The organism is Dethiosulfovibrio peptidovorans, from assembly GCA_002748665.1.
GTDB classification, from domain to species: domain Bacteria; phylum Synergistota; class Synergistia; order Synergistales; family Dethiosulfovibrionaceae; genus Dethiosulfovibrio; species Dethiosulfovibrio peptidovorans_A.
In genome coordinates, this window is record PDTB01000015.1 from 230686 (window position 1) to 272190 (window position 41505).

Annotated in this window: 35 protein-coding genes and 1 pseudogene (1 of these 36 only partly in view); 14 read left to right on the top strand and 22 right to left on the bottom strand. The window is 51.4% G+C overall.

The window, feature by feature from the left end; all coding sequences use genetic code 11:
- On the top strand, positions 1–392 hold the final stretch of the coding sequence (locus CSA35_02415) for a septum site-determining protein MinC (GenBank protein ID PIE55303.1). The gene continues 514 nt to the left of window position 1, outside the view; only the last 392 of its 906 coding nucleotides appear in the window; its start codon lies off the left edge, out of view; the stop codon is at positions 390–392.
- 77 nt (positions 393–469) lie between these two features.
- Here CSA35_02415 and CSA35_02420 read toward each other — a convergent pair whose 3' ends face one another.
- Complete coding sequence (locus tag CSA35_02420) at positions 470–1117, bottom strand: hypothetical protein (protein ID PIE55304.1); 648 nt, start codon at positions 1115–1117, stop codon at positions 470–472.
- A gap of 193 nt (positions 1118–1310) precedes the next feature.
- Positions 1311–1982, bottom strand: coding sequence for a DNA-binding protein (locus CSA35_02425; protein ID PIE55305.1), 672 nt, complete (start codon positions 1980–1982; stop codon positions 1311–1313).
- Between the two features lie 155 nt (positions 1983–2137).
- Between CSA35_02425 and CSA35_02430 the strand changes: the two genes are divergently transcribed.
- Entirely contained in the window at positions 2138–3730 is a 1593-nt protein-coding gene (locus CSA35_02430) for a hypothetical protein (protein PIE55306.1), read from the top strand.
- A 6-nt stretch (positions 3731–3736) separates the two neighbouring features.
- Here the strand turns inward: CSA35_02430 and CSA35_02435 are convergent, their stop codons facing one another.
- The gene (locus CSA35_02435) at positions 3737–3994 is read right to left on the bottom strand and encodes a hypothetical protein (protein PIE55307.1); all 258 of its coding nucleotides are present in this window, start codon (positions 3992–3994) and stop codon (positions 3737–3739) included.
- A gap of 164 nt (positions 3995–4158) precedes the next feature.
- Between CSA35_02435 and CSA35_02440 the strand changes: the two genes are divergently transcribed.
- Positions 4159–5067 (top strand): peptidylprolyl isomerase, encoded by a 909-nt coding sequence (locus CSA35_02440; protein PIE55308.1) that lies wholly within the window; start codon positions 4159–4161, stop codon positions 5065–5067.
- Between the two features lie 63 nt (positions 5068–5130).
- Here the strand turns inward: CSA35_02440 and CSA35_02445 are convergent, their stop codons facing one another.
- From CSA35_02445 to CSA35_02455, 3 genes are all read right to left on the bottom strand, one after another.
- The gene (locus CSA35_02445) at positions 5131–8682 is read right to left on the bottom strand and encodes a hypothetical protein (protein PIE55309.1); all 3552 of its coding nucleotides are present in this window, start codon (positions 8680–8682) and stop codon (positions 5131–5133) included.
- A gap of 93 nt (positions 8683–8775) precedes the next feature.
- Positions 8776–9537 carry a hypothetical protein gene (locus CSA35_02450; GenBank protein PIE55310.1) on the bottom strand — a complete coding sequence of 254 codons (762 nt, stop codon included), beginning with the start codon at positions 9535–9537 and terminating at the stop codon, positions 8776–8778.
- Positions 9538–10591: 1054 nt separating this feature from the next.
- A complete protein-coding gene (locus CSA35_02455) occupies positions 10592–11281 on the bottom strand; it encodes a transcriptional regulator (GenBank protein PIE55350.1) in 690 nt (229 codons plus the stop codon).
- Positions 11282–11554: 273 nt separating this feature from the next.
- On the opposite strand from CSA35_02455, the gene CSA35_02460 reads away from it, so the two are divergent.
- Together CSA35_02460 and CSA35_02465 are read left to right on the top strand one after the other, a co-directional pair.
- Positions 11555–12268 (top strand): hypothetical protein, encoded by a 714-nt coding sequence (locus CSA35_02460; GenBank protein ID PIE55311.1) that lies wholly within the window; start codon positions 11555–11557, stop codon positions 12266–12268.
- A 61-nt stretch (positions 12269–12329) separates the two neighbouring features.
- Positions 12330–13991 carry a hydroxylamine reductase gene (locus CSA35_02465; protein ID PIE55312.1) on the top strand — a complete coding sequence of 554 codons (1662 nt, stop codon included), beginning with the start codon at positions 12330–12332 and terminating at the stop codon, positions 13989–13991.
- Between the two features lie 89 nt (positions 13992–14080).
- Here the strand turns inward: CSA35_02465 and CSA35_02470 are convergent, their stop codons facing one another.
- The gene (locus tag CSA35_02470) at positions 14081–15034 is read right to left on the bottom strand and encodes a hypothetical protein (GenBank protein ID PIE55313.1); all 954 of its coding nucleotides are present in this window, start codon (positions 15032–15034) and stop codon (positions 14081–14083) included.
- Between the two features lie 327 nt (positions 15035–15361).
- On the opposite strand from CSA35_02470, the gene CSA35_02475 reads away from it, so the two are divergent.
- Together CSA35_02475 and CSA35_02480 are read left to right on the top strand one after the other, a co-directional pair.
- On the top strand, positions 15362–16516 hold the full coding sequence (locus CSA35_02475; protein PIE55351.1) for a beta-aspartyl-peptidase: 1155 nt from the start codon (positions 15362–15364) through the stop codon (positions 16514–16516).
- Positions 16517–16664: 148 nt separating this feature from the next.
- Positions 16665–17036 carry a hypothetical protein gene (locus CSA35_02480; protein ID PIE55314.1) on the top strand — a complete coding sequence of 124 codons (372 nt, stop codon included), beginning with the start codon at positions 16665–16667 and terminating at the stop codon, positions 17034–17036.
- A gap of 710 nt (positions 17037–17746) precedes the next feature.
- Here CSA35_02480 and CSA35_02485 read toward each other — a convergent pair.
- The 8 genes from CSA35_02485 to CSA35_02520 all read right to left on the bottom strand — a co-directional run bounded on the left by CSA35_02485 (position 17747) and on the right by CSA35_02520 (position 25173).
- Positions 17747–18445 carry a 3-methyladenine DNA glycosylase gene (locus CSA35_02485; protein PIE55315.1) on the bottom strand — a complete coding sequence of 233 codons (699 nt, stop codon included), beginning with the start codon at positions 18443–18445 and terminating at the stop codon, positions 17747–17749.
- A gap of 151 nt (positions 18446–18596) precedes the next feature.
- Positions 18597–19322 carry an ABC transporter ATP-binding protein gene (locus CSA35_02490; protein ID PIE55316.1) on the bottom strand — a complete coding sequence of 242 codons (726 nt, stop codon included), beginning with the start codon at positions 19320–19322 and terminating at the stop codon, positions 18597–18599.
- Entirely contained in the window at positions 19322–20092 is a 771-nt protein-coding gene (livG, locus tag CSA35_02495) for a high-affinity branched-chain amino acid ABC transporter ATP-binding protein LivG (GenBank protein ID PIE55317.1), read from the bottom strand. The genes CSA35_02490 and livG overlap by 1 nt, the downstream gene beginning before the upstream one ends.
- On the bottom strand, positions 20089–20949 hold the full coding sequence (locus CSA35_02500; protein PIE55318.1) for a branched-chain amino acid ABC transporter permease: 861 nt from the start codon (positions 20947–20949) through the stop codon (positions 20089–20091). Before CSA35_02500 ends, livG begins: the two co-directional genes overlap by 4 nt.
- Positions 20950–20951: 2 nt before the next feature.
- On the bottom strand, positions 20952–21833 hold the full coding sequence (locus CSA35_02505) for a branched-chain amino acid ABC transporter permease (GenBank protein PIE55319.1): 882 nt from the start codon (positions 21831–21833) through the stop codon (positions 20952–20954).
- An 88-nt stretch (positions 21834–21921) separates the two neighbouring features.
- Entirely contained in the window at positions 21922–23019 is a 1098-nt protein-coding gene (locus CSA35_02510) for an ABC transporter substrate-binding protein (GenBank protein ID PIE55352.1), read from the bottom strand.
- Between the two features lie 114 nt (positions 23020–23133).
- On the bottom strand, positions 23134–23886 hold the full coding sequence (locus CSA35_02515; protein ID PIE55320.1) for a hypothetical protein: 753 nt from the start codon (positions 23884–23886) through the stop codon (positions 23134–23136).
- A gap of 114 nt (positions 23887–24000) precedes the next feature.
- On the bottom strand, positions 24001–25173 hold the full coding sequence (locus tag CSA35_02520; protein PIE55321.1) for a cystathionine beta-lyase: 1173 nt from the start codon (positions 25171–25173) through the stop codon (positions 24001–24003).
- Between the two features lie 167 nt (positions 25174–25340).
- Between CSA35_02520 and CSA35_02525 the strand changes: the two genes are divergently transcribed.
- Positions 25341–26960, top strand: a complete 1620-nt coding sequence (locus CSA35_02525) for a Na/Pi cotransporter (GenBank protein PIE55322.1) — start codon at positions 25341–25343, stop codon at positions 26958–26960.
- Here the strand turns inward: CSA35_02525 and CSA35_02530 are convergent.
- The gene (locus CSA35_02530) at positions 26957–27721 is read right to left on the bottom strand and encodes a Maebl (protein PIE55353.1); all 765 of its coding nucleotides are present in this window, start codon (positions 27719–27721) and stop codon (positions 26957–26959) included. The two genes, CSA35_02525 and CSA35_02530, sit on opposite strands and share 4 nt — an antisense overlap.
- A 297-nt stretch (positions 27722–28018) precedes the next feature.
- Here CSA35_02530 and CSA35_02535 point away from each other — a divergent pair, with 297 nt between their 5' ends.
- Positions 28019–29110 carry an oxidoreductase gene (locus tag CSA35_02535; GenBank protein ID PIE55323.1) on the top strand — a complete coding sequence of 364 codons (1092 nt, stop codon included), beginning with the start codon at positions 28019–28021 and terminating at the stop codon, positions 29108–29110.
- A gap of 198 nt (positions 29111–29308) precedes the next feature.
- Here CSA35_02535 and fumC read toward each other — a convergent pair whose 3' ends face one another.
- Entirely contained in the window at positions 29309–30670 is a 1362-nt protein-coding gene (gene fumC, locus CSA35_02540) for a fumarate hydratase, class II (GenBank protein ID PIE55324.1), read from the bottom strand.
- Between the two features lie 110 nt (positions 30671–30780).
- On the opposite strand from fumC, the gene CSA35_02545 reads away from it, so the two are divergent.
- The gene (locus tag CSA35_02545) at positions 30781–31194 is read left to right on the top strand and encodes a nickel-responsive transcriptional regulator NikR (protein PIE55354.1); all 414 of its coding nucleotides are present in this window, start codon (positions 30781–30783) and stop codon (positions 31192–31194) included.
- A 71-nt stretch (positions 31195–31265) separates the two neighbouring features.
- Here CSA35_02545 and CSA35_02550 read toward each other — a convergent pair whose 3' ends face one another.
- A complete protein-coding gene (locus tag CSA35_02550) occupies positions 31266–31643 on the bottom strand; it encodes a reactive intermediate/imine deaminase (GenBank protein ID PIE55325.1) in 378 nt (125 codons plus the stop codon).
- Positions 31644–32250: 607 nt separating this feature from the next.
- On the opposite strand from CSA35_02550, the gene CSA35_02555 reads away from it, so the two are divergent.
- The 3 genes from CSA35_02555 to CSA35_02565 all read left to right on the top strand — a co-directional run bounded on the left by CSA35_02555 (position 32251) and on the right by CSA35_02565 (position 37120).
- The gene (locus tag CSA35_02555) at positions 32251–33012 is read left to right on the top strand and encodes a hypothetical protein (protein ID PIE55326.1); all 762 of its coding nucleotides are present in this window, start codon (positions 32251–32253) and stop codon (positions 33010–33012) included.
- Positions 33013–33079: 67 nt separating this feature from the next.
- Positions 33080–34270, top strand: coding sequence for a hypothetical protein (locus CSA35_02560; GenBank protein ID PIE55327.1), 1191 nt, complete (start codon positions 33080–33082; stop codon positions 34268–34270).
- 27 nt (positions 34271–34297) lie between these two features.
- A complete protein-coding gene (locus CSA35_02565; GenBank protein ID PIE55328.1) occupies positions 34298–37120 on the top strand; it encodes a hypothetical protein in 2823 nt (940 codons plus the stop codon).
- Between the two features lie 151 nt (positions 37121–37271).
- Here the strand turns inward: CSA35_02565 and CSA35_02570 are convergent, their stop codons facing one another.
- Positions 37272–38477, bottom strand: a complete 1206-nt coding sequence (locus CSA35_02570; protein ID PIE55329.1) for an FprA family A-type flavoprotein — start codon at positions 38475–38477, stop codon at positions 37272–37274.
- A gap of 411 nt (positions 38478–38888) precedes the next feature.
- Here CSA35_02570 and CSA35_02575 point away from each other — a divergent pair, with 411 nt between their 5' ends.
- Positions 38889–39611 carry a hypothetical protein gene (locus CSA35_02575; protein ID PIE55330.1) on the top strand — a complete coding sequence of 241 codons (723 nt, stop codon included), beginning with the start codon at positions 38889–38891 and terminating at the stop codon, positions 39609–39611.
- Positions 39612–39726: 115 nt separating this feature from the next.
- Here CSA35_02575 and CSA35_02580 read toward each other — a convergent pair.
- The 3 genes and pseudogenes from CSA35_02580 to CSA35_02590 form a co-directional block, all read right to left on the bottom strand.
- Positions 39727–39992, bottom strand: a pseudogene (locus CSA35_02580) (sodium:pantothenate symporter).
- 7 nt (positions 39993–39999) lie between these two features.
- Entirely contained in the window at positions 40000–40491 is a 492-nt protein-coding gene (locus CSA35_02585; GenBank protein ID PIE55331.1) for a hypothetical protein, read from the bottom strand.
- A partial coding sequence (locus CSA35_02590; GenBank protein ID PIE55332.1) for a tRNA uridine-5-carboxymethylaminomethyl(34) synthesis enzyme MnmG occupies positions 40488–41505 on the bottom strand: 1018 nt, incomplete at its 5' end. The genes CSA35_02585 and CSA35_02590, both read right to left, overlap by 4 nt.

The following is a 41505-nucleotide window of genomic DNA, read 5'->3' on the forward strand; positions in this document are numbered from 1 at the left end:
GAAGCAGACTGACCTTGAAGGGACAAGGAGCCCCCTCCCAAAGCAGTGGTCCAAGGGGGGATCTTAAGGTAACTATCCGGCTAGCCCCGGATCGGGATTTCTCCGTCTCAGGGCACGACTTGACCACGTCGGTAACGGTGAGCCCCTGGGACGCCGCCCTGGGGATGGACGCTCTGGCAGTACCCACTTTGAACGGAACGGTGAAGGTAAAACTTCCACCAGGAACCCAGGCAGGGCGTCGGCTTCGCCTCGCTGGCAAGGGGCTACCTCTCCGAGGAAAAGGCTCGGGGGATCTCTACGTGTCGGTTGAGGTTTTTATTCCCACAGATCTGACGGAACATCAAAGAGAACTCCTTCAGAACCTCCGTCAAAAATGGAACTCAACTCTGTAGCGACGCGAATACCAAAGAAGCGATGCCGGACAAGTCCGGCATCGCTTCTTTGGTATTTTTCATGTTATTTTCTAATACTATTTAACCCACTTAGCCATTTTTTCGGGCTTGAGGTTTTCCAGGTACTGATCAAAGTTGAAATCGGAGAGCTGAATGGTCGGCCACCAGTTCGACAGAGCCGGATCGTTGATAAGCTGTGCGAATCCGGCAGAACCATAGCGCATATGAGCATGCTTCTGTCCCTTGTCGTGACCGTGGAACTTTATCATAAGGAGATAGCGATACGCGTTGGAGAACGCATTAACATCGATCCCCTCAAAAGCATACCAGGAAGTACCATCCTTGCAGATCTCACCCCGATATTCGTACGTGACCTTAACAGGGGCGACCCAATCCACCGGGGAGAAGAAGGTGACGGTGTTCCCCGAGACCTCAAGCTTGCTAAAATCAGTGTAGTACATGAGCTTGGTTTTGTCGATAACGTCCTGGACGGAGAAGTCCTTTCCTATAGCTTTACAGGCCTCGGACAACTTCTCGAAGAAGGGCACGGCTTTCTTCTCATTCCAGTATGGAGACCTGCTCAAATGGGTTCCTTCCCAATCCTTGAGAGTGACCTTTTCTGTCTGAGTTTCGGACGCAAATGCTGGGGCCAGACTAAAAAGGGCCAATACAGCTATTAAGGCTACCGAAAGAAACGTGACGCGACTACGACAGAACATACGCATAATGCAAAACCTCCTAAAATTATAGTGTGTACGGGCAAATCACAAAGGTAGTTTATACTAACTTTGTGGCTTGCAGCATATCCTGAACAGATTGTTTGGTCAAGAAGCGTATGACACGTTCTCGATACAAAATTACACGTTTACTCGTCGCTTCTTCGCCGTTTGCCTCGATTCTCGCCGTAGGTGGGAAAAACTACTCCTTCTCCTGAGAGACAACCCATACAGAGAGTGCTTCCAGGCTCGTCAGGACTTGGTTTTGGCCATTCACCTCGACCTCTACACCCCGATCTCGCCCATCGTCCACTCGGCGTATAACCACGTTTGGCATAAAGCCCTTCTCCCTGAGAATCTGACGCTGTTCACCTCCAACGGTCAATCGGAGAATCCGAGCATTCTCCCGAGGCAGGAGCATGGAAAGAGGGATAGAGAGGTGCTCCGGCTCCAGAACAAAGCGGTTCATCGCCTCCACCCAGGGCTGTTCCTGTGAACGGGCCTTGCAGAAAAAGTCTACAAAGGCCGTAAGCCGACGCTCCGATTCGGGGGTGAGAGAGTGTTCTACGGCACAGGCCATTTCCCCGGCAACCTTGTCGTCCACTCCAAGAACCTCGGAGAAGAGAAAGGTCATATGTTGATGACGTCTGTAGGTTTCCAGGGCCTTGTCTCGACCATCCCGAGTCAGTTCAATCTTACCGTAGCGCTGATGCTCCAGAAGGCCGAGCCCTACCATTTTTCGGACCGCCACTACAACAGTTGCCTTTCGCACCCCAAGACGCGCGGCCAGCTCGGTAACTGACGGAACACCGCCCTCCAGTTCAATCTCCAGGACCGTCTCCATATAGTCTTCAATTCTCTCCGTGATGACCATGCTCTCACCACTTTCTGTATGTAAATACAATGTCTATGAGTATACATATAAGTCAAAACTCCGCATCCAGCATACTCAAAGAATTTGCGCATGTCAAATCAAGCTAACTTTTCAATAAAACAGAAAGCTATTGAAAATTTTCCAGCCTGTGTTGTATGATAGCAGCGAAATTCAGTTCTCCCAAGGAGGTTGGTAGCATGAATCAGCCTGACGCCCCAATTAAGCGAAGTCTCGGCAGAATCGTGCTGTACTGTCTACTCCTCGCCCTGCCCATCTCCGGAGCGTTCCTATTGACAGAAAAACGCATGAAAAACCTAGAAGAAGAGGGCAGGATCAATATCATAAAAGTTCAGGACATCCAGAATCTTCAACAGCAATCTCGGCTGATTCAGCATATGTTGAATCGTGTAAAAAACGATGCCCGCTTTTTATCTCGCCTCCCGTCCATAGCCAATATCCTTAAAAAAGGGACAAAAAATGCGCTCACAGAGCAAGTCCTCCTTTCCATGGCAACAACCTATGGAAACTACGACCAGATTCGGCTTATAAATGCTTCGGGCGATGAGGTACTCAGGGTAAATTACGACGACGGATCGCCTCGAGTCGTGCCCCAAAATGAGCTTCAAAACAAGGCCTCTCACTCTTATTTCTCCGACGCCATGACAATTAGAAGCCCCGATCTGATCGCCATCTCCCCTTTCGATCTCAATATCGAACATGGGAAGGTGGAGATTCCGTTCAAACCCATGATCCGCATCAGCATTCCTATCGATGAAGGCGAGTCGCGACTTGGAGTGTTGGTTTTGAATTTCTTAGGAAATAAAATTTTCAAATTAATGGATGAGCTGCGTTTCTCCAGCCGTTCATCTGTGGGGCTGCTCAATCAAGACGGATACTGGCTACAGGGCTTTGATCCCGAAGATGCCTGGGGCTTCATGCTTCCAGAGCGTCTGAACCGAAATATCTTCAACACAATGCCCGATGAGGCTCAAAAAATATACGCTCAGAACTCAGGTCAGTTTCAAACGGAATCTGGAGAACTAATCTCCTTTGCCACTATACGCCCCATGAACACCAAAGAGGGCATCTCCAGTCAGGGGCTGAACTTCTGGAAACTCATTTCCCGGACACCCGCCGAAGTAATCAATGAGCTGCAAATTCGAAGACCTTTCGCCCTAAAATCATTGATAGTCGTAGTTACGATTTTCCTGGCGACCTTATTTGCCTCCGTGTTCCTGGAGGAACGTCGGGTTATCAACAAGCAATTTTACCGAGAGCGCTTGGTAGATAAGGTAACTGGGACGTGGAATCGCCAATACATAGCTGAGTACGTAACCAAACATACCTCGCAGGAGGAGAAGATGTCCCTAGCTCTGGTCGACCTGGGTAATTTCAAAAAAGTCAACGATTTGTTGGGACACGATGTGGGCGACCAGGTGCTCCGCCAAGTTGCCGAAATTTTTCAACGGTGCATCCGCCCCGAAGACCAGCTCTCGCGTCACGGCGGAGATGAGTTTCTTCTCGTGTTTCCAGACACTGACTGCACTACGACAGAGAAGATCATGAAGCGCCTGGCTACGGCGGTCCGACAGGAAGTCCTTCCCGACGGTCCCGTGACGGTCGAGGCCGATTGGGGTGTCGCCCAGGTGAAGAAGGGACATTCTATGAAGGAGGCCACTGTCGAAGCAGATCGACGAATGTACGCCTATAAAAAAGCCAGAAAGGAACGGCAAGGGATCACGGACTGATAGAGATCAAGAAAGATGTAGGTATGGACACCCCTCAATTATGAAAAGATGAGGCCCTGTCGGCCTGGTTATGTTCGCCGCCTCTCGTCCCGTATAGTCGAAGATGATCCAACCTCGGTCATGGTCTATTCGAAGACTCCATCGGGTATGTCGAATTGACAGAGTATAGTCAGTCATATCCCTGAGGAAACGATCCACTTCTCGAAAGATGTGGGCAAAAGCTTCTTTGAATTCTTCCCAGCTGAGGGGAATAACCTGAATCAAAACTCTCACCTCCCACCAATAAAGCATACCAGTCATGGGAAAGGGTCGTCAAGGCGGCTTTTCCGTATATATGCCTATGGATAAATGTCGGTTTTTCTGGTATAAGTGTCTTTGTTTTGCACAATCAACAAATCTTTTGATAAACAGTTGGAGGAGTTTCTGTGATGAAAATACGCACACGCGCCCTACCCCTTGCCTTAGCTGCAACCCTGCTTTTGACTGGATCAGTCCTAGCAGCTGATAAAAAAGCCGATGAGGTTCTGGCTACCGTGGGAAAAGAGTCTGTAACTCAGGCTGACCTCAACCGCGTGGTTGAAGGGGCCCAGCCTAATCAAAGAGCGTATTTCAGCTCCCCCGAGGGGAAACGGGCACTGGTGAACGACATGGCCAACTCGCTCTTGTTCTACCTCTGGGGGAAGGATAATAAGCTCCAGGAGACCGAAAAATTCAAAGAGACCATAGCCGAGCTAGAGAAACGGGTGATTACCGGCATGGCTATGGAGAAAATCCTGAGCGACGTGTCAGTTTCCGAGCAAGACGTACAAACCTTTTACGATGAACACAAGGCCGCCTTTGAGGTTCCTGAGACGGTCAAGGCCAGTCATATACTCATTCAGGTTTCTAAAGACGCTGGAAAGAAGGACTGGGAAGAGGCCAAGAAAAAACTTGTGGTACTTCGCAAGGACATCCTGGCAAAGAAGATCAGCTTCGAGGATGCTGCCAAGGCCAATTCATCTTGTCCATCTAAAGCCAGAGGCGGCGACCTGGGCTTTTTCACCAAGGGCCAGATGGTTCCTGAGTTCGACGAAGTGGCATTCAAGACCAAGGTAGGCGAGATCAGCGCTCCGGTGAAAACACAGTTCGGCTATCACCTGATCAAGGTGACAGACCATAAAGACAGCTCTATTAAGCCATTGGACGACGTGAAGGACGATATTCGACAGCAGCTCCTCCAGCAGAAGCAGCGGGAGACCCTCACTTCTTATATCAAGAAGCTTAGAGAGATGTATAAGGTAACGATCAATCTCCCCGAGCCGGCCTCTTCGGACATCTCGGCAGACGCAGGAAACTAAAAGAGTTCTCTACGAAAAGGCGCCTCCTGATCTTTACGAGGGGCGCCTTTTCGTATATGAGAACTATGGATCGTCGGAGCCACCAACGATTTGTTGAATGAGCCCCTCTAAAATCTGATCCTTTACTTGATCTCCGGCTTCGTCACCCTGTGAACCGCCCTCTCCCGTAGGAATGTCAACCTTTATCCGTATTTTAGGTTCGGTAGTCTCTGAATCTCCAGGTAGAGAGGGAATACTGGACCCCATCGGAGTCTCGTCTTTGATCCGAAGTTCGGAGACCTCAGGGGCTTCTCTGCTACCACCCAGGTGAAGTTGAACTTCCCGAAAATCGTTCCTGGAATAGCCCCCCACGAGCTCTCCCAGTAGATCACTGACCAAAACTCGAGGATCCCTGATCTTGTCCAGAATGGACGCATTCAGGATACTCTTGAGTGCTCCCAAAAAAGAATTCAAGGCCTTGAGATTGACCTCCCCTACACACAATAAATCCAACTCTTCCCCCTTCTGAGAAGTGACAGCGTTACCCCATCGCACAGAGCCACTCGCAGCCACGTATTTAAACACGGGGTCATGAGGCCATGCCGAGGCTCTGCCTCCCGGAAGTATGAAAAGTTCATTGCCGCTCAAGTTGAAGTTAGCCGAGATGTCCCTGATTTTCAGGGGGACACCCTTGGTGACGGACTTGAGTACGGCGAAATCCCGAAACTCCACTGAACGTCCCTTGAGGTAGCCATCGATGTTCATGAGGAAGGCGCGGCCAGCAATGCCCGAGATATCAAGCCTCACGTCCACGCTCCCAGCCATACTCCCCGAAAGATCCGTACAGTCTCTCATCAGAGGAGCCAGATCGGCACTGACCACTGATACCCGCCCCTTCCAGGTTTTTCTGCCAAACGCCACCCCAAGGTCAGCCACGGCCTTTCCTCCGTACACCTGAGCCCGTCCTTCCATAACCCGAAGTTTTTTCTCCGTAAGAGTGAGGGGGATATCAACCGACCGAAGGTGAAGCCCTGCAATAGATATCTCTTCGGAACTCCCCCTGCCCGAGGCATTAAGGCGGCCTCTTGACCAGAGCCCCGTCAGATCCAGATTCACCCGACCGGAACCGACGCCCTCCAAGACAGGGGAGAGGGCTGTCAGGGGCACATCCTTACCTGATGCGACGAACCGAATTCCCCAGGCGCCCTCCTGAGGAACGAGATCACAGGAAGCGACAATACGCCTGTCTCCGAAGAGACTGGAGGCCCGAAAGGAGACATCATCCCCCCGTCTCAGATATCCCCCCAAGTCGGCACTGACAAATGATACGTTCCCCACCTGGATTCGAGGGGCCACTGCTCGAGCGTACAGCTTACTCCGGCCTAAAGGGCCGAGAAGATGAAGCTTGCCCGAAACGGTACCTCCCATGGAGACATCTTTGGGCATAAATCCCCGGATATCCAGACCGTCAACCATTGCCTCCAGATCCAGGGCCCCCTTCTTCTTTCCTGAAGACAGCCGGACCCAGCCACCCCCAGTGAGGGGAGCTCCCCCAAGCTGCCCTTTCATGACAGAGACCAGGCGATCCCCATCTGTATCTAAACGTACCGAGAGGTTCTCCAGAGGAAAGAAGCCCACGTCAATTCGAGGGGCCTGAGCCGAGACGTGGATTTTAGGGGCACCAACACTTCCGGTCAGCGAAAAGCGGGCATCGACGATGCCCTCCCCCTCCAGATCCCCGAGCCCCTGAAAAAGCTCTTTACTCTTCATCTCTCTAAGTTGACCTGAAAAATTCATTGCGCCAGACTTCAAGAAAAGATCTCCCGAAAGAGCAAGTTTTCCACCATATAACGAGGCTATACCCTCACGAACGGTCAGTTTATCTCCGTTCAAAACCAAGTCGAGATGGGGACGGGCCAGAGGAAGGACGTTAACGAAATTGATCTCTTGAGACTTCAGCTTCGCCGTAAGACGTCCGGAACCGGAGCCAATCTGCCGATAGGTCCAGCGACCATCAACACTCCCCTTAAGGGCTAGATTTTCAAGAGAAGGCAGGATGCGAACCAACCCAGCTCCTTGCACGCCCTGCACTGTTCCTCGGAAAGACGTCTTGAGTTCAGGTGAAAAACGAAAGCGACCGGCACCAACCAGAACGCCGTCAGCCACGGACAGAGTGAAAGAAGGCAGCCGAATCAGGCCATCATCGTATTGGATCGTCCCTGTGGCATGAGAGAAAGCGACACCCACGGCCCGAGGCTTACGTATCGTCACGTTCCCGGTAATCGTCGGAGAGGTAGGGATTCGTTGAACGTGAAGGTCGGCATCCACAAGCCCTTCCAGATCCTCGGGAATTCCCAGGCCGGTTGGCAGCAAGTCCGCCTGCACTCCTCGAACCGTCACGTTCAGATCCATGTCACGAGATACCGCGTCCAGCCCTCCCTTCAGGGCAACGGTACCACCCAGGAGAGAGAGAGCTCCGCTTACCTCAATCGCCCCTCCCTCTTGCAATCGACCAAATCCCTTAAGATCGGAGAACGCTATACCTCGGACAGTTCCCCGGGAAACATCCATGGAAACAACTCCCTTCAGGGCATCAAAGGGACCAAAAAGACTTAGATCCAGAGTTCGAACAGATGCCGCCAGATCTTCCGAGAGAGGCATGAAATCAAGCCAGGGATCAAGCCCCAGATTTCGAGCATGAGCGTTCACCTGAATGAGACCAGAGGAACTCAGCCTACCATCTCCAGAGATTAATACATCGCCCGAGGCCCCTCGCCAGTTCACAAAAGTCAAGGTATCTTTATCGATCCGAACAGCCCCAGAGATATCGGGCACGGGCAGTCCCAAGACGGCAAGAGATCGCCCCGATACAATTCCAGAAAGACGAGGGTCTTCAAGATTCCCAGTAAGGCCATAATCCATGGAGAGCTCTCCCTGCACATCCATGGAGCAAAGAGAAGGAAGCAACATTTCCATGCGTTTCAGAGCAAGTGAGAGATCTCCCGAGACGGACAGTTGTGGCAGGAGCTTTCCGGCAAGGCGCATCTCTCCACCAAGAACCCTCACCGACGACGAAACTACAGAGAGAGCCCCTTCATCAGTGCTCACCAGAAGTTGAGCGTTCACTGATAGCCCCTTCCATGCTCCGTCCCCCGAAATAGCCCAGTTTTGCCCTTCCCGAAGAATTTGACATCGATCCACAGACCATTCCAAGCCACTCATGGATCGGATGCGATGCACATCCAGTTGCCCCAGCTCTATTGAGGGAGACGCTTTACCCTTTTGAGGAATTATATGAGACACTCGTTCTTCGCAGATCTGTGTTCCCTCAAGAGAGACCTGTGCCAGTCGCAGGCGTCCCGCCAGGAGAGTCACAAGATCGAGACGGGCAAAGAGACGCTCCACAGTAGCAACTGAGGTTCCCTGGCTATCGGCCAGATTCAGTCCCCGGAGATCATAGCCTCTTAGAGGATTGCCATCGACAGCCTTTATCGATAGAGTTCCGCCATTTAAAACACTCCCTTCTGCCTCAAGAGCTTGTCGGACGATTTCCCCTCCGAAGGGAACTCCGAGTGCCATTGCGATAACGATCAGAATCAAAAGAGCTAAAAGGCCCGTACAAAGTTTCTTTGTCAACTTTTTTCCTCCAAAAACTGTGGATATCGTGGACAAACCTGTGGATAAGTGGTGGGTTGACCTGTGAATTAGCGTTGGACAAAGAGTTATCCACTACATATGTTCTACCTGTTTGATTGAGCCAATCTCCATCTCAGGCCCCCCATATCCGGACACGACCTTCCCCGTCACAGTGACGACCGAGCCTGGACAAAAAAGGCCCGGGGAGAGCGACGATATCACTGGCTGCCTGAGTCGAAGCCGCAAAGAGCTATCCTTCAGGTACACCGTCAGAAAAGCTTTGGTAACAACGGTGCGACTGATCACTCCAGTAACTGAGAGAAAGTGTCCTCTCAATGCAGTAATCTCAGATGAAACCTGAGCTGGAGTATACGCTCTTCTTCGGGCAATACCCCACAACCCCGACCTTGACGATCTTCCCTGGCTTACCCCACGTTCCACCAGATCAAGATGCTCCAAACCGTCTCCCATGGGGAGAGGAAGAGCCAGCCCCATGGCACAAAGCTCCTCAGCCAAAAGCCGTGGTCCTTCGGGACCTGTAAACCATACGTGAGCCAGAGTGCGGCCGTACCGATCAATCCCCCGAATCTCCAACTCCACATCCCGGGAAGCGATCATGGCCACGGCGGCCCGACGGGCCTCCATCCCTAACTCTTCGACACCCCGCACTGGATGATGAAGCTCGGGGGTGTCGATCAACAAGCATCGGACGTTTATTTCTCCATGGGCACATCGCACTCGATAGGTGTCGCCATCAAGCACATCGAGAACTCGGGCCTCATCTCCCCAGAGCTCCCCTCCCCACATGAGCAAGCTTATCGTCAGGACGAGGCAACACACAGCACGTCGGAACACCGCAACGTCCTCCTTTATAAAACTCTTCCATGGGCTTTATATAATACCTTGTCCCACTGAAAAACGGGGAAGGTCTAAAAAGATCAATATCTTGAAACCCCTTTACTAAACCCAGGGCCTCCTGTGACCACAAAGATTCTGTGTAAGAGTCTATGAGAACAGAGTCAAGCCATGGGAAGGGATGGGAGGATTTTCAACGACCATGAACACCAAAGACTAAAAACTTAAATATTTATGAATAAGACTCTATTTAACAAAACATACGCGAAGAATTTTGCCATACGGACACCTCCAAAAACCTACATCCGAGTCTCCCAGCCTCAGGTCTTCCAGGATGGATCTACTTTTGAGCAATACAGGTTCTCAGGCACCCCTCCACAAAGGCATGATGCTCTGACTTCCCCTGGAGTTCTTTGCCGGTAACCATATAGAGACTTTCAGTTATGCAGGGGCATGCTCCTCCAGAAATTGACTTATGAAGCGCTCACGGAAAGGGCCTTTTGTCTGGAACCCCTCGCTGCATAGAGGTTGGGGCTGATATCCCTGATCACGACCACCACGAAAAGGATTTTCTCGAGGAACGATCGTGACCTGTCTCGCCAGCTCAACAGATTAAGAGTAGAAAGAACGTCATCCGCTTTCATACAAGATACGCATCTTTAGTGGCAAAGATCAGTATATGATTGTTATTATCGTGCGTTTTAAAAGGCTGATTTATGCTGACCTTTAACAGTCTTCTTGCCCCTCGACGAACAGACCTCTATACTTATCATGTGAAAACTGACCTCAAGCACCGCACATCGCCACAGAAAGGGAGGAATGGACCATGAATACTGTAGCATTTGTCGTCGCCTACTTGGCGCTGTCGGCTTGCGTACTCTGGCACAGAGAACTGCTGGAAAAGATCCATACGGTCCGTCAGCAAACACAGGGTGATTGATTTCACACCCCACAGGGGTACCGCCCAACACGGTGCCTTTTCTTTTGGGCACCTCTAAAACCTAACATCCGTAATCTCCCAGTCTCAGGGTCGTTTAGAGGTTCCCTTTTGGTATTATCGACCTTCATACCGGCCCTGCTCAGCCAAATCGAGCAGGGCCGGTCTATTGATCAAGAGTACGGTAGATCGCTCCACCCGCAGGAGCCCCCGTTCAGTCATATTGGCAAAGATACGGGACAGGGTCTCCGGTGTGGTCCCCAGAATCGCGGCCAGCTGTCCCTTCGAGCTCTCCAGAACCACAGCATCGGGACTCCCTTGCTTCTCGTGCAGGTATATCAAGTAGGTGGCTAATCGACCGGGCACTTCCTTGAGGGCCAGCCCCTCAATCTGAGTCGTAAGCTGCCGCATCCTCATGGACAAGCTCCCAAGCATCGAGAGAGCCAGTTGAGGCTCCTTACCAATGAGTTCCAAAAAAGTAACCCTGGGAAAGAGCAAAAGCTCGCAGTCGGATAGGGCTTGGGCCGAAGCGGGGTAGCACCCTTCTGAAAACAGGGTGACCTGGGCAAAAAGATCGCCAGGCCGGCAGATACGAAAAATAACCTCCTTCCCCTCTGAAGACATTTTGTAGATCTTGACCTGTCCCGTAACCACCACGAAACAACCTTCCCCAGGGTCTCCCTGAGCAAAGAGGATCTCTTTCTTTCGACGTCGTTTGATCACAGCAACCGAGGCCACTCGTTCCAGAGCCGTCGGAGGAAGGCCCCAAAATCCCGTTATCTCACGAAGCACCTCTGACCTCTCCATCACAAAAACACCTCCTTGTTTTCAACCGTAGGGCACCTCCTGTGCCCTCCCGGCTTGGGACGACATCCGCCTCGCCCCAGTCGATACTTCACGACGGCAGGTCAAAAATACGAACCTCGAATGGGCTCCGTCGAAACCACCTGAGGCGAGTTTCTGAGTTTTCAGAGGTTTCCCGTAGTTTCTTTTTGATCTCTCTCAAGGTAACCGTCATCGTCTTGTCTCATTATAGAACTCAAAGAGAGGCCTCATCCAAGGAGCAAGGAGGATATCGTTATGACAAAAAAATGGAACCACAAAAAAGAAGAATTCCGCATTATGGACGTACGTCAAGCCAAGGGGAACTTTCTTCCCAACCTGTTGAAGACCTGCCGTTCCCTGAAGGTCGGCGATGGAATCTGCATCGTTCAAACCTTCGAACCTGTCCCCCTGTACTCGGCCCTTGCCGAGTTGGGATTTGAGCACGAGACAGAGCGGATCTCGGATCGGGAATACCGAGTCTGGTTCTGCCGAACCCAGGGTGGAACGTCCCTCTACGACAAAACGGGGGACATGCCCCTGAAGCCCACAGCTATCCTGAATTTCAAGAAGGTGGATCAAGATCTGGCGTCCCGGGTGGTGGATTTTTGGCAGCTGATCTGGGGAAAAGAGAACCCAGCCATAGACATGAAAACCAAGCTGCTGCTGTCGTTGACCAATGGCGTTGGAGCTGGTCGATTCCGACAGGCAACTCGGGAGCTGATCAAAACCTACGCCCTGGGAACAACCGTCGAAGAGTTGGACGAGGTATTCTCCCTCATGACTTGGAACGGCGGCATTGGCACCTTCGCATCGGAGATCGGTCCATCCCCTCTCTTTGGGGCTTATCAGCTGATCAAGGACATGGAGAATCGAGGCGTTGACCGATTGACCATAGTAACCAAGCTCACCGAGATCTACGGCGAATCAAATCCCCAGGTCAGCGTAGCCGGCGGCGTCGAGGGGGCCTAGACGATATAGAAGATAGCACATCCATTTAACCGGAAAGATTCACAGGAGGGGAGGATCATTGATGTTTTGCTTTCAATGTCAGGAATGTGCCCGAAACACGGGATGCACCGTTCAGGGAGTTTGCGGGAAAAAAGAAAGCACCGCCATCCTCCAGGACTTATTGCTTTACATCCTGAAAGGAATCGGAATCTGGGGAATGATGGCCAACGAACTGGAGGTGCTTGAGGACCAGGATGGCCAGATAATGGCCGAAGGGCTTTTCGCCACCATTACCAACGCTAACTGGGATGATGATCGATTCGTCCAGATGATAGGCGAAGCCCTGATCCATCGGGATACCCTGAAAAACCGCACTCTCAAAGCATACCGGGAACGTTACGGACGTGATTTCGACAAAGTCGTTCACGACGCTGCGACCTGGATACCTTCCGATCAGGAATCCTTTTTCAGTAAAGCCCAAGAGGTCGGTGTCTTGTCCACAAAAGACGAGGATGTTCGCTCTCTCAGGGAAATGCTCATCATCGGACTCAAGGGGATCGCCGCCTACACCGACCACGCCTCGATTTTGGGATACCGGGATCATTCCATCGAATTGTTCTTTATGGAGGCCATGGCCTCCACAACGGAGGATCGAACTACCGACGATATGGTGAGGTTGATCATGAAGGCCGGAGAGGTAGCGGTTACCTCCATGGCACTACTGGATCGAGCCAACACAGAGACCTACGGTCACCCAGAGATCACATCGGTGAATCTGGGCGTCCGGTCCAACCCAGCGATTCTCATCAGCGGGCACGACCTTCGAGATCTGGAAGAGCTGCTGAAGCAAACCGAGGGAACCGGTGTGGACGTCTACACTCACGGAGAGATGCTTCCAGCGCATTACTACCCATTCTTTAAACAGTACGACCATTTCGTGGGGAACTACGGCAACGCCTGGTGGCAACAGAACGACGAATTCGAGGCCTTCAACGGTGCGATCCTCATGACCACTAACTGCCTGGTTCCCCTCCGTTCCAAAGACACCTACGGCGACCGCCTGTTCACCACAGGCATGACAGGGTATCCCGGAATCATTCACATCCCTGACCGAAAAGGCGACAAACCGAAGGATTTCTCCGACGTGATAGCCAAAGCTAAGGGGTGTCCGCCACCCACCGAACTGGAGACCGGAAGCATCGTAGGAGGTTTCGCCCATAACCAGGTCATGGCCTTAGCCGACAAGGTCGTGGAAGCCGTTACCTCGGGAGCCATCAAGCGGTTCATCGTCATGGCCGGATGCGACGGGCGCCACAAGTCCCGAGCATACTACACCGACGTAGCTGTGGCATTGCCACAGGACACGGTGATTTTGACAGCAGGGTGTGCCAAGTACCGATATAACAAACTGAACCTCGGCGACATCGGAGGTATCCCGCGAGTTCTGGACGCTGGTCAGTGCAATGACTCCTACTCCCTGGCCATGATTGCTCTGAAGCTCAAGGAGATCTTCGGTCTGAATGACATAAACGACCTGCCTATCTCCTATGATATCGCCTGGTACGAACAAAAGGCCGTCGCCGTGCTCCTGGCCTTATTGTTCCTGGGGGTGAAAAATATCCGCCTAGGGCCTACCCTACCAGGTTTTCTCTCACCTAATGTAGCCAAGCTCTTGGTAGAGACCTTCGAAATTAAGGGCATTGAGACCGTGGAAAGCGACGTATCAGCTATAATGGTGGGTTAAAGACGTAAAAAAGCAGGGCCTGAGACGGAACCCAAGCCCTGCTTTTTAACTGCGATATCCATGTACACGTCTTGCTCTGAACCCAATAATTATGTCACGCCTCTTTTTTGGAAGGTCGACATCATTGCATCGGACTCCTCACCGGAGATCACGACCACTCGCTCGCCTAAAAGGGTTTCAGCCGTAGACAGAAGAGTGGCATTACATATTTCAATGATCGCTGGAAGTCCCGGCTCACCTTCAGGACCAGAAAGAAAAAGTTTTTCAAGAGCGTCCCACTGGGCGCATAGGCTTTTTCCCTCTATTGGGACGATGAGGCAGGGTCCTTTGGCTCCGTCCATTTGAACGACTAGGGCGGATTGACAGTTGCCGTCAGAATCGATCTTGCTTCGAGCTACAACAGTCCAACGCCCACCCAGAACAGGCAGGTCTTTAACAGCCTCGCTCAACCTGGGAAGAGGAGAGACCTCGCCTTGACCATCACTCTTTCCTACAAGCTGCCCAACTCCCAGAAGAGGATAATCGGGTGTTCCCGACACAAAAAGCATTATTTGCCTCTGCTCATCAAAAAGCCCCTCCTGGTGTATCCCTTTACGGCAGATCTCAATGATGCCTCGGATAGCGTACAGCATGGCGAGAACCTCGTCATTATCGGGCATACGAAAATCCTGTATAACATTGTCGTATACCAAGGGCTCGGGGCACAACCCCTCCGTTGGCTGACATTCGATGGATTGATACCACTCAATAGCATCTGCGGGCAGAGAGTCCCAGCTACCGATAGTACACGTGAAAAAATGAAGGTTATCCCTGAGCTGTAACGTACCTGAGTTGAAGAGAGACATAAAACCACGATGAAGGGATACCCCCACCTTATTGTTTGCCGGATCCACCGACAAAACAACCAAAAGGGGATTCCGTTCGCCAGGCACAGCGACGAAAAACGACGGCAGTTCCTCATTCTCCAACAGCTCGTGAATGCCTTGAAGTTCGACACAAGCTGTAACTAACGCACGAGCGTTATTTCGATGAAGCTCATCCATAAGCAATCCTCCTCACGGTCATGGTACCCACAAAATCCACCATGATCCGATTATTCTACCCCCTTATCAGCGATCCGTGTACAGCGGCCACGCAGTACTATCTTTGCCAGCCAACGTGAGAACTCAGGAACAGCCAAGATTCTGACTGCTGCGCTTCGAGATCGATTTATCAAGAGTAGTATCGTAACGTTGTTCCTCTCTATATCATTGACAGACATCGTGACCATCCTCAGCTGTCATGGGTTATACTAGAGTCGTGAGCCTGGCTGCAGGCATAGGCACCTATCGGACAAACGGAGGTACAAAGTTGTGAATGAAAAACACACGATACCTCCGGCGGTTCTTATCGCCGGAGGTATCGTCTTAGAACCTCGGGAACTCGGAGTTCGAGATATACTGATAGCAGGCGGCATCATCCTGGCCATGGAACCCAAGATCGATCAGAGGGCTGTCGAAACCCTGTTCCCTGATATCCGCATCCTGGACGTCTCTGGCCTCTTGGTGACACCGGGACTCATCGATCAGCACAACCACTTCAACGGAGCTGGAGGCGAGGGAGGCCCGGCCTTCCGAACCCCTCCGGCCCAGCTTTCCTCCTTTGTACGGGCTGGAATCACCGGGGCTGTCGGGCTCTTGGGTACCGACGGTTTCTCCCGATCCCTAACAGAGCTTCTGGCCAAGGCCCGAGGTCTGGAGGTCGAAGGCTTGAGCACCTGGATCTACACAGGCTCCTACCAGATCCCATCACCCACGATCACCGGTTCAGTGGGACGAGATCTCACCGTGATCGATAAAGTGATCGGTGTCAAAATAGCCCTCTCCGATCATCGGAGCCCCCACCCCACGACGGACGAGCTCCGACGCCTTATATCGGATGTTCGGGTTGCCGGACTTCTTTCGGGCAAACCTGGGGTGGTCTGTATCCACATGGGGTCTGAACCCTCCATGCTGGAGCCTCTTCGAGAGGCTCTGTCTGGTCTGGATATCCCGTGGCGTCATCTTCTGCCCACACACGTGAGCCGTACCAAAGAGCTGCTGGCAGACGCAATCCGCCTGGTAAAAGACGGCGGCTACGCCGACATCACTGCGGATAAAAAAACCCCGGCCGCGATTGAGTCCTTCGTCCGCGCCGGAGCCGACATGGAGCGGGTGACCCTGAGTTCCGACGGTAACGGGAGCATGCCACGCTTCAGCGAACGAGGCGAATTTCTAGGTATGGGAATAGGATCGCCCGATTCGCTTCTTCGAGCGATTCGGACCACTCTTGAGGCCAAAATCGTCTCCCGAGAGACGGCCTTCTCGATGGTCACGGCCAACGTGGCCAAGCAACTGGGTTTGAACGGCAAAGGGCACATAGCTCCAGGATACCATGCTGACCTGGCCGTCTTGAGCCCCGAGCTGGAACTGTATCACCTGATTGGCAAAGGACAGTTCATGATGAAAAACAAAAAAATATTGAGAAGGGGCACGTTCGAAATTTAATCTTCCCTTTTGTGTGTCTTCTCAACCGATTTTGATTAGTAATTTAAAAAATAAACCTCACGTATCGTGATATACAACCAAGAAAACGACCGCTCCTAGCTTTGCGATATCAAGGCATCGATTTTATTTTGATACGGAGAATTGTAGAATGGGGTCAAACGTTCCAGTTCCGAAAGATGACGTTGAAAAATCAGCGTTGGTACCTTTTTTCAACAGTATTACCTTCAGAGTTATGTTGGCTTTTTCCATCGTGGCGTTGTTGCCCGTAGTCTCAATCAGCCCCGTCATGCATGTCATCAACAGCAAGTACGAGCACCAGATAGACAACGAGGTCACCAAGGTCCCTACGGGCATCGCTATCTATCTCAAATCCATTCAAGAGACGGCGAGCATGCTCTCAAAACAGACCACTATTAAAAATTCTGGAACTTCTTTGGTGTCCTACGTACATCTGGAGGCCCAACCTCCAAAAACAAAGTCCGTATGGATCCAAAACTCTATGGCCCTCAAGCCAGGATAATCCACGAAGATTTCAAAAGCTTCGTCCAAAGCAGCCCCTCTATCTCGTTCTTTTCCCTTGGAACAGAGGCCCAGGGCGGATACATGTCGTATCCCATGTCGGATCGTCCTCCAGGATACGATCCACGGACTCGAAGCTGGTATAAGCTCTGCAAAAACGCGCCTAACGGCAAGACCTTCTCCAATCCCCGCGCACCCCAAACGATAGGAAGTCATGCATCAGATTTCGATATTCCCGGTTACGAGAGTCCTAAGACAGGTCTCCGCCGGAAAGAGATAATTTGAGAGGGACAGAACCTTCTGGAACGCTCATTTTGTGCTGTAGTCTACGAATAAGGATCCTGGCTGGACATACATCGGTATCGTGGATGACAAGGAATATACCCTGATGGGACGTGGTCTCAGGGTGTTGATCATGGTGTTGTTTCTCGATGGCCTTGCGGTTTCAATCGTTATAGCTCTTCTTACCACATATCGCCGCCATATCAGAAGAGCAAGCGACATCGCCAGAGGAGATGGCCGTCGGAGTACAGAGCATGGGCCAATCGATCGACGAAGTCCTCAACGCAAAGGAATCTTTAAATAAAACAGCTGAAGAAAATAACCACTTTGCAGATATGATTACCGACGTCTCTTAATCCATTACGACGACGACACAGGAACTCCAACGTCTTTTGGAGAGCTTTACCTTGCAAAAAACGGGTAAATAAATCACTCATTCTGGGGACCAAAAACTGAGACCGGCAACGATCGATACGGAACAGCATTTTTGTCCGTAACGCTCACCCAGGGACAGTCCCTTACGTACATCCGCCAGGGAACCGTTCCATAAATCCCTGCGTAGGCGACACCGACACGGGAAGCTGCGAGAACGTCCTGATCATTTACGGGCTCACCCTCTCGAACGATCAAAGGGGAACTTGGGTCGCTTAGGTCGCTTCCATAGTGGGCTGAGGTCACGGCCAAGGCCGCACAGAGCTTACCAGGACCGTCACAAAGTCGCTTCAGGAGCTGTCCTCGGCGGCGCTTCATAACGGCGATTCCTTCCAAGGGCTTCAGAGCCCGTATAAGAACGGCGTCAGGGCACCCTTCCGGACCAGTTACAGCACAGAGTTGATGGTGCATCCCGTAGACGAAAAAAACATAGGCCCTCCCACCAGGACCGAACATGGCCCTGGTGCGGGGGGTCTTCTTCATGGGCCAGGCATGACTGGCCCGATCATACGCTCCGATATACGGCTCGGTCTCCACGATCCGCCCCGAAACGAGCTGCCCCTCTATCCGGCTCTCCAACACACATCCCAAAAGATCCCGAGCCACAGTAAAACAGGAGCGACCGTAGAATCGAGATGGTAGAATGGTTCCTCGCCCCTCCGCTCTTCGCAAGTCCTTGTCGATAGAGGGCGTCATAGATCCAGCTCCAGAGTTTTCTTACATGAACGAAGAAGCTGATATCGGTCTATGGTAGCGATATTCATAGCTAACCTCCTTAAACCCAATGAAGCGGGGACAAGGGCTTTCCCCTCGCCTCCGCTTCATTATTTTCGATTTTTTCTGAAATTTAGTGATGTCCGGTACCCAGATAAGCGGCCTCAACTTCGGGATTGACCAGAAGCTCTTGAGACGGCCCCTCCATGATCACTCGTCCCGTCTGAAGGACATAGGCCCTATGGGAGAGTTTCAGGGCCTGACGGGCATTCTGTTCTACTAAGAGGATGGTCATTCCCTCGCTGTTAATGATTTTGAGTTCCTGGAAGATATCCTTGATGATGATAGGAGCCAAACCAAGGGAGGGCTCGTCCAGAAGCAAAACCCGGGGGGTGGACATGAGAGCCCGTCCGATGGCCAGCATCTGCTGTTCTCCCCCAGAAAGGGTTCCAGCGTACTGCCTGCGGCGTTCCTTGAGCCTGGGGAAGAGATCGAAGACGTGATGCAGAGTACGTTTGATCTCGTCCCGATCCTTTCGGGGGAAGGCTCCCATCATAAGATTTTCCTCAGTAGTGAGGGGGGCGAAAACCCGTCGTCCCTCCGGGGACAGGGAAACTCCTTGGGCCACCACCTGAAAGCTCTTAAATGACAGAGGATCACCGTTCAGAGAGATGCTTCCCCCCTGACGAGGCACGTCGCCCATGATGGCATTCATGAGGGTAGACTTACCGGCACCGTTGGCTCCAATAACCGAGACGATCTCTCCCTCGTAGACGTCCAGATCCACGCCCAAAAGTGCCTTGATAGCACCATAGCTCACCTGTAGACCCCGAATTGACAGGAGAGGTTTTCTGTCCATCACTCGACCTCCTCGCCAAGATAGGCTTTGAGGACCTCAGGATTACCCTGAATCTCCTCGGGGGAGCCCTCAGCAATGACAGCACCGAAATTAAGGCAGACCACGTGAGGACATATCTCCATGACCAGTTCCATATGGTGCTCAATGACCAGGATAGTCAGGTCGAAATCCCGGTGTATTCCCTTGATGAGACTGTTCAGATCTTGCACTTCCTCGGGGTTCATGCCCGCAGCGGGTTCGTCCAGGAGAAGCAAGTAAGGCCGAAGAGCCAAAGCCCGGGCTATCTCCAAGCGCCTCTGGTGGCCGTAAGGTAAGGTCGTTGCCATACGATCAGCTTCCTTTGTCAATTCAACCCGTTCCAGGAGCTCCATGGCCTCGTCCCGAATAGTACGCTCCACGGATCGCCACCGTCCCAGGTGGGTGGCTGCCTCAAAGAATGAGTATCCATGATGCCTCTGACCAGCGGTCATGACATTCTCCAGAACAGTGGCACCCCCGAAAAGCCGCAGGTTCTGAAATGTCCGGGCGATACCATGCCCCACAGCCTGACAGGTTTGGAGGCCAGTGATATCTTGGTCCTGGACCGTTACATGCCCTGAGTCCAGAGGGTAGACGCCAGTAATGAGATTGAAAATGGTGGTTTTACCCGCTCCATTAGGGCCGATGAGGCCGGCCAGTTCTCGCTCTTGAAGGGAAAACGACACGTCCCGAACAGCATGGACCCCACCGAAGAATTTGTTCAATCCGTCCAGCTCAAGGGCCATGGTCATGACCGATCACCGCCCTTTCTGAAGATACGGCGAAGGAGACCCCGAAACTCCATCTGCCCCATCATCCCCTCGGGCCGGAGAACCATGACAAGCACCAACACAAGACCATAGATGAGCATCCGATACTGGGATATTGGCCGGAAGAGCTCTGTGACAAGAGTGATGACCGACGTCCCCAAAATACAGCCACTCATGGACCCAAGTCCACCAAAGACGACTACAGCGGTCATCTCGGTAGACTTGAGCATGTCGAACATCATGGGTTGAATGAAGGAGATAAATCCAGCAAAAAGTCCACCAGCCAAGCCACAGTACAAGGCCGAGATGGACAGGCTGATGACCCTGATCCGGGCCACGTTGAAACCCAAAAGAGCCGCAGCCACGTGATCGTCCCGGCAGGCTTTCAAAGCCCGGCCTAAACGACCATCGATAAGACAGAAGGCAAACACTGCCAGAACCACAAAAAACCCAAAAGCCACAGGCAACGTAGTGAAAGTATCGATCCCAGCCAGCCCTCGAGCGCCATTGGTGAGGCTCTGCCAGTTCTCCAAAATGAGCCGGATGGATTCGGCCAGACCGATGGACACGATGGCGTAATAGTCTCCCATAAGCTTGAGGGTTGGTATCCCAATGAGACAACCTACGAGCATAGCCACGCCCCCTCCGGCTAAAACCGCAGGAAACCAGGCAACTCCGTAGTCCAAGGTGAGGATAGCCGTGGTGTATGCACCCAAAGCCAGATAGGCCGCATGCCCAAGAGTGAAGATACCTGTAAATCCGGTAAGAAGGGAGACGCCCATAGCTGCCATGGCGTTGATGAGCAAGAGGATAAGGATGCCCTCCATATACGCAGACATGGCTACACCTTCTCCTGGATGTCTTTACCGAACAGCCCGCTGGGCCGAACGATCAAGGTAAAAACCAACAGGGCGAAGACGACTAAATCCCGAAGCTGACTGGAGAAAAAGCCAGCAGTCAACATCTCGGAGAGGCCTAAGATCATACTCCCTAGCACAGCACCAGGCAGAGAACCAAGACCACCGATGACCGCTGCGACAAAGGCCTTGATGGTGATCATCCCCAGCTGGGGATACAGAGTGTACCGAACCGAGAGGAAAATCCCCCCCACAGCAGCCAGAAGCCCAGAGACGAAGAAAACCAGGGATATAAGCTTACCCGTATTGACTCCCATGAGGCCAGCGACCGGAAGATCGCAGGCCGCAGCACGAATAGCCAGCCCCCACTTCGTTCGAGAGAGAAATATCTGTAGTCCCCCCAAAAAAATGAAAGCCGTCGCCAGGGATATCAGGTCCAGGGCACTGGTGGTCGCTGTACCAAAGAGATGAACGGGCGAGGTCGGGATCACCGGTGGCAGAGCCCGAAAACGCCCCCCCGCCACGATAACGAATATATTTTCAATAACGATACTCATACCCATGGAAGCGATGAGGAGGTACAAAGTGATGGAGGTCCGCTCCCGTATGGGCCTATAGGCCAGTCGCTCGGTAAGCACAGCAGAAAAACCAGCTCCAACCAAGGCCCCCAGACCAGCAAGCCAAATATTAGCTCCGGCCGATTTTAGGAGAAAGTAGCACAAATACCCTCCAATTATGAGAAATCCACCATGGGCGAAGTTTGAAAACATCAATATTGAGTACACCAAGGAGTAACCGACAGCGATCAGAGCGTAGATAGAGCCCAAAGACAGCCCGTTGATCACCTGTTGCACAAATGTTGCCACGAACCCTTCCTCCTCTAGTATCGTCACGAGAACAAAGACGGGGGGTACTTACGCCCCCCCGTCTCAACAGGAATCACGAAGAAGCCGTCTATTCGGGTCTGATTTTCTTAAAGAACTGTCCTCGACCCTCTTTGGCGACAAGGACGATCCCGTCTTTGTCCAAGGGGTTGTGGAACTCGTCCATGGTGATGACAGCGTGATGAAGCTGTAATTCCTTTGTGGTAGCCAAAGCCTGAGCGATCTTCACAGGATCGTCCGAATCTGCCCTATCGATAGCGTCAAAAAGCCAGTACATGGCGTCATATCCCAGGATGCCGTTGACGAATTCCTTACATTGGTCGTTATATGTAGCTTTGTAGTCAGCAAAGAACTTGGCCATGCTGGGATCGCTTGGTGATACGTGGTTGATCCAATAGGAGTTTTCCATAGCGTCTCCAGCGATCTCCCACATAAACTCAGCGTATCCATCGCCACCTACGAAGACGAGATCGTTCATACCAAGCTCCCGAGCTTGTTTCATGATGAGAGCCATCTCCTTGCCCATGTTAGGCAGGACCAGCACATCGGCTCCAGAGTCCCTGATCTTGGTAAGTTGCGCACGAAAATCCACGTCCTGACCGCCCTTGAATGCCTCGTCAGCTACGGTCTCTCCACCGTAGTTCTTGAAGCTTTTGATGAAGAATTCCCGAAGCCCCTGAGCGTAGTCGCTGGCGATATCGTAGAGCACGGCCGCCTTGGTTTTACCCAGTTCTTTTGCAGCAAACCAGGCGATCAACTTGCCCTGATACGGATCGGTGAAGCAGATTCGGAAACTGTACGGACGAACCTTGCCTCTGCGGTCCACTGTGACCATGGGATTGGTGGAGACCGTTCCGATCTGGGGCACCTTGCCCCGATTTACCAGCGCCGCCGTGGCGATGTTGATGCCGCTGGCGTTGGAGCCCACAATGGCTGAGACGTTGTCCTCCTCTATGAGACGACGGACGGCATTTACAGCATCTTCCTGACGCCCCCGAAAATCGTACACGATGAGCTCGATTTTTTTGCCGTCGATACCACCCTTAGAGTTGATCTCATTCACGGCCAGCTCAGCCGTGCGTTTCTCGGTCTGGCCGTAAGCCGCCCAATCACCGGTCAGCGCCGCCAGATAACCGATTTTAATGGCCTCTCCCGCCATGGCTCCCATCGATACGGTAAGCCCAAGGACGACAGACAAGCACAGCTTAGCGAATATTTTCACTTAAAATTCCCCCTTCAAACATGAATTTTACACGTCCAGCCCTGCCCTTAGTGGAAAAGGCTACTTACGAAGCAAAAGAAGCAGCGGCGCAATCCAAAGGGCACTATAGCCTAAAGGCGTAGAGACACATCCACCACTGATGGTCGGGTCACTCTTGGTCGTGAAGGTACAGAAGGTCGAGAGCCTCGCCGAACCGTTCCTTCCCCAAGCAACAACACGCCAGAAATACTTAGTCCCTTCCTCCAAGTATACGTCCGCCAAGGTGTTATCATTGGTGTAATACCCAGGTACTTGTTTGACGGTCCCGGCGCTGCTGCCAAAATAGACGGTGTAGTGGTCTGCGTTTATATACCCCTCCTCGGTGGACGCATAGGTCCACAGAAGAGTTTGCGATCCATATGGAACATCCGTAGCACCATCTGGCGGATAGACAATCTCAAACTCTCCGGGGGGCGCTGTAACCGTAGTGGTAAAACTCCATATACCAGAAAGGAGATCGCCGCTTACGGTATGGGCCGTGACCTGCCAGTAATAGGTCGCCCCCTCTTCGGTAACCACGTCTGCCATGGGAGCTGACGGGTAAGGAAGGGGGACATCCGTCATAGAGGCAGCGCTCCCTCCAAAACGAACATCATAGCTTACGGCATCACCCGAAACGGCCTCCCAGATAAGGGTCACGGGGCCAGCAGGGACATCCATAGCCTCATTCGTGGGATTAATGGCATCGAGAGGATCGGCTCCTCCTGCAGAGACGATTCCCAGGGTCAGGATCAGGGCGAGAAATAACGTGATGAGAGGGGTAGAACGTGTCATGGTTTCTCCTCTTTTCTGAAGTGGTGTTTTGTAGAGACAAAGCTCCCATTTTTTTATTATACCAGCAGATGACCAATCAGATCAATGTGTGCGTTGCACTTATACAGGTTTTCCTCATCTCAGGGCGGAAACCGCCCTGACGATCTTATCCAAGCCCTCCCGTAACAGAGCTCTAGGCGTAGCAATGTTAAGCCTGGCGAACCCCTCCCCTCCTGAGCCGAACATGGCGCCGCTGTTCATGGCCACACCAGCATCCAGAAGGAAACGTTGAAGAGCCTCGGGTTCTTTTTTCAAGGATCGAAAGTCCACCAATGGCACGTAGGTTCCCTCGGGACGAACCAAAGTAATGAAAGGAATGCGCTTTCTGAGCGTGGTCTCCACCTCGTCAAGGTTACCCTCCAGATACCGAAGCAAGGCCTTAAGCCAGGGTTCGCCGTAACGGTAAGCGGCCTCGAAGGCATTAACAGCCATACAGGTTCCCCCCTCCAGGCTCATGGCCTCGGCCAAGCGATCATAGCGTGCTTTCAAGTCCGCATCGGGAATAACGACGGCCGACGTCTTGAATCCCGCGATATTGAAGGTTTTGCTCGGAGCCATGAAGGTCACGGAACGCCGGGCGATCTCGGGGGAGAGCGATGCTATGGGATGGTGACGAAAGCCGCTGTAAACGACGTCGGAATGAATTTCATCGCTGATAAGGATCACGTTATGACGCAGACAAAGATCCGCCACAGCTGACAAATCACCCTCAGTCCACACCCGACCTGCCGGGTTGTGAGGACTGCACAAGAGCAGCCCCCTGGCACCCCGAAGTTTCTCGTCTAAATCATCTAAATCCATAACGAAGCGACCATCTTTGTAGAGCAGAGGGTTCAGGACAGGCTCCCGACCGTTCAACCGAATCTGTTCCTCAAAGTGATGATAGACCGGTGGCTGGATAACGACAGAATCTCCCGGCTCGGTCAGAGCCTTCAGGGTCAGAGCCATGGCGGTAACGATCCCCGGCGAGTGCGTAATCCAATGTCGCTCGATCTCCCAGTTATGACGGCGATTGACCCAATCTATAAAGGCATCGTACCATCCGTCAGAGTAGCGAGTGTAGCCAAAGATCCCATGCTCCACTCTATTTTGCAACGCCTCTATTATCTGAGGTGGAGCCTTGAAATCCATGTCGGCTACCCACAAAGCCGTCAGATCCTCACGACCGAAGACTTCCTTCATGCCATCCCACTTGGTACAGTTGGTCCCTCGCCGATCCACGATTTGATCAAAATCGTATGTCTGCATATATTCGATCAACTCCTCACATATCCGTCTTTGTGTCCATAAATTGTAATTATATCTCGAACAGGAAAAAACCGTTACCCCTCCCCTGTAAAACGTTTTTACCGTAGAATGATTCCAGAAAGAGATTTACAATTGTCACATTCGTTTTTTTGGGGGATTGATACGACGTGGATACAGCTCATTTTTTTCAGATTCTCGGGGGATTGGGTCTCTTTTTGTATGGAATCAAGCTTATGAGCGATTCACTTCAGGACCTGGCCGGTGATCGTCTTCGACAGCTCATCGCCTCGCTCACAAGCACTCCAATCAAGGGTGTTCTCATCGGAACCCTGGTCACTGTACTCATTCAGAGCAGCAGCGGCACCACGGTGATGGCGGTCAGTTTTGTTCAGGCCGGGCTCATGACCCTGAAGCAGGCAGTAGGGGTAATTATGGGGGCCAACGTAGGCACCACGGTCACAGCCCAACTCATCGCTTTCAAGATAAAGAACTATGCCCTGCCCATCGTAGGGATAGGAATGATTCTGGCCGTTTTCGGAAAGACGAAAAAACAGAAGTATCTGGGCAACGGTATGTTAGGCTTTGGATTCCTTTTCATGGGCATGACGACTATGGAGGGGAGCATGGATTTTCTCCGGAATCGCAAGGATATTTTTCTAGCCTTCAGCCGAAACCCCATCCTTGGCATCCTTGCCGGAACAACACTCACCATGCTTATTCAGTCGAGCTCGGCCACGGTAGGACTCACGATAGCCATGGGCACCCAAGGGCTTCTTCCCCTCGGCGCTGCCATTCCCATTCTTCTTGGAGACAATATGGGAACTACAATCACAGCCGTTCTGGCCTCCCTGGGTTCCAACCGATCAGCTAAGCAGGCAGCAGCATCCCACGTGTTTTTCAACCTCATAGGGGTCTGTATCTTCCTGGTTGCATTGCCTTTATACAAACACGTAATCCTAGCCACATCTTCAGACATTGCCCGACAGATCGCCAACGCTCACACCCTCTTCAATTTGACCAACACCCTGATTTTTCTTCCCTTCGTGACACCCTTCGTGGGCGTCATCAAACGTATCATCCCATCCTCGGAGGAAGCTCATTCAGGTCCTCTCTACCTGGATGCACACCTTCTGGAAGCTTCCCCGGCGGCCGCAACCGACGCTATACGCAAGGAAGTCCTCCATCTCGGTCATATCGCCCTGGAGATGCTGGATGACGTTCATGCAGGCTATACCAAGGATGACCCCAAGATGATTGACCAAGTAAACCAAACAGAAAAAGTCGTTAACGATATGACCCATCGGATCGCTGCGTATGCTTCCGAACTCTGGGAGCGACACATCTCCAGTGAGCTCTCTCAGGTTCTATCGTCCTACGTGAACGGCCTGGGGGATATCGAGCGTATCGGAGACCATGCCCAAAATCTGATGGAGACGTACGAGTATAAGCGAGAGAATAAGCTCAGTTTCTCAGAAAAAGGCATGTCCGAGTTCAACCAGATGTACCAGTTGGTTCGAAGTTCTCTGGCCCTCAGCTTGGAGGCCGTTGAGACCGAGGATCTGAAGAAGGCCAACTACGTCGCGGAGATCCTGGAAGAAGAGGTGGATGACATGGAACAAAAACTTCGAAAAAGCCATATCCGCCGTCTCAACGAGGGCTCATGCAGTCCTTCAGCTGGCGTGGTGTTCATCGACATCCTAAGCAATTTTGAACGGATCGGAGATCACGCCCACAACTTAGCCATGATCGTTCGGGACATGACCCGTATCCGCAAAAAAAGAGGTTAGGCCTTTCGCCTGGTTTTTTTGATGGTCTTTCGCCCCTTGGGACGGTTTCGAATGTATATTACCCGGGAGTGACCGTCACTTTGGACCCTCTCGTCAACATCGAAAATACCTATGGCCGAGGCCAGTTCGCCGAGCTTAGTATACCCGTAATTTCTGGGGTCAAACTCGGGGGACTGTTTGGCGATATTACTCCCCACGGTTCCCAGCTGAGCCCATCCGGCGTCGTCGGAGGCCGCCTCTAAAGATGTTCGCAGGAGATTTACCAACTGGGTGTCACCTTTGAGCTCAACGGATGTCTTGCGTCGGATAGCCGGCTGGGCATCCTCTTTGATGATGATGACTTCAGTGTAGATAAACTTGTCACAGGCCGAGACGAACGGCTTAGGAGTCTTCTTCTCCCCGAAGCCATAGACCGTCAGACCAGCCTCCCGAATGCGGGCAGCCAATCGGGTGAAGTCGCTGTCGCTGGACACAAGACAGAAGCCGTCAAAGCGATTGGTAAACAAGAGATCCATGGCATCGATTATCATGGCACTATCTGTGGCGTTCTTGCCAACAGTGTACCGAAATTGCTGGATGGGCTGGATGGAATGTTCAAGAAGAACGCCCTTCCATCCCCCTAGGTTCGGGGTAGTCCAATCGCCATAGATGCGCTTGACGCTGGCAACACCGTACTTGGCTACCTCAGCGAGCAACCCCTCGGTGATGGCTGGTCTGGCGTTGTCCGCGTCGATGAGAACCGCCAGACGAGGTTGAGATATGTCGGTTTCGCTCATGGTGAGTTCCTCCTTTCCCGAGGTGCCCCAAAGCGCCTCTGCCTTAAAATTAACTTTATATGCTGATCGTTTAGAAAACTACCACTACACAGCCATGTTCTTTGGGCTCCAAGAAGCAACATTGACGGATTGTGTTTTTTCTTTGAGTCAGTATACGATCTTTTGGCCAATCGTCCAACAAGAGAGCGTGTTGTGGATAATGTATTATTGTACATACACAAGGCCTTGGATTTGTTTTTAAATTTATTATGTCGAGCTCTGTACCAAGAAAGGACGAATGCCATGAACAGACTGTTTTCTCCCATACAAATCGGTCCGATCACCCTGCCCAATCGCATTATCCTGCCACCTATGTGTCAATTCGTAGCCAAAGACGGTAAACCAACGCCATGGCACATCATTCACTACGGTCAGATGGTATGCTCTGGAGCGGGACTGATCATATTGGAAGCCACGGCGGTATGCCCTGAAGGAAGGATCTCTCCTTTCGACCTGGGGCTATGGTCCGACGAAACCGAGGAAGCCATGGCCCATTTACTGGCAAGCATACGGCCCTACGCCTCCATGCCTCTGGCGATCCAACTGGCCCACGCCGGACGAAAAGGATCCTGTAGCGCACCGTGGGATGGCAGCCATCTCATCACCCCTGAGAACGGAGGCTGGGTCCCGGTGGCTCCATCGCCTCTTGCCTATGGTCAAGGAGCTCCCCTCCCATCAGAGCTTTCGGAGGAGAAGATACAAGACGTGATTCAAGCTTTCACAGATGCCGCCTATCGGGCAGACCGTTTGGGATTCGACGCCGTTGAGATCCACGCAGCTCACGGCTATCTTCTCCACCAATTTCTCTCATCTCTAAGCAATCGCCGTCACGATCGATTCGGAGGTTCGCTGGAAAATCGGATGAGGCTCACCCTGGAGGTTCTCCGATCGGTTCGGAAGGCGGTTCCTCACAGCGTGATAGGCGTCCGTATCTCGGCCACCGATTGGGTGCCTGGAGGATGGGATCTGGACCAATCGACCACCTTGGTCCGACAACTTCGACATCTAGGTTGCGACTACATCCACGTCTCAAGCGGTGGTCTCTCGCCCGAGCAGATCATATCTCTTCACCCAGGATACCAACTCCCTTTCGCTTCAAGAATTAAGGCGGATACCGGTTTGCCCACCATTGCCGTCGGCCTTATAACTCAGGCGGAACACGCCGACTCCATCGTATCTACGGGGAAAACCGATATGGTGGCAATCGGGCGAGCCATGCTATTCAATCCCCGATGGCCCTGGCACGCTGCGGCTTGCCTTGGTACGTCAATTCAAGTTCCAGAGCCCTACCGTCGATCAGCCCCTTCGGCGTTCCCTCGCTTGTTTCAACAGTAAATGCGTCCGAGTCTCCCAGCCTCAGGTCGTTCCGCCAGAACCCTGTTGCCCCAGTCGATACTTAACGACGGCAGGTCAAAAATACGAACCTCGAATGGGCTCCGTCAAAACGACCTGAGACAAGTTTCTGGTTTTTTGGAGTACCCTGAATTCAAAAGCGAGTTTTATGGGTGTGGCATCCACAAGCCCACTTCCCGTTCAGACCATGTTCTCTGGACGGACAAGCCGATCAAAATCCTCACCCGAGAGAGCTCCTGAGGAGACAGCGGCCTCCCTGAGAGTGAGACCTTCTTCATGAGCTTTTTTTGCGATGGCAGCCGACCGATCATAGCCCAATGTCGGCGTCAAAGCGGTGACCAACATGAGGGATCGGTCCCGTGTCTGGACGATTCGTTCCTCGTCGACCTCAAGTCCTGACAGGCACCTTTTAGTGAAGGAATCAACCCCGTCGGACAAAAGCCGCAGCGACTGAAGCACGGCGTTGATCATCACAGGCATGAACACGTTCAGCTGAAAGTTCCCCTGGCTTGCAGCCATACCCACCGCAACGTCGTTTCCCATGACCTGAACCGCGATCATGGTCAGAGCCTCGGCCTGAGTGGGATTAACCTTGCCGGGCATAATGGAACTCCCTGGCTCATTGGCTGGGATAACCAGCTCGCCCAGACCGCACCGAGGACCGGAAGCGAGCCACCGAACGTCGTTGGCAATCTTCATGAGGTCGGCCGCCAGCGCTTTGAGAACACCGTGAAGGGCTGCCAACTCGTCTTTGCTCGTGAGGGAATGAAATTTATCCGGTGCTGAACGAAAATCGATCCCTGTCAGGTCTCCCAGCTCCTGAGCCGCCCTTTCTCCGAACCCATCAGGGGCATTAAGGCCGGTTCCTACAGCTGTCCCCCCCAAAGCCAGGTCCTTGAGGTATTCCACAGCGCTGAGAAGCATGGACTCGCAGCGCTCGATCATACGAACCCATCCGCCTATCTCCTGACCAACAGTCACCGGTGTGGCATCCTGGAGATGGGTTCGGCCAATCTTGACCAGGTCAATATACCTCGTGACCTTCTCCCGGAGGACCGAAACCATGGCCTCCAAAACAGGACACAGACGACGCTCAACAGCGAGCACTGTGGATATGTGCATAGCAGCGGGGAAGACATCGTTGCTGCTCTGGCTCCGGTTTACGTGATCGTTGGGATGGACGTCCAACCCCGAGGATCTCCTGGCAAGGTGAGCCAAAACCTCATTGACATTCATGTTGGTCTGGGTACCGCTGCCGGTCTGCCACAAAGAGAGAGGAAACTGATCCTTCCAGTTGCCTGAAAGAACTTGATCGGCAGCCTCGACGATAGCCCGCCCTCGATCCTGATCCAGAACCTGGAGTTCAACGTTGACCGAGGCTGCAGCTTTTTTGATCAAAACCAAGGCCTCAATAAGCTCCGGCGGCATGACCTCTGTTCCTATAGGAAAATTATCCAGGCTCCTCTGGGTCTGAGGGCCCCATAGTGCATCATGCGGTACCATAACCTTTCCTAGTGAGTCTTCTTCCGTCCGCCATCCCACGCCGATCACATCCTTTCAAGGGATATGCGTATCATACATAGTATCCTTTGGTATTATATGCTCTATAATAGCAGTACGTACACGAAATATTGACGGGGGAAGAAATGAAGATGACAGACAAAACGTTAATTCGCTTCGGGGTGGCGGTACCTGAGAAGCTGCTTCGTGATTTTGACCGCCAAGTTGAGGAGAAAGGCATTCCCAATAGATCCGAGGCCTTGAGACAACTTATACGGAACTCCATATCGGAACGACGATGGGCCCAAGGAGAGGGAGTTGTGTACGGGTCTTTGACTATCTCGTACAATCACCACGCCCGGGAGGTAAGTTCTGTTTTGACAGATGTTCAGCACAATTTCGGCGATGTCATTATTTGCACTAATCACGTTCATGCTGACAACGATCACTGTCTTGAGGTGATCATGGTCAAGGGCAAGGCCCACAGAGTGAAGAGCCTTGTGGATCTTCTCTCTGGAGTGAAGGCGGTCAACAACCTCTCGCCGGTCATCACGTCAATTTTATGACTCAACTTAAAAACACAATACAGGGACGCTGAAAATTCTTGGCGTCCCTGTATTGTGTTCGACTCTCTGGTTTATTGTTTCAGAGCGACGACCTCTATTTCCACCTTAGCGTCCAAGGGAAGTCTGGCAATCTGCACTGCGCTTCTGGCCGGGCACTCGCCGCTGAAGAACTTTTTATAGATCTCGTTCATTACGGCAAAGTCATTCATATCCTGTAGAAAAACCGTGGTCTTGACCACGTTGTCCAGCGAACTTCCTCCGGCCTCCAATACAGCCGACACGTTCTTGAGAGCCAGCTCTGTCTGCCCTTCGATTGTATCGGCAAAGACCTTTGTTACCGGATCCATGCCGAGTTGTCCCGAAGTATAGACAAAGGTCTCGGTCTCAATTCCCTGGCTGTAGGGCCCAATAGCTCCCGGTGCTTTGTCCGTAACGATAGCTTTTCTCATAGGTAAATCTCCTCCTGCTCTTTGAAATATTTCGGCTCTCTTCATGCTCGCCAAAGATCACCGAACTTCCTCACTCAGTTTTTGGGGAACCTCTAAAAACTCAGAAACTCGCCTCAGGTCGTTTCGACGGAGCCCATTCAAGGTTCGTATTTTTAGTCTGCCGTCGTGAAGTATCGACTGGGACGAGGCGGATGTCATCCTAAGCCAAGAGGGCACAGGAGGTGCTCTCTGAATTTAATACATAGTCCGATCAAATTTATAGAAGAGCCGCTCCAAGCTTATTATAACATCTCAGAAGGGAACACCAAAGCTTGCTCCAGCGGGGAAGTCTCTCTCCAAACAAAATTCCCGGATAGCCCGAAGAAAATCCCCGACAGTCATGACGGCCTGGTCTTTTTCGTGGTTTGATCTCCAAAGACGTGTTTCACTCTGTTTCGGAAAGAAGCTTTGCTGTTTCAGGAACTTCGGTGTTTGAGTATAACCGGTGTTGTGCGATCCTAATGCCCGGGAAAAGAGCTACCTTTCAAAATCGGGAATAAAATACGTACGACATGGTACTATAACATCCAGACCTACGGAACTATATCGTCATCGGGAGGATTTATACATGACCCAATCTAAACTTGTTTTTTTAGCGGTATTGACTCTTGCTCTCCTTCAGTCCCCTCAGGCTCGCTCTCATGAGTTGGGACAAAAACTGTTCGATGAATTTCTAAGAAAAACACACCCTCAAGAGGCCGAGATGATCCTGGACGGAGAGCCAGAGGAGTCCGGTCGGGTCCGGCATATCTATCTAGACCTCCGAGATGCCGAGATCGGCGGTGTTATCGTAGATCAGATCGTTATCGAAGGCTTGGATGTCCTCTTCACCCCCCCTGATACGTGGAACACCGAGAGTGCCGATGTGCTCTCAGCCCTATCCACCAACGCCCTGACGGTGATTCGAGAACAGGACATCAACGATCACTTGAAGCAAAAGGAGTTTGGTAAGGACGAGCGATGGGATAATATTCAGCTTGATTTCTCTCCGGGGCGGGTTTACGCTCGAGGAAACTACCTGGCCAACGCGCTTTTTATAAAGCTGAATATCCTCATTGAGATAGATGGGACTTTCAAGGTAACCGGTGGTAAGCAAATATGGTTGGACGACTACACTCTCAAGGTCAACCGTGCGACGATCCCTGACGGCCTGACCGATCGGGCTATATCCAAGATCCAGCCTATCCTTGACCTGAGAAAGTTTATATTCCCAGTCCAGTTAGAGAAGGTGATCCTCACCGACGAAGCGGCCCTTATCGAGAGTATCCGTCGTCCTCATCCTTTTGAGGGAATTCGATACAAATATAAAGCCCCCTTAGCTCACCTGTGACACAAAACCCCTGGGGTGTTACAATGCCATTCAACGGCTTTCGTCCAAGCAAGAAAAAAGGAAGGATATGCCCATGGAGCTTACAGTAAACTCCTCCGTATCGTCGAAAACGAAGGTGTCCCTTCTGGCTACAGGTCACCTGGTCAACGATCTATACGCTGCTTTCCTTGATACCTTCCTACCGACAATGGTTCGAAACCTGGGATTTTCCTACGTTCAAGCCGGTATCCTCACATCTCTGTCAGGAATTATGCACGTTGTTTTCCAGCCGATCATGGGGCACGTGGCTGACGGGCACACCAGACCGTGGCCCATTATGTTCGGTCCCATAGCCACAGCCCTGGGGGCCTCCCTCATCCCTCTGTCCAGCAGTTATACAATGGCCTTGAGCATGGTGGTCCTTTGGGGTCTGGGAACAGCGTCTTTTCACCCCCAGGGTCAAGGCTCTCTGGGATACATAACACCTCCTCAGGATCTTGCCTTTGCCATTTCGTTATTCGGCCTTGGAGGCATGTCGGGGGTGACTGTCAGTTCTCTGTACGCCGTTGCTCTTTATCGCTTTCTTCCGCATTGGGTCATACCTCTTGTGGCGGTTACACCACCAATACTTTTGGCCTGTGTGTATTACCGCATTATGCCTCAGATTCGAGAATCGTCTGACGAGCATATAAATACTGCAGAGGATGGATTTATTAAAAACCTTGTGGGAGTTTTTCGGCTGGTCTATCCCATATGGATCGTGACGTTCTTGAGGGATTGCTCTAAAAGGGGGCTTCGGTTTTTAATTCCCTTGCTGGTGACGGCCCACGGCGGATCGATGACTCAAGTCGGAACCCTCCTGTTTGCTCTGTCCCTGAATTCAGCCATCGCCCCTCTGATCGTTGCACGAATTGCTCTGAAAGTGGGAAATGTTCCGGTGGTTCGGGCTATAATCCCCTCAGCGGGAACGCTGCTATGCGTGGCATGGCTCGTTGATTCCTCTTGGAGTATCCCCCTGTTCGTCATCGGAGGAGCCTTACTAAGCTCTTGCTCGCCGGCCACAGACGCAATGGCCCAAAACTTGGCTTCCAAGCGTCGCAGCACCGCCAGCTCGATCATGATGGGGTTCTCTTTCGGCCTGGGAGGGGCTGCTATGGCACCTTTGGGGTGGCTCTCGGATCAGAGCGGACTTCGAGCTGCCCTGGGACTCGTGTCCTTTTTACCTTTTCTTGCCGTTCCAACCATGATGTTCCTGTGGCCTAAAAAAGGCATAGCCTAATATTTTTTAACAAAAAGGAGAGATTATATGTCGTACAAAGACTGGTTCCCCCGGGGAAGCGGCGATTGGTTCGATCAGAGAGGCAGCAACGATAGGTCCCAACCGCCCAAGTTTAAACTCCCCATCAGTAAGCCCGTCCTCATCGCTTTGGTTATCGTTGCTTTAATCATCGTCGTCGTCCAGGGTTCTGCGGGATTTCTCACCGAAATCTACTGGTTTCAAGCCCAAAAACTAAGCTCCGTATTCTGGACAACGCTTATTTCTCAATGGGGTTTATGGCTAACCGCCACCATTCTTTCAACGGTGATTTTTCTGATCTCCTTCCGTCTGGCCCAGAGACGAGCCGGATCCATCTCTCTTCCTGATGAGCTGGCCCAGCTCATCCCCCTTCGTTCTCCCAAGGCTGCTCTGCTGGTTATTGCGGCATCAATAATCTTGGGCGTCATTACGGGCAACGGTGTCCGAGGACAGTGGGAGGTTGTTCTACGATTTATACATGCCACATCTTTCGGAGTAACTGACCCCATCTTTGGACACGATGTGGGACTCTACGTCTTCGGGCTTCCGTTCTACCATATGCTCCACGCCTGGCTCATGCAGCTTTTGTTCCTTTGCCTGGTCGGATCGGCTGCTATCTATGTGCTCACACTCCTGCCCAAGTTCCAGCTCGAACGCCGAATCATCGTCCCCACGCCCATCCGGGGACACCTCCTTTCATTGGCCGCCTTATTGGCCTTGAACTGGTCCTTCGGGTACTGGCTTGAGCGTTTCAATCTGTTGTACTCTACCAGGGGAGTCGCTTTCGGAGCCAGCTATACCGACATCCACGCCGATCTTCTGGCACTGAACGTCATGACCGTTCTTTCAGCTATGGTGGCTGTCCTGCTTCTCCTGGGAATCGCAAAAAAAACATGGAAATACTCGGCTTTCGTGATCGGTGCCCTCTTCGTCTCCAATATCCTCCTGAGAGGTGTCTACCCAGGGCTCATCCAAAAATATGTAGTGGTCCCCAACGAGCTCGTCAAGGAGACCCCCTATATAGAGCATAACATCACCGCTACGGTGGAAGCCTACGGCCTCAAGGACCTTTCTATCCTGAAAGTGGAGCCTGATAAAACGATTACTCAGGCGGACCTGGAGGACGACACGGAGACCTTGACCAACATTCGGTTATGGGAATACAGCCCCCTGCTCCGAAGTTACAAACAACTTCAGGAGATTCGCAGCTATTATGACTTTCTGAATGCCGACATCGACCGATATTCGGTAAGAGGACATACCCGGCAAGTGATGATCGCAGCCCGGGAACTTAATCTCAGAGAGCTTCAAAACCCCACCTGGACCAACACAAAGCTGGAGTTCACCCACGGATATGGGGTTGTGATGAACCCGGTCAACGAGGTTAGCCCCAGTGGACAGCCCGTTTTCTGGGTTAAGGATCTGCCACCGTTGATGTCCATCCCTATGTCCATCAATAAGCCTCAGATCTACTATGGCGAGGCTCCAGAGAACTATGCATTCGTCAAGACTACCGTCCAGGAATTCGACTACCCTATGGGGGAATCGAATGCCCGTACGACCTACGATGGCTCGGGAGGCGTTCCCATGGGTTCCCTGTGGCGGAGGCTCATATACGCCTTGAGCTTCAACGACTCAAAGATCATTTTCTCCGACGTGTTCACTCCAGAGAGCCGGATTATGTATCACCGGAACATCCGAGGTCGGCTCAGAAAAGCTGCTCCGTTCCTTCTCTACGATGGCGATCCATACATGGCTGTAGTGAACGGACGGCTTTTGTGGATTCAAGACTGCTACACTGCCACCGATGGGTACCCCTATTCGGAGCCCGTACCGGTCGGAGCAGGACGAAGCCGGGCTAGGATTAACTACATCCGAAACAGCGTAAAAGCAACGGTGGATGCCTATGACGGCACCATGATTTTCTACGTGCTTGATAATTCAGATCCCCTCATTGCTACTTGGCGAAAAATTTTTCCTGACCTGTTTACCGACGGAAGCTCCATGTCTCCCGAACTTCGGCGTCACATTCGGTATCCCAAAGGGCTTTTCGCCATTCAAAGCGAGATTTACCGAACATACCACATGCAAAACCCCAATACTTTCTACAACAAAGAGGACGTTTGGGAGACTGTCGGCAGTGGCGACGATCATACAGCGATGGATTCTTACTACCTGATCATGACTCTGGCAGGAGAGACATCATCCGAGTTCGTCATCATATCGCCTTTCATGCCTGTGGGTAAAAATAACATGATCGCCTGGCTTGCCGGCCGATCAGATGGGGAACACTACGGCGACCTGCTGGTTTACAAGTTCCCCAAACAGAAACTCATTTATGGTCCTACTCAGGTTGCAGCTTTGGTAGACCAAAATCCGGAGATATCGGCCCAGTTATCCCTGTGGAGCCAGAGAGGTTCTGACGTTATCAGGGGCAACATGTTAGTCATCCCCATAGGCAAATCCCTTCTCTATGTCCAACCTCTGTACCTTCGGGCTGAACGAGGGGATCTGCCTGAACTCAAGCGGGTGATCGTCTCGACGGGCGGACGAGTTACCTGGGCCCAGGATTTTGGGTCGGCTCTGGCGAAGCTCCTTGGTCTGTCCGCAACAGCCGCTTCACCTGAGGATTTTGTGGATCAGCCACGCACTATTGAAACCTCAACGAACGGAGGTTCTCATGATCTTCACAGTCTGGCCGTTCGAGCCCAGGAGATCTGGGAAGCATCCCAGTCTGCTCTAAGAGCTGGAGACTGGAAGGGCTATGGTCACTGGATGAATAAGCTGGAGGAAGTTATTCTCGAGATGGAGCGAAAAAGTTCCTCAAGATAAATGAGAAATCTCCTTGAGAAAAAGAACAAAAAAGGGTATCCTAGTGTGGGTAGATCAAGTTTCTCCATACCAACAACCTCCAGACAATACGCCGACGGATGTCCGTCGGCGTATTGTCTGACGATAGGGAACCTCTAAAAACTCAGAAACGTCAATCATCCACTCCTATAACGGCATCGGCAACGTTTCGTCCTAATTCCACCGCCATGTCTAAATCCTGCTCAGTCGGTCGGCTCACAATCTCCACTTCGGGTTCCACCTTTGTCCACCCCGCCTGTTCGGCGAAGAGTCTTAATGGTTTCATCGCGGCTCCCTTACTCCAGGTATAGGAGCCACAGATACCCACAAAACGTCGAGACATCTTCTTACCTTCCAGCATATCCATAAAGTGAGCTATTTTGGGAAACACCCCGCCGTTGTAGCTGCACCCTACCAAGATCAGGCCCCGACACCTCCAAGCCTCCTGGATGAGACTTGATAGGTCTGCCGTAGCCGAATCCATCACGGTCACGTCGGTCACGCCCTCGTCATGGATGCCCCGAGCTGCCGCCTCGGCCAGACGAGCGGTATTTCCGTACATGGAGCCATATACAACTAAAACTGCTCGATCGGTATCTTGCCTAGCCATCGAGCGATACAGTTCAACAATATATCCTGGATCTTTTCGGTACAGGGGGCCGTGAGCAGGACAAATCATTCCCAGATCTAAACCATCAACTTTAGCCAAAGCTCTCTCGACAAAAGTGGAGTATTTTCCTACAATATTGGAGTAGTACCGATACGTTTCGCCTCTGTAATCCTCCAGGTCGATTTGGTCATCAAAGAGCCCACCATCCAGGGCTCCGAAGCTCCCAAAGGCATCACAAGAATAGAGAGCTTTGGAGACTGTATCGTAGGTTACCATGGTTTCAGGCCAGTGAACCATGGGGATCAGGGAGAAGGTCAGACTGTGGTTGCCCAACTCCAACACGTCTCCATCAGCCACCTCCAGAGATTGCGGCAGTGAGCCATAAAACTGACTCACATACTTAAGGGTTTTCCTGTTGCCTACGATGGTGATCTCTGGGAAAGCCTGAAGCATGGTCTCAATAGCTCCTGAGTGATCGGGTTCAACGTGATTGATAATCATGTAGTCCACAGATCGATCAGTACCTATGATCCCCTTGATTTTAGCGATGTATTGATAGTAAAAATCGGCCTTAACCCCGTCGATCACTGCCACCTTGTTATCGTCAATCATGTAAGAATTATAGGAAACCCCTCTGGAAAGAGGCCACAAAGCCTCAAAGAAACCGGTGGTCCTGTCGTTGATGCCTATCCACCAGGTCTTATCAGCGATCTGAATTGGTCTGTTCATGTATATACCACCTCTCATCAAATTACTCTGCTGAATATAGTAGCACAGTCATTCGAACTTCGTTTATAAACGAACAATAGCGGGAGAACTTCTCTCGCTATTGTTAAATAAAAAATAATTTAAAAAGTAAAAAAATTTATAATAAATTTTCTGTGTACCCTGATTATCCATAGGGACCCTCTAAAAACTCAGAACCCCACCTCAGATCGTTTCGACGGAGCCCATTCGAGGTTCGTATTTTTGACCTGCCGTCGTGACGGTATCGACTGGGATAAGGCGGATATCGTCCCAGTCGAGAGGACACAGGAGGTGCCCTTCGAGGCGACGGTACGAAGCAGGCAGGTCAAAGAATACGTTTAGGCGAGACAGGGCTTTGGCGGAACGACCTGAGACTGGGAGACTCGGATGTAGATGTTTAGAGGCCCCCATATATTTTTTAAAGGGGGTGACTCCATGGAGAAAACCATCAAACGTGTTCTGGTTGTACTCGTCATATATCTGTCGATATCGGTAGTATATCTCTCTCTTTACGGTATCCACATCCGGAAAAACTTCGGTGGGGTTGCCCTTCGAGGCTGCAGGTACTTCCATAAGGAGAAAACTTTAGAAAAATATTTTAAAAATATAAAAAATAATATTAATAAAAATAACTTTTTATTACATTGCAAATATATAATCAAACAATCAATAAATAAAATCGGTCATCTGACAGCTTATATTCTTAAACAAAACGACGCGACCCCGCTTCATGTAGCCTTTAAAGAATCAGCTGCATTTTTACGATACAGTCATCTCTACGCTGTCCCTCTGGATCTGCTCATTGCCGTTGCCAACACAGAGAGTCATTTTAACCCCTTGGCTAAGAGCTCTCATGGTTCAGCAGGGGTTATGCAGGTTACGTGGAAAATTCACGAAAAAACGCTTTTACCCTACGGGTTCAATAGCCCTGATGAGCTTCACGATCCGGTCCTAGGTATCAAAGCAGGAAGCATTATATTATCTCGATATATAGAAAAGAACAAAGATTTAAAGACGGCTCTAGGACACTATTATGGGGGACCTCCAGAAGCGTATTGGAGTCGTATAGCTAAGAACCTCAAACGATACCGTCGATACGATCAATCCGTCCGTTAAGTTTTATTTCCCCAAAAAGTTCGTATAATGGACTCTTCTGGATATGAAGTGAAAAGACTTGTGAACACAAAAACCACAAGCGTTCCAGCCAGTGTCGGTATGATAACGTGCATCCCTATTCAGACTCAAGGGGAAGAGACCTAAAAAGAATCTTCACCATAGCCCAAGCTAAGAAACAAAACACGAAAGGTCCTAAGACAGCACTGAAAAAAAACATCCAGGAAGACCAAAGACCGTCGATTCTCCTACCACTCCATCACTGTAGGCAACCCCGTACCACCACAGAAAATACATACCGGTCAAGATGATCGAACAGAGAGCCTCAGATTGGGCTATCTGAAACCTCTGATCTTCTTTCCATCTTTCCTCTTGTATTGCCATAGGCATATCAATCTCCTTTTCGATTATCGTCACCATCGGGAAATCTCAGTGCATAGACAGCCATGAGGCAAGCCAGAGATTGGGCTACATCTCGACGATCTATTTTTTTCGACGTAGAATTAAAATAGGTTTTAATGGACTCCTGGGATGGATAAATCATCTTAAATGAAGGAGATTGGGACGGTTGAACAGTTCTGACAAAACTCCCAAGATCCACCCGAAGCCTGGTCACGTTCAGTCCCCACCGACGACGAATCTCCGAAGTCACTGTTCCTCCTTTCATGTTTATCACCTTTGCGACTCCAGGAGTTTGACAGGTCACCACGAGAACTCCGTCCTCCAGAGAAGCCGGATAACTTTTATTTCCTAAAGAGACTCCTACCACCGAAGGCCATAGATGACAGACCTCCGACATGGTCATCGCGATGCCCACCGATGGAGAGAGGGTACGGACAATAAGGGTATCTATTTTTTCGGGTCCCCTTCCTGTTTGTCTCATGAATGTCGTTTCCTAGCGCTTAGAGCTGTGGACAGAAGCTCTAAATCGGTGGGGGTCACGCCGGATATCCGACCTGCTTGCCCCAAAGTCATGGGACGAATCTGTTCTAATTTTTCCAAACTTTCGGTGAGAAGCCCACTTATAGAACGATAATCAAAATCATCAGGGATAGTCAAGTTTTCCATCCTCTCCAATTTATGTACAGAACGAAGTTGACGATCTATATAACCTGCATATTTGATCTGAACCTCCACCCTATGAGTCAAATCCCTATCGATCTCAACTTCGGATGGTAAATAATTAACGATCATATCGTAGGTAACTTTTGGGCGTCTTAAAAGATCGTCTCCGCTGACAGTTCGATCTAACGGAGATTCACCCAGAGCTATCAGATCATCGTTCAGGCGTTTACTGGGATATATCCTGCTCTTTTCTAAGCGGTTAGTTTCTCTGTTTATAATTTCCCATCTTTTTTCCAAAACAGCCCATCGCTGATCGTCCAAAAGACCAAGACGACGACCCAAACAGGCCAGACGTTGATCAGCATTATCATGTCGAAGCAACAGTCGATATTCACACCGACTGGTCAACATCCGATAAGGCTCCCTGGTACCCTTAGTCACAAGATCATCCACTAAGACCCCCATATAGGCTTCATGACGTCCTAAAACCAGAGGCTCATCACCTCTAAGACAAAGAACAGCGTTGATCCCAGCAAGAAGTCCTTGAGATGCAGCCTCCTCGTACCCTGATGTTCCGTTGATCTGTCCAGCAAAAAACAACCTCTGTATATTTTTAGTTTCCAACCAGGGAGTAAGGCTTGTTGGATTAATGTAATCGTATTCGATGGCATATCCTGGACGGAGTATTTTTGCAGCAGAACATCCCGGAAGGGTTCTGGTCATAGCGAGCTGAATATCATAGGGCAGGCTCGTTGAAAAATTTTGAACGTATATTTCCCGACTCCCTTTAGCTACGGGCTCAAAAAAAAGAATATGACTATTTTTTTCAGGA

Bases quoted from the DNA above. Each gene is read 5' to 3' on its own strand.
- CSA35_02490 (PIE55316.1), bottom strand. From the start codon at position 19,322: ATGGACAGAAAACCTCTCCTGTCAATTCGGGGTCTACAGGTGAGCTAT.
- CSA35_02485 (PIE55315.1), bottom strand. From the start codon at position 18,445: ATGACGCCCTCTATCGACAAGGACTTGCGAAGAGCGGAGGGGCGAGGA.
- CSA35_02550 (PIE55325.1), bottom strand. From the start codon at position 31,643: ATGAGAAAAGCTATCGTTACGGACAAAGCACCGGGAGCTATTGGGCCC.
- CSA35_02555 (PIE55326.1), top strand. From the start codon at position 32,251: ATGACCCAATCTAAACTTGTTTTTTTAGCGGTATTGACTCTTGCTCTC.
- CSA35_02565 (PIE55328.1), top strand. From the start codon at position 34,298: ATGTCGTACAAAGACTGGTTCCCCCGGGGAAGCGGCGATTGGTTCGAT.
- CSA35_02585 (PIE55331.1), bottom strand. From the start codon at position 40,491: ATGAGACAAACAGGAAGGGGACCCGAAAAAATAGATACCCTTATTGTC.
- CSA35_02575 (PIE55330.1), top strand. From the start codon at position 38,889: ATGTTTAGAGGCCCCCATATATTTTTTAAAGGGGGTGACTCCATGGAG.
- CSA35_02430 (PIE55306.1), top strand. From the start codon at position 2,138: ATGATAGCAGCGAAATTCAGTTCTCCCAAGGAGGTTGGTAGCATGAAT.
- CSA35_02500 (PIE55318.1), bottom strand. From the start codon at position 20,949: ATGTCTGCGTATATGGAGGGCATCCTTATCCTCTTGCTCATCAACGCC.
- CSA35_02460 (PIE55311.1), top strand. From the start codon at position 11,555: ATGACAAAAAAATGGAACCACAAAAAAGAAGAATTCCGCATTATGGAC.
- CSA35_02520 (PIE55321.1), bottom strand. From the start codon at position 25,173: ATGCAGACATACGATTTTGATCAAATCGTGGATCGGCGAGGGACCAAC.
- CSA35_02455 (PIE55350.1), bottom strand. From the start codon at position 11,281: ATGGAGAGGTCAGAGGTGCTTCGTGAGATAACGGGATTTTGGGGCCTT.
- CSA35_02515 (PIE55320.1), bottom strand. From the start codon at position 23,886: ATGACACGTTCTACCCCTCTCATCACGTTATTTCTCGCCCTGATCCTG.
- CSA35_02560 (PIE55327.1), top strand. From the start codon at position 33,080: ATGCCCATGGAGCTTACAGTAAACTCCTCCGTATCGTCGAAAACGAAG.
- CSA35_02480 (PIE55314.1), top strand. From the start codon at position 16,665: ATGGGGTCAAACGTTCCAGTTCCGAAAGATGACGTTGAAAAATCAGCG.
- CSA35_02470 (PIE55313.1), bottom strand. From the start codon at position 15,034: ATGGATGAGCTTCATCGAAATAACGCTCGTGCGTTAGTTACAGCTTGT.
- CSA35_02535 (PIE55323.1), top strand. From the start codon at position 28,019: ATGAACAGACTGTTTTCTCCCATACAAATCGGTCCGATCACCCTGCCC.
- CSA35_02465 (PIE55312.1), top strand. From the start codon at position 12,330: ATGTTTTGCTTTCAATGTCAGGAATGTGCCCGAAACACGGGATGCACC.
- livG (PIE55317.1), bottom strand. From the start codon at position 20,092: ATGACCATGGCCCTTGAGCTGGACGGATTGAACAAATTCTTCGGTGGG.
- CSA35_02440 (PIE55308.1), top strand. From the start codon at position 4,159: ATGAAAATACGCACACGCGCCCTACCCCTTGCCTTAGCTGCAACCCTG.
- CSA35_02425 (PIE55305.1), bottom strand. From the start codon at position 1,982: ATGGTCATCACGGAGAGAATTGAAGACTATATGGAGACGGTCCTGGAG.
- CSA35_02545 (PIE55354.1), top strand. From the start codon at position 30,781: ATGACAGACAAAACGTTAATTCGCTTCGGGGTGGCGGTACCTGAGAAG.
- CSA35_02570 (PIE55329.1), bottom strand. From the start codon at position 38,477: ATGAACAGACCAATTCAGATCGCTGATAAGACCTGGTGGATAGGCATC.
- CSA35_02420 (PIE55304.1), bottom strand. From the start codon at position 1,117: ATGCGTATGTTCTGTCGTAGTCGCGTCACGTTTCTTTCGGTAGCCTTA.
- CSA35_02510 (PIE55352.1), bottom strand. From the start codon at position 23,019: ATGGGAGCCATGGCGGGAGAGGCCATTAAAATCGGTTATCTGGCGGCG.